This is a genomic window from Streptomyces sp. NPDC058751, from assembly GCF_042746485.1.
In the GTDB taxonomy this organism is placed as follows: domain Bacteria; phylum Actinomycetota; class Actinomycetes; order Streptomycetales; family Streptomycetaceae; genus Streptomyces.
In genome coordinates, this window is the sequence record NZ_JBHYPZ010000002.1 from 310,122 (window position 1) to 367,193 (window position 57,072).

General features: G+C 71.4%; 51 protein-coding genes. 27 read left to right on the forward strand and 24 right to left on the reverse strand.

What is annotated here, in order from left to right:
- The first annotated feature begins 143 nt into the window (after positions 1-143).
- The 5 genes from ACFW6B_RS03475 (at position 144) to ACFW6B_RS03495 (ending at position 9,112) form a co-directional block, all read left to right on the forward strand.
- Complete coding sequence (locus ACFW6B_RS03475) at positions 144-3,173, forward strand: type I polyketide synthase (RefSeq protein WP_386591720.1); 3,030 nt, start codon at positions 144-146, stop codon at positions 3,171-3,173.
- A gap of 727 nt (positions 3,174-3,900) precedes the next feature.
- Entirely contained in the window at positions 3,901-5,742 is a 1,842-nt protein-coding gene (locus tag ACFW6B_RS03480) for a non-ribosomal peptide synthetase (protein ID WP_386591649.1), read from the forward strand.
- Positions 5,739-6,584 carry a thioesterase II family protein gene (locus ACFW6B_RS03485; protein ID WP_386591650.1) on the forward strand — a complete coding sequence of 282 codons (846 nt, stop codon included), beginning with the start codon at positions 5,739-5,741 and terminating at the stop codon, positions 6,582-6,584. Before ACFW6B_RS03480 ends, ACFW6B_RS03485 begins: the two co-directional genes overlap by 4 nt.
- 157 nt (positions 6,585-6,741) lie before the next feature.
- Positions 6,742-8,040, forward strand: a complete 1,299-nt coding sequence (locus tag ACFW6B_RS03490) for a hypothetical protein (RefSeq protein ID WP_386591651.1) — start codon at positions 6,742-6,744, stop codon at positions 8,038-8,040.
- 22 nt (positions 8,041-8,062) lie between these two features.
- Positions 8,063-9,112 carry a hypothetical protein gene (locus ACFW6B_RS03495; protein WP_386591652.1) on the forward strand — a complete coding sequence of 350 codons (1,050 nt, stop codon included), beginning with the start codon at positions 8,063-8,065 and terminating at the stop codon, positions 9,110-9,112.
- A 98-nt stretch (positions 9,113-9,210) separates the two neighbouring features.
- Here the strand turns inward: ACFW6B_RS03495 and ACFW6B_RS03500 are convergent, their stop codons facing one another.
- Together ACFW6B_RS03500 and ACFW6B_RS03505 are read right to left on the reverse strand one after the other, a co-directional pair.
- Positions 9,211-10,122, reverse strand: a complete 912-nt coding sequence (locus tag ACFW6B_RS03500) for an alpha/beta hydrolase family protein (RefSeq protein WP_386591653.1) — start codon at positions 10,120-10,122, stop codon at positions 9,211-9,213.
- Between the two features lie 721 nt (positions 10,123-10,843).
- Positions 10,844-11,299 (reverse strand): carboxypeptidase regulatory-like domain-containing protein, encoded by a 456-nt coding sequence (locus ACFW6B_RS03505; protein WP_386591654.1) that lies wholly within the window; start codon positions 11,297-11,299, stop codon positions 10,844-10,846.
- A gap of 692 nt (positions 11,300-11,991) precedes the next feature.
- Between ACFW6B_RS03505 and ACFW6B_RS03510 the strand changes: the two genes are divergently transcribed.
- The 4 genes from ACFW6B_RS03510 (at position 11,992) to ACFW6B_RS03525 (ending at position 14,764) form a co-directional block, all read left to right on the forward strand.
- Positions 11,992-12,603 (forward strand): peptidoglycan-binding protein, encoded by a 612-nt coding sequence (locus ACFW6B_RS03510; protein WP_386591655.1) that lies wholly within the window; start codon positions 11,992-11,994, stop codon positions 12,601-12,603.
- A gap of 298 nt (positions 12,604-12,901) precedes the next feature.
- A complete protein-coding gene (locus tag ACFW6B_RS03515; protein ID WP_386591656.1) occupies positions 12,902-13,063 on the forward strand; it encodes a hypothetical protein in 162 nt (53 codons plus the stop codon).
- Complete coding sequence (locus ACFW6B_RS03520; protein WP_386591657.1) at positions 13,060-13,848, forward strand: peptidoglycan-binding protein; 789 nt, start codon at positions 13,060-13,062, stop codon at positions 13,846-13,848. Before ACFW6B_RS03515 ends, ACFW6B_RS03520 begins: the two co-directional genes overlap by 4 nt.
- A gap of 217 nt (positions 13,849-14,065) precedes the next feature.
- Positions 14,066-14,764: a YncE family protein gene (locus ACFW6B_RS03525; protein ID WP_386591659.1), complete on the forward strand. Its 699-nt coding sequence runs from the start codon at positions 14,066-14,068 to the stop codon at positions 14,762-14,764.
- Here ACFW6B_RS03525 and ACFW6B_RS03530 read toward each other — a convergent pair.
- On the reverse strand, positions 14,716-15,150 hold the full coding sequence (locus ACFW6B_RS03530) for a hypothetical protein (RefSeq protein ID WP_386591660.1): 435 nt from the start codon (positions 15,148-15,150) through the stop codon (positions 14,716-14,718). The genes ACFW6B_RS03525 and ACFW6B_RS03530 overlap by 49 nt on opposite strands.
- A gap of 434 nt (positions 15,151-15,584) precedes the next feature.
- Here ACFW6B_RS03530 and ACFW6B_RS03535 point away from each other — a divergent pair, with 434 nt between their 5' ends.
- A complete protein-coding gene (locus ACFW6B_RS03535) occupies positions 15,585-17,555 on the forward strand; it encodes a M28 family metallopeptidase (RefSeq protein WP_386591661.1) in 1,971 nt (656 codons plus the stop codon).
- Positions 17,556-17,606: 51 nt separating this feature from the next.
- A complete protein-coding gene (locus ACFW6B_RS03540; protein ID WP_386591662.1) occupies positions 17,607-19,622 on the forward strand; it encodes a M36 family metallopeptidase in 2,016 nt (671 codons plus the stop codon).
- Between the two features lie 85 nt (positions 19,623-19,707).
- On the opposite strand, the gene ACFW6B_RS03545 is transcribed toward ACFW6B_RS03540, so the two are convergent.
- On the reverse strand, positions 19,708-20,673 hold the full coding sequence (locus ACFW6B_RS03545; protein ID WP_386591663.1) for an SGNH/GDSL hydrolase family protein: 966 nt from the start codon (positions 20,671-20,673) through the stop codon (positions 19,708-19,710).
- A gap of 168 nt (positions 20,674-20,841) precedes the next feature.
- Here ACFW6B_RS03545 and ACFW6B_RS03550 point away from each other — a divergent pair, with 168 nt between their 5' ends.
- The 4 genes from ACFW6B_RS03550 to ACFW6B_RS03565 all read left to right on the forward strand — a co-directional run bounded on the left by ACFW6B_RS03550 (position 20,842) and on the right by ACFW6B_RS03565 (position 23,310).
- Positions 20,842-21,246, forward strand: a complete 405-nt coding sequence (locus ACFW6B_RS03550; RefSeq protein ID WP_386591665.1) for a hypothetical protein — start codon at positions 20,842-20,844, stop codon at positions 21,244-21,246.
- Between the two features lie 24 nt (positions 21,247-21,270).
- Positions 21,271-21,672 carry a hypothetical protein gene (locus ACFW6B_RS03555; protein WP_386591666.1) on the forward strand — a complete coding sequence of 134 codons (402 nt, stop codon included), beginning with the start codon at positions 21,271-21,273 and terminating at the stop codon, positions 21,670-21,672.
- A 597-nt stretch (positions 21,673-22,269) separates the two neighbouring features.
- A complete protein-coding gene (locus ACFW6B_RS03560) occupies positions 22,270-22,590 on the forward strand; it encodes a YcxB family protein (protein WP_386591667.1) in 321 nt (106 codons plus the stop codon).
- 279 nt (positions 22,591-22,869) lie between these two features.
- Positions 22,870-23,310 (forward strand): DUF4259 domain-containing protein, encoded by a 441-nt coding sequence (locus ACFW6B_RS03565; RefSeq protein WP_386591668.1) that lies wholly within the window; start codon positions 22,870-22,872, stop codon positions 23,308-23,310.
- Between the two features lie 183 nt (positions 23,311-23,493).
- Here the strand turns inward: ACFW6B_RS03565 and ACFW6B_RS03570 are convergent, their stop codons facing one another.
- From ACFW6B_RS03570 to ACFW6B_RS03605, 8 genes are all read right to left on the reverse strand, one after another.
- Positions 23,494-23,901, reverse strand: coding sequence for a hypothetical protein (locus ACFW6B_RS03570; RefSeq protein ID WP_386591669.1), 408 nt, complete (start codon positions 23,899-23,901; stop codon positions 23,494-23,496).
- An 86-nt stretch (positions 23,902-23,987) separates the two neighbouring features.
- Entirely contained in the window at positions 23,988-24,317 is a 330-nt protein-coding gene (locus ACFW6B_RS03575) for a CU044_2847 family protein (protein ID WP_386591670.1), read from the reverse strand.
- 17 nt (positions 24,318-24,334) lie between these two features.
- Entirely contained in the window at positions 24,335-25,564 is a 1,230-nt protein-coding gene (locus tag ACFW6B_RS03580; RefSeq protein WP_386591671.1) for an ABC transporter substrate-binding protein, read from the reverse strand.
- Positions 25,561-26,436, reverse strand: coding sequence for a hypothetical protein (locus tag ACFW6B_RS03585; RefSeq protein ID WP_386591672.1), 876 nt, complete (start codon positions 26,434-26,436; stop codon positions 25,561-25,563). Before ACFW6B_RS03585 ends, ACFW6B_RS03580 begins: the two co-directional genes overlap by 4 nt.
- A complete protein-coding gene (locus ACFW6B_RS03590) occupies positions 26,433-27,887 on the reverse strand; it encodes a VWA domain-containing protein (protein WP_386591673.1) in 1,455 nt (484 codons plus the stop codon). Before ACFW6B_RS03590 ends, ACFW6B_RS03585 begins: the two co-directional genes overlap by 4 nt.
- 67 nt (positions 27,888-27,954) lie before the next feature.
- A complete protein-coding gene (locus ACFW6B_RS03595; protein WP_386591674.1) occupies positions 27,955-30,117 on the reverse strand; it encodes a tetratricopeptide repeat protein in 2,163 nt (720 codons plus the stop codon).
- A 3-nt stretch (positions 30,118-30,120) separates the two neighbouring features.
- Positions 30,121-31,821, reverse strand: coding sequence for a trypsin-like peptidase domain-containing protein (locus tag ACFW6B_RS03600; RefSeq protein ID WP_386591675.1), 1,701 nt, complete (start codon positions 31,819-31,821; stop codon positions 30,121-30,123).
- Between the two features lie 300 nt (positions 31,822-32,121).
- Complete coding sequence (locus tag ACFW6B_RS03605) at positions 32,122-32,586, reverse strand: GNAT family N-acetyltransferase (RefSeq protein ID WP_386591676.1); 465 nt, start codon at positions 32,584-32,586, stop codon at positions 32,122-32,124.
- A gap of 281 nt (positions 32,587-32,867) precedes the next feature.
- Here ACFW6B_RS03605 and ACFW6B_RS03610 point away from each other — a divergent pair, with 281 nt between their 5' ends.
- Entirely contained in the window at positions 32,868-33,272 is a 405-nt protein-coding gene (locus ACFW6B_RS03610; protein ID WP_386591677.1) for a type II toxin-antitoxin system PemK/MazF family toxin, read from the forward strand.
- Positions 33,273-33,426: 154 nt separating this feature from the next.
- Here the strand turns inward: ACFW6B_RS03610 and ACFW6B_RS03615 are convergent, their stop codons facing one another.
- A complete protein-coding gene (locus ACFW6B_RS03615) occupies positions 33,427-33,930 on the reverse strand; it encodes an NUDIX domain-containing protein (protein ID WP_386591678.1) in 504 nt (167 codons plus the stop codon).
- Positions 33,931-34,111: 181 nt separating this feature from the next.
- On the opposite strand from ACFW6B_RS03615, the gene ACFW6B_RS03620 reads away from it, so the two are divergent.
- From ACFW6B_RS03620 to ACFW6B_RS03635, 4 genes are all read left to right on the forward strand, one after another.
- Positions 34,112-35,047: a class I SAM-dependent methyltransferase gene (locus tag ACFW6B_RS03620; protein WP_386591679.1), complete on the forward strand. Its 936-nt coding sequence runs from the start codon at positions 34,112-34,114 to the stop codon at positions 35,045-35,047.
- On the forward strand, positions 35,044-35,556 hold the full coding sequence (locus tag ACFW6B_RS03625; protein ID WP_386591680.1) for a hypothetical protein: 513 nt from the start codon (positions 35,044-35,046) through the stop codon (positions 35,554-35,556). Before ACFW6B_RS03620 ends, ACFW6B_RS03625 begins: the two co-directional genes overlap by 4 nt.
- 117 nt (positions 35,557-35,673) lie before the next feature.
- The gene (locus ACFW6B_RS03630; RefSeq protein WP_386591681.1) at positions 35,674-36,219 is read left to right on the forward strand and encodes a thioredoxin family protein; all 546 of its coding nucleotides are present in this window, start codon (positions 35,674-35,676) and stop codon (positions 36,217-36,219) included.
- A 47-nt stretch (positions 36,220-36,266) separates the two neighbouring features.
- Positions 36,267-36,761: a hypothetical protein gene (locus tag ACFW6B_RS03635; protein WP_386591682.1), complete on the forward strand. Its 495-nt coding sequence runs from the start codon at positions 36,267-36,269 to the stop codon at positions 36,759-36,761.
- 123 nt (positions 36,762-36,884) lie between these two features.
- Here ACFW6B_RS03635 and ACFW6B_RS03640 read toward each other — a convergent pair whose 3' ends face one another.
- Together ACFW6B_RS03640 and ACFW6B_RS03645 are read right to left on the reverse strand one after the other, a co-directional pair.
- Positions 36,885-40,001 (reverse strand): hypothetical protein, encoded by a 3,117-nt coding sequence (locus ACFW6B_RS03640; RefSeq protein ID WP_386591683.1) that lies wholly within the window; start codon positions 39,999-40,001, stop codon positions 36,885-36,887.
- Positions 39,998-40,354, reverse strand: a complete 357-nt coding sequence (locus tag ACFW6B_RS03645) for a hypothetical protein (protein WP_386591684.1) — start codon at positions 40,352-40,354, stop codon at positions 39,998-40,000. The genes ACFW6B_RS03640 and ACFW6B_RS03645 overlap by 4 nt, the downstream gene beginning before the upstream one ends.
- Positions 40,355-40,729: 375 nt before the next feature.
- Here ACFW6B_RS03645 and ACFW6B_RS03650 point away from each other — a divergent pair, with 375 nt between their 5' ends.
- Complete coding sequence (locus tag ACFW6B_RS03650) at positions 40,730-41,239, forward strand: hypothetical protein (RefSeq protein WP_386591685.1); 510 nt, start codon at positions 40,730-40,732, stop codon at positions 41,237-41,239.
- A gap of 71 nt (positions 41,240-41,310) precedes the next feature.
- Here ACFW6B_RS03650 and ACFW6B_RS03655 read toward each other — a convergent pair whose 3' ends face one another.
- Positions 41,311-42,102, reverse strand: a complete 792-nt coding sequence (locus ACFW6B_RS03655) for a hypothetical protein (RefSeq protein ID WP_386591686.1) — start codon at positions 42,100-42,102, stop codon at positions 41,311-41,313.
- A 164-nt stretch (positions 42,103-42,266) separates the two neighbouring features.
- Positions 42,267-43,616: a hypothetical protein gene (locus ACFW6B_RS03660; protein WP_386591721.1), complete on the reverse strand. Its 1,350-nt coding sequence runs from the start codon at positions 43,614-43,616 to the stop codon at positions 42,267-42,269.
- Positions 43,617-43,762: 146 nt separating this feature from the next.
- Between ACFW6B_RS03660 and ACFW6B_RS03665 the strand changes: the two genes are divergently transcribed.
- Complete coding sequence (locus ACFW6B_RS03665; RefSeq protein WP_386591687.1) at positions 43,763-44,992, forward strand: molybdopterin-dependent oxidoreductase; 1,230 nt, start codon at positions 43,763-43,765, stop codon at positions 44,990-44,992.
- Between the two features lie 298 nt (positions 44,993-45,290).
- Here ACFW6B_RS03665 and ACFW6B_RS03670 read toward each other — a convergent pair whose 3' ends face one another.
- From ACFW6B_RS03670 to ACFW6B_RS03680, 3 genes are read right to left on the reverse strand one after another with little or no spacing between them, the layout of a single operon-like run.
- A complete protein-coding gene (locus ACFW6B_RS03670) occupies positions 45,291-46,031 on the reverse strand; it encodes a class I SAM-dependent methyltransferase (protein ID WP_386591689.1) in 741 nt (246 codons plus the stop codon).
- Positions 46,028-46,642: a DUF2064 domain-containing protein gene (locus tag ACFW6B_RS03675; protein ID WP_386591690.1), complete on the reverse strand. Its 615-nt coding sequence runs from the start codon at positions 46,640-46,642 to the stop codon at positions 46,028-46,030. Before ACFW6B_RS03675 ends, ACFW6B_RS03670 begins: the two co-directional genes overlap by 4 nt.
- Positions 46,639-47,343 (reverse strand): glycosyltransferase family 2 protein, encoded by a 705-nt coding sequence (locus ACFW6B_RS03680; RefSeq protein ID WP_386591691.1) that lies wholly within the window; start codon positions 47,341-47,343, stop codon positions 46,639-46,641. Before ACFW6B_RS03680 ends, ACFW6B_RS03675 begins: the two co-directional genes overlap by 4 nt.
- A 114-nt stretch (positions 47,344-47,457) precedes the next feature.
- Here ACFW6B_RS03680 and ACFW6B_RS03685 point away from each other — a divergent pair, with 114 nt between their 5' ends.
- Both ACFW6B_RS03685 and ACFW6B_RS03690 read left to right on the forward strand, forming a co-directional pair.
- On the forward strand, positions 47,458-48,183 hold the full coding sequence (locus tag ACFW6B_RS03685; RefSeq protein ID WP_386591692.1) for a response regulator transcription factor: 726 nt from the start codon (positions 47,458-47,460) through the stop codon (positions 48,181-48,183).
- 2 nt (positions 48,184-48,185) lie between these two features.
- Positions 48,186-49,295, forward strand: a complete 1,110-nt coding sequence (locus tag ACFW6B_RS03690) for a sensor histidine kinase (protein WP_386591693.1) — start codon at positions 48,186-48,188, stop codon at positions 49,293-49,295.
- Positions 49,296-49,375: 80 nt separating this feature from the next.
- Here the strand turns inward: ACFW6B_RS03690 and ACFW6B_RS03695 are convergent, their stop codons facing one another.
- Positions 49,376-50,377, reverse strand: a complete 1,002-nt coding sequence (locus ACFW6B_RS03695) for an NAD-dependent epimerase/dehydratase family protein (RefSeq protein WP_386591694.1) — start codon at positions 50,375-50,377, stop codon at positions 49,376-49,378.
- A 124-nt stretch (positions 50,378-50,501) separates the two neighbouring features.
- Here ACFW6B_RS03695 and ACFW6B_RS03700 point away from each other — a divergent pair, with 124 nt between their 5' ends.
- Entirely contained in the window at positions 50,502-51,221 is a 720-nt protein-coding gene (locus ACFW6B_RS03700; RefSeq protein WP_386591695.1) for a flavodoxin family protein, read from the forward strand.
- A 349-nt stretch (positions 51,222-51,570) separates the two neighbouring features.
- Positions 51,571-52,407, forward strand: a complete 837-nt coding sequence (locus tag ACFW6B_RS03705) for a formate/nitrite transporter family protein (protein ID WP_386591696.1) — start codon at positions 51,571-51,573, stop codon at positions 52,405-52,407.
- Between the two features lie 139 nt (positions 52,408-52,546).
- Here ACFW6B_RS03705 and ACFW6B_RS03710 read toward each other — a convergent pair whose 3' ends face one another.
- Both ACFW6B_RS03710 and ACFW6B_RS03715 read right to left on the reverse strand, forming a co-directional pair.
- Positions 52,547-53,416, reverse strand: a complete 870-nt coding sequence (locus tag ACFW6B_RS03710; RefSeq protein ID WP_386591697.1) for an MBL fold metallo-hydrolase — start codon at positions 53,414-53,416, stop codon at positions 52,547-52,549.
- Between the two features lie 155 nt (positions 53,417-53,571).
- A complete protein-coding gene (locus ACFW6B_RS03715) occupies positions 53,572-54,090 on the reverse strand; it encodes a helix-turn-helix domain-containing protein (protein ID WP_386591698.1) in 519 nt (172 codons plus the stop codon).
- A 96-nt stretch (positions 54,091-54,186) separates the two neighbouring features.
- On the opposite strand from ACFW6B_RS03715, the gene ACFW6B_RS03720 reads away from it, so the two are divergent.
- Positions 54,187-55,347, forward strand: a complete 1,161-nt coding sequence (locus tag ACFW6B_RS03720) for a pyridoxal phosphate-dependent aminotransferase (RefSeq protein WP_386591700.1) — start codon at positions 54,187-54,189, stop codon at positions 55,345-55,347.
- A gap of 279 nt (positions 55,348-55,626) precedes the next feature.
- Here ACFW6B_RS03720 and ACFW6B_RS03725 read toward each other — a convergent pair whose 3' ends face one another.
- Positions 55,627-57,072: an FAD-dependent monooxygenase gene (locus tag ACFW6B_RS03725; RefSeq protein ID WP_386591701.1), complete on the reverse strand. Its 1,446-nt coding sequence runs from the start codon at positions 57,070-57,072 to the stop codon at positions 55,627-55,629.

Genomic DNA, 57,072 nt, shown 5'->3' on the forward strand with positions numbered 1-57,072 from the left:
GTTCACCGGTGGCGAACTGTGCCATGATCGCAGCGCGGTCCGAGGAAACCGGTCCCGTCCACCGCCGAAGGCCGCCCATTTCACGCGAGAACAACGCGACAGCAGCACAACATCAGACCGAATATCCGATTTCTGGCGGCATGATGGGGGACGTTGTGACGAGTCGGGATCGCTCCTTGGACATCGCGGTCACTGGCATGGCGGCACGGTTACCGGGCCCCCGTGGAATCGACGACTGGTGGGATTCCCAGCTCCACGGGAGGGTGCACAGCAGGAGATACACCCGGGAGGAGTCGGTCGCGGCCGGAGTGCCCGCCGCGCTCGCCGCCGACCCGGACTACGTGCCCGTACGCGGTCATCTCGACGACTGGGACCGCTTCGACCACGAATTCTTCCAGATCCGCAAGCGCGAGGCGGAACTGATGGACCCCCAGCACCGCTGGATGCTGGAGGTGGCCTGGAACGCCCTCGAGGACGCGGGGTCCCTGCCCCGCGCGGGCACGCCGGTGACCAGCGTCTACGCGTCCATGACGGGCAGTGGTTATCTGCGCGCGATGATCCGCGGCGGGAACGTCGATCCGGGCCTGCTGGACGACATGGTCCACGGCACCGAGCCGGACTTCATGGCGAGCCGCGTGGCCTACAGACTCGGCCTGACCGGACCGGCCTTCGCCGTGCAGACGGCCTGTTCCTCCTCACTGGTCGCCGTGCACCTGGCGGTGCAGGCGCTGCTGGGCGGCGACTGCGACCAGGCCCTCGTGGTGGGGGCAGGGTTCGGCTATCCCCAGGCGGGCCATCTGCACCAGCCGGGCGGCGTGCTGTCCGCCACGGGTGCGTGCAGGCCGTTCGACCGGCACGCGGACGGGGTGATCGCCGGGTCCGGCGCGGGCGCCGTGGTGCTGCGCCGTCTGTCGGACGTCACCGAGGACGACCCCGCTCCGTACGGCGTCATCCTGGGCACCGCGATCAACAACGACGGGAACACCAAGGCCGGTTACTACGCGCCGTCCTCCGCGGGGCAGGAGCGGGTCATCGGCGCGGCGCTGAGCGCGGCCGAGGTCGACGGCGGGTCCATCGGCTATCTGGAGACCCACGGCACCGGCACCCGGATCGGCGACCCGATCGAGTGGGCGGCGGCCGACGCCGCGCTGCGCGGGGCGGGAGCACGGCCGGGCAGTGTGGCGGTGGGCGCCCTGAAGGCGAGCGTCGGCCATCTGGACGCCGCCGCGGGAGTCGCCGCGCTGATCAGGGCCCTGCTCGTGGTGCGCAGCGGTGTGATCCCGCCCGTCGCGGGGTTCACCGAGCGCAATCCCCTGCTGGAGGAGAGCGAGGGGTGCCCCCTCTACATACCCACCGAGGCCGTCCCCTGGCCCGGGGGCCGTCCGCGGCGCGCAGGGGTGAGCGCGTTCGGGATCGGCGGGACCAACGCCCACGTGGTGATCGAGCAGGCGCCACCGCGCGAGCCGGCCGCGTCCGTCGCGGTCCCCGTCCCCGCCTCCGCCTCCGCCTCCGCTTCCGTCGAGGTGCCGGTGCCGCGTGAGCGTCTGGTGCTGCTCTCGGCGGCGGATCCCGAGGCACTCGACCGAGTGGCCGACGGCCTGGCCGCCCACCTGGAAGCCCGCGACCCGGATCTCGGCGAGGTCTGCAACACCCTGGCCGAGGGTCGGCCGGCCCTCGGCGAGCGCCTCGCGGTCACGGGCCGTACGAGTGCCGAGGTGGCCGAGCGCCTGTCCGGCCGGTCCGGGGTGTCCCGGGGCAGCGCGCCGGTGACGGGTCCCGCCCCGGTGGTCCTCCTCTTCCCCGGCGGGGGCACCCAACGCCCGGCCATGGCCGAGCCCTTCACCGTCCTTCCCGCCTTCGGCCGGGCGCTCGACCGATGCCTGGCGGCCTTCGGCTCCCCGCTGGCGGAGCGGATCCGGCAGGCGCTGTTCGACCCGGACTTCCCCGCCGACGAGCTGAACCGGCCCGGACTGGCACAGCCGGCTCTCTTCGCCGTCGGCCACGCGGCGGCGACCGCGCTCCAAGAGCTGGGGGTCCGGCCGGCCGCGGTGTGCGGGCACAGTTCCGGCGAGATCGCCGCGGCCGCCGTCGCCGGGGTCTTCGGCCTGGAGGACGCGGCCGCGTTCATCACCGCGCGCGGCCAGGCCATGCAGGACTGCCCGGAGGGCGCGATGCTGGCCATCGGGGCGGATGTGAAGCGGGCCCTCGCGCTCGCCGAGGAGTGGGGTCTCGGCCTCGACGTGGCCGCAGTCAACGGCCCCGACTCCTGTGTGCTGGGCGGGCCGGTCGAGGAGGTGGACGAGTACCTCCGGCGCATCGGCGACACCTTCTTCGTACGGCGCCTGCGCTACACCCACGCGGGCCACTCCCGTCTGATCGAGCCCGCGCTGCCCACGCTCACCCGGGTGATGGCGGGGATCGAGCTCCGTCCGTCCGCCCTCCCGATCGCGCTCAACGTGTCCGGCCGGGTCGTCGCTGCCGGCACCGTCCTCCCGCGCGACATGTTCGTCACCCAGGTCCGGCAGTCCGTGCTGTTCGGCACCGCCCTCGACTCCCTGGCCGCGCACCTTCCGGGTGCCCTGGCCGTGGAGATCGGTCCGGGGCGCCCCCTCTCCCCGATGGCGGAGGCGGCCGGCCTCTCCGCGGTCGCCCTGGACCAGGCCAGGGACATGCCGGGATCGGCCGTGCTCGCCGGCGTCGGCGCCCTGTGGACCCGGGGACAGCCGGTCGCGCCGGCCGGCGGCGGCCACCGGACCAGGCTGCCCGGCTACCCCTTCGCGGGACCGCATTCGGTGGCCCCGGAAGCACTCGCCTCACCCGAACCCGAACCCGAACCCCAACCCCAACCCGAGCCGAGCCGGTCCCCGGTCCCCGTGCCGCTGCCGGAGCAGCTCGGCGAGCGGCCGGAACCCGAGAGCCCGGCACCCCCGGCCGACCCCGCGGAGGCAGTGGCACGGATCTGGGCGGAACTGCTCGGCCGTGACGAGTTCCCGGCGGACGCCGACTTCTTCGAGCAGGGCGGCGACTCCCTGCTGATCATCAGGCTCATCCGCAGGGTGAACGACGAGTTCGGCATCCGTGTCCCCGTGCGCGAGATGCTGGCCCGGCGGACGCTGAACGGTCATGTCGCGCTGGCCCGCCGGGTCCTGGAGGCGGACGGACAGGGCGCGTAGAGCGGGCAGGGCACCCCGGGCGGGTACGGAGAGGGGCGGGAAGGACGCGGCCCGCCGACCGGCCCGGCGCGCCCCGCTCGACGGACCCCTCGGTTTCCGCACCCGGGACCGCGGGCGACGTCGCCGCGCTTCGACAGTCGTCCCATTTCACGCATCGACGACTCACGACTTCGAAGGAGTCGAAACGCCCGTACCCTCCGGCCGTCGAGCACGAGTTAATTTATGCACCGGCGTGCATAACTCACCCGCGCGACACGGATCACGCAATTCCGCTTTCGGGTGGTCCGCGTGCGACGAACCGCACAACCCGATTCCAATCGGGACAACCAATGCCCCGCCCGCACAGGTCCATTGCACAGATCAAGTCGCCCTCCTATGATCGCATCACGACGTCGCGGTCATCCGTGACGGGAAAGACCGCGCTCGCGCTTCTCATCTCGAATCCGGACCGAGCAATGGCGAAATCACGCCGTCGGCCGTCATCGAGTTCTTCGGCGAAGTGCTGGTGAGGCCGGTCGGAGCGCATGCATCGCGCGCAAGCCCCCAGTAATCCCAGTAATCCCGGTAATCCCGCTGAATAGTTTTGGGGAGTTTTCTCATGTCGGACTTACCACCCGTGAAATCCTCTCCGTCCGGTCCGAAGGACGGTGACGAAACGACACAGGAGTGGACGGTCCCGGAACCCGGCGCGCCCCTGCCCCGAAACGCGTTCGTCCCCGCACACGAAATGGTGGCCCGCCTGGCCGCCGACCGTCCCGCGGCGGTCGCCGTACGCTGCGAGGACACCGCCGTCACCTACGGCGAGCTGGTCTCCTGGTCCCGGCAGCTGTCCCACCGCCTGGCCGCGGCCGGAGTGGCCGCCGGTGACCGGGTCGCCCTGCTCGCCGAGCCCTCCGCCGCGATGATCGCCGCCGTGCTCGGCGTGCTCGGCGCCGGTGCCGCCTACGTACCCGTCGATCTGGCCCAGCCGGACGCCCAGGTCGCCACGATCCTCCAGGACGCCCAGGTGAAGGCCGTCGTCACGACGGCGCACACCCGGGACCGGGCGACCGGTGCCCAGGTGCCCGTCGTCACGGTCCCGGGCGCCCCCGGCGAGGACCCGGACACCGCGGCCGCCGGTTCCTTCGCGACGACGGTCGGTCCGGCCGATCCGGCCTACCTCATCTACACCTCGGGCAGTACGGGGGAGCCCAAGGGCGTCGTCGTCGAGCACCGCAGTCTCACCGCCTCGACCCGGGCCCGCCTCGCGGTCTACCCGGGAAACGCGACCTTCCTCCTGGTGTCACCGCTGGCCTTCGACTCGTCGGTCGCCGGGATATGGGGGACGCTCCTGTCGGGAGGCTGCCTGGTCGTGGCGTCCGCGGACGAACTGCGCGACACCGACCGGCTGGTCGCGCTCGTCAGCCGCCACAGCGTGAGCCGCACCCTGTGCGTGCCCACCCTGTACGGGCTGCTGCTCGACGCCGCCGAACGCGCCGGGACGGATCCGCTGGCCTGTCTGCGGCAGGTGACCGTGGCGGGCGAGGCCCTGCCCCCGTCACTGGTCGAACGGCACTTCGCCGTCCACTCCTCCGCGGTGGAGCTGATCAACGAGTACGGACCGACCGAGGCGACAGTCTGGGCCACCTACCACCGCTTCACCGGTGTCGAACCGGTCAGCATCGGCGGCCCGGTCCCCGGTGCCCGGCTCTACGTCCTCGACGGCGGGCTCCGGCCCGTACCGCCGGGCACGGAGGGCGAGTTGTTCATCGGCGGGACCGGGGTGGCACGGGGCTACTTCGGCCGTCCCGAGGCCACCGCGGCGGTCTTCCTCGACGACCCCTTCGCCGTCGAGCCCGGCGCGCGGATGTACCGGACCGGTGACATCGTGCGCCAGAACGCGGCCCAGGGCCTGGACTTCGTCGGCCGCGGGGACGACCAGATCAAGGTCCGCGGCCACCGTGTGGAGCTCGGTGCGGTCGAGTCCGCACTGCGCGCGCTGGAAGGAGTCCGGGAGGCGGTCGTGCTGCCCGACGCGCGGCGATCGGGCCTGATCGGCTTCGTCGCGTCCCCGCGGGGCGCGGACCCGGTCGTGCTGCGCCGCGCCCTCACCGAGGAACTGCCCTCCGTGATGGTGCCCGGTGAGTTGCGGGTCCTGCCGGAACTGCCCCGCAACCTCAACGGCAAGCTGGACCGCGCGCTGCTGCGGACACTCGCCGCGGAGCCGCCGGCCGCCGCCCGCCCGGCGACCGCTCCGCTCACCGGCGATCCGCTCGCCGACCGGGTGACCGCCGCCTGGTCGGAGGTGCTCGGCGTGGCCACGGTGCCGCCGGACGTCAACTTCTTCGATCTCGGCGGCCATTCGCTGGCCATGTTCAAGCTCCAGGACGCCCTGGAGCGGCACTGCGGGATGCGGCCGTCGATCGTCGCCCTGTTCCAGGAGACCACCGTGGCAGCCCAGATCACGCTCATCCGCACCAGCCGCGAACAGGGGGAGGACACGGCGCCGTCCTCCTCGGCCGACGCCGCCCGCAGGGCCCGTACGGCCAGGCTTCGCCAGCAGCGCGCCCGGAAGGAGGCCCGCCGGTGACCGCCGCGGACGCATCAAGTGCCCCGGAGACCTCGGGGAACTCGGGGAACTCGGGGAACTCGGGGAACTCGGGGAACGTCGAGAGCTCGGAGAACTCAGGGATCCCGGAGGCCTCGGACGTCTCGCGCCGGCTCGTGTGCGAGACCCCCCGGCCCGAAGCACGCAGACGTCTGGTGTGCTTCGGGCACGCCGGAGCCTCGGCGTCCTTCTACCGTTCCTGGGGCCGGTCGCTGACCGGGATCGAGGTGCACGCCGTCCAGTACCCGGGGCGTGCCAACCGGTTCGACGAGGAGCCCCCGGACGATCTCCTCCGGCTCGCCGCCGACATCGCCGACGCGCTCGAACCGCTGGCGGATCTCCCGCTCTCCCTCTTCGGGCACAGCCTGGGCGCCCCGGCGGCCCTGGAGACGGCACGCGAGCTTCAGCGCCGGGGCATCGACATCGAGCACCTGTTCGCTTCAGGTTCCCGCGACGCCCCGCTGCCCGCTCCCTTCGCCGGTGACGAGGACCCCGACGAAATCCTCGAGGACCTGGTCAGGATGGGCGGCACCGAGGCGGAGGTGGTCGCCGACCCGATCTTCCAGGAGGTGGTCCTGCCGTATCTGATCGCCGACAACCGCATGTTCCACACCTATGAGATGGCCCCCGAGCCGCTGCTCGGGTGTCCGGTCACCACCATCGTCGGCGACCTGGACGAGGACGCGGACCGCCGCCCCTGGAGCGCGCTGACCACGGCGCCCGTCCATGAGATCGGCGTCTCCGGGAACCACTTCTACCTCGTCGCCGACCCGCCGTACTCGATCCTGCGGAAGGCCCTGTCCGTCCCGCGGCCCGGCTCCTGAGGAACCTCGGGTGAGGGACCACTGACCCTGAAAGCGTGGTGCCGTTGCGGCCGACGGGTCGTGGTCCCTGCGGAAGGTCGCCGCCGGGCCAGGATTCCGCCTACCGTCGAGGGCGTCCGTTCCGCAAACGGCCCGATGCGCAGCTGGGAAGGAAGTCGTGGAGATCTACGCCTACTGGCTCGATGGCGAGCACCTGCGGTTGTCAGGGTGGGGCCCGGAGGATCCTTCGTTGGCCGTCATGCTGAAGATCCAGGCCCTGCTGGGGCACACGGTCGTGCTGAGCGACGTTCAGCTCATCGACAGTCCCGTGGTGCAGACGCTTTTCGAGTCCGACGACTTCAGGTCCTTCGCGCGCAGCTGCCCGGAGTTCCTGCGCTGCACCACCGCCGCTCCGGCCGGAAGCGACTCGTTCGCCCTGGTCACCACCGGGCTGCAGCGCACTCTGGAACCCGGTTGGCTGTCCTCGTCGTTCGACACCGCGGAGCCTCTGGTGCGGTTGTCGGAAGCGGTCCTGGAGCGTGGGGACGCCAATCCGGGGCCGCTGTTCGCACGGGGAACCGCGCTGGGAGCGCTGTACGAGGAAGGCGGCGCCGTGCGGCAGAGGCTCCAGGCCGTGGCATGGACGCTGCACCACTTCTCCCGCGAAGCCGGGGTACCGCTCGGCACCACGTCGGTGACCCGCCCCAGCTCGTACTGCGACGTGCTCGAAGAAGTGGCGGAGTTACCGGGCCTCCCCGGCCACGACTACGCCCCGGTGGAACGCACGCTCACCTACCTGCACACCCACCTGGGACAGTCGGACCGTCACCGCAGAGCTCTGCTCGTCGCCCAGCTCGACGCGACGGACCCGCCGCACAGGACTGCGATAGGCAACACCGCGACCCAGGCGTGGAACGCGGCGGTCCAGCGGACGCTCGGCACCGACGGAGCCTCTCCACGATCCCTTCCCGAAGCCGCCGACGTGGGTCTGTACCTCGGGAGTCCCACAGACGCTCTGTTCGAGCCTTCGAGCCCCGCTTCCCCATCGCCCGCCGGGCACGGGCTGGCCTCGAGACAACTGGCGGCGGTCGGAGCGCTGAGCTGGCAGGACATCGGGAAGATCCAGCGGGACGACACCGTCACCCGGCGACGCGACGAGTACCAGACGGCGCTGCGGGCCGCGGACACCTCGGCGGCCGCGGACGCCCTCGCCGCGTTGCTGCGGGCTGTCAAGAAGAAGCTGCCGGCCGCCGGGCACGGATCCGGGCATCTCGGCTGGGCGGCCGTCGAAGCCGGACTGGCCGGTGCCGGGCTGGCCCTCGGAGCGGCGGACACCTTCGGGTTCGCCGCACCCGCCCTGGCGTTCGGCCTGGCAGCCGAGCGACTCCTCAGAGGCAGCCGCAAGCGGTCGCATATCGTCAACACACTGATGACGACAGGAAGACGAGGTTCCTGGACACGGCGTGGAGACACATGACCGTGCCAGCGGGACGGACAGCATGAACACCCACGACGAGACGGGCTTCCTTCCCCCGGTCCTCCTGAGCACGCCCTTCGCGCACGCCCCAGCAGGAGATCCGGTCGGCAACCGGAGCGCGAAGGCGGTCATCGACGGTGCGGTCGACCTGTGCGACTCCCTGCTCACCTGCGACCAGGGCCGGCCACCGACGGTCACCGTGCGCCAGGGCGGAACGGTCCGCTGGGCTGCGGACACGCTCACGGCGCGCTGGCACGCCGAGTGGCGAAGGCGGCACGCCGGCGAGCGGAGCGGCCCGAAGGTCGCGGTACACCGGCTGCGAACCGGAGGCCCGGGGCGGGCCGAGATCGAGACGGCGCACACCGACTGGGGCCAGGTGCAGGCGGCGCAGGCCGGATTCCTCGCCTCGCACGGCGACGCCCATGGACGGACCTCGTTCCTGTCGGCACTGCTCGACGGCGCTCGTGCTCCAGTCCCCAACATCGCCGCCGTCCATGGAGTCGTCGAGACCGAGGACGGCATGATCCTGCTGAACCGGCGCAGCCACCTCGTGAAGTACCACCCCCTCACCTGGAGTTGCTCGTTCGAGGAGGGGATGGAGCCGGCCGACGTCGCCGGGGCCGACTCCCACACCTTCGAACGGGCCGCGGCCAGGGGGATCGCCGAGGAGTTCGGTCTGGACGTCGGCACCGATGGCCTCACGGTGCTGGGGCTGTTGGGCGATACCGGGGCGATGAGTGTCGCGGCCGTGGTGCACTGCCGGATCCCGGTCCCGGGGAAGAGGCTGTGCACGCAGGCGACGGCCGTGCAAGCCGCCGATGCCTGGGAGCACGTCGGATGCGCTCTGCTACCGCTGTCCCCGGAAGCGCTGGCGGGAGCGCTGCTGGGCTCCGCACGCCCGGAGGGTGATGTCAGCCCGAAGCCGTCCGGCACCGGGCAGGGGCACGGGCCCGTCTCCTGGCACCCGACCTCCCGGTACCGGCTGCTGCTCACCATGCTCTTCCGCTTCGGCAGGGCACGGACGGCCGCGGCCTTGGCAGGGGCAGCCGTACTCCAGCAGGGGGCCTCGTGACGCGGAGCCCCCTGGTAGTGCCTGGTCAGGCCCGCGCTCTTCCTCCACGACCGGCACGATCACCGGCCGCCGCCGGACGGCACGTACGGAATCCGGGCTCAGGGCTTGGCGGAGTACACGACCCCGGCCAGGTTCTGGGCAGTGGAACCCCACACCTGGTCGTACAGGGAGGTGTCGACGCCGAGCGTGTACAGGAGCCACGAGGTGGTCACGGCGCGGGTCAGCTTCTGCTGCGCGGCGCGGCTGATGGTTCCGGAGTCGCAGCCGAAGCCGGAGCTGTCCTCGAAGCCGCAGTGGAAGCCGCCCGTGATGACGCGCAGTTGGGTTCCCGAGGGCTTGGCGTCGTACATCTTCTGCTGGTTGCCGGCGACGCCGGCGATGGAGTCGGCGCTGCCGCCGACGTACTGGACGGGCATGCCGAGAGCGGTGGACGCGGTGATCGCCGAGGGGGTGGTTTCCGCCGCCGCGAGGGTCGTGACGGATTTGACGGCCGGGTTGCGGCTTGCCGCGAGCAGTGCGGCGCCGCCGCCCATCGAGTGTCCCGATAGGGCGTACCGGGAGGTGTCGACCCGGCTTGCGAAAGGAGAGCCGGAGGCGGTGTTCTGCGCGGTGAGCCAGGACAGTCCCGCGTTCAGGTCGTCGGCGAACGCCGAATGGCTGGGGAACAGGCCGCCCTGGGACTTGGGGACCACGGTGATGACACCCCAGGAGGCGTAGTGCTCGAGCAGGCTCTCGTACTGGGTGATGGCTTGGAAGAAGCCGTGGCCGAAGGCGAGTCCAGGGTGGGTGCCGGCGGCGACCGGAGCGTTGGCGCCGGCCGTGGTGCCGGGGTACCAGACCCGTGCGCTGTACGTTCGCCCCGCTGCCGACACCGTGAGATCGGTGTAGGCCACGGAGAACGGTCCTGGAGCGGAGAGGTCCACGGCCTCCGCCGAGGGGGTCGGCGGGGAGGCGTCGGCGGCTGGTGCCAGGGCGAAGGCGGCTGCCACGGTCAGCAGTATCGCGGTCATGGACCGCAGGAGTGTACGGAACACGAGATCACCTTTTCTGTGGGGATGAAACAGTGATTTCTGGTGGTACGTCTCCGTGCTGTCCGGGTGTTCTCCGACTACGGGGTCGGGCGAGTGCGGTGCTCGGGTACACCCGAACCCGAGCGGCGGATCAGAGGGGTTCGGGCACCCGAACAGTGGTGCCGGATGGGCGTGGACATGGGCGCCCCCCCCGTGTGACCGGGCGGTCATGTGACCGCCCGGTCATGATGGTGGCCTCGGTCAGCTGGTGTCAACGGGTCGGACGCGAGGCGCTGTTGGGGCCGAACCCGTTGGCCGAAGGGCGCGAGCCGTGCAGTCCGTGAACGACCGACAGGGCCGCACCGGGGCGGTCTCCGGCCATCGGTGGAACCCGGACCTGGACGGGTTCCGCACGGTGCGCAGCCGCTTCACGCCGAAGGCGTCGCGTCGGTCCCTGACCGACGCCGACGAAGGCCGGCCTGCCCGGTCGGCGGCATGGCTCGACAGGCTCCGCAGAAAAATGCCCGAAGGGGCGACACCCCCCGTGATGCGGTGGGTGGGCTTCGAGACGGTCGCCTGGACCGGCGAGAGCGAGCCGACCAGGCACGAGACCTTCGAGGGCGAGGCGAAGCGCGGCAGGGCGAAGGAGGTCCGGATCGGCCCGGACGGCGAGCCGTTCCGGACCGGCACGATGACCGTCGGCCGGGTCGGGTACGGCCCGTCAGGCGTCGGCCTGCTCCGTGAAGTGCTGGAGGAGGGCTGCCTGTACGTGCTGGAGGAGCAGGGTGTTCTGCTTGATCTGGGACAGCCGGTTCGTGGCGTGGGCGGCGTACTCCGGTCCTTCCACGGCGGAGGCCAGGAGAAAGGCGGCGAGTACGTCGATGCCACGCGCCGTATCCGCGAACTGGCCCACGGGGACCAGGCGGCGGTCGAGCGGAACGGCATCGTCGGCGACCGCGTCGGTGACCAGCGACGGCTGCCAGCTGTCCGCGTTGTTGAGCGAGTGATGAGTGTCGAAGCGGACGGTGACCCTCTCGCCGGCGGGCACCTCGACGCTGTACGAGCCGTCGTTGTCGGTGAAGGCACGGTCGATGAACGTGAGGTCGGGTCGGTAGACGCTGACCTTGATCATGAAGATCGGCTCGTCCCCGGTGATGGTTCGCACATGCCCGTGCATGAGAGTCTCCCCTCGGGCGCGGCCGGGATTCTCGTCAAGGACGTGCGGGAGCGGCCGAAGCCGACGAACGCAAGTCTGATTGAAATGCGGACTTCTGAGAGGCCGTTCAGCGCACCTGATTCCAGGCTCACCCCATGCACGGACCATGTCAATTTCGGCCGGGAGTGCGCCGTGCCACGCTGCGGTGGTTGAAACAAAAACCGGCCCGCGTCACAATGCTCCGTCGCGCGCGGGGAAATGCGGACACCGAGCCTCATCGAGGCCCCGCTGCCCATGGGGCACGATCTCGCCAGAGCCTGCCGGGAATCGACTTGCCGGTTCCGGGACTTGGAACGCGGGTCGGCACGTCGCGCGCCCACAAGTTGCTCTTCCGTGAACCCCCAGTACCCTGTTTGCCCGATCCCCAACATAGTCATATAGTGGCAATAAGTGATCTTTCGCTCCTCGTGAAGCCGCCCGTATCACGGAAGCGCGGCCAAGAGGATCCGTGGTCCCCTGTACGCATACGTGTCAACCAGGGGAAGCTCGCAGCAGGATCCCCAGCCTTGCCCGCAGAAACAGCTATCACATCTCGGCAACATCTCCCCCGGGCCGGGGATGTCGGCCAACTCCCGCTCCTCGATCCGACACCTCGATGCGCCATGCGGACATGGCTTCCGATCGACAAGCCAGAGGGGCATCGAAAAATGAGAATGAGCCTGACCGAGCTGCGTTCCCTCGCCACCCGGGCAGGGTTCACCGGCAAAGACATCAAAATCGCAGCCGCCGTCGCCATGGCGGAATCCAAGGGCGACCCAGGCGTCGTCGGAGACCAGAACCTGGTCGACCACAAGTGGGGACCGTCCATCGGTCTCTTCCAGATACGCTCCCTCAAACACCCGGGGCAGTTCTCCCCGCCGGACACGCTCAGGGTCGCGGAAAAGCTCAAGGACCCGGTCTACAACGCCAGGACGGCAAAGGCCATCAAGCACGCACACGACTGGAACCAATGGTCCACGTTCGTGAACGGAGCCTACAAGCAGTACATGGACGGCGGGCCCACCGCCCCCACCGGCTTCGAGCCGTTCCCCGGTGCGTCGTTCTTCCACGCCGGACGGAAATCGCCGATCGTCGCCGCGATGCACCATCGGCTCGTCGCCGAAGGCTGCAACCGGTACCAGTCGAGCGCCAACGCCGACGTGTGGGGCCCGGGCGATGTGAAGTCCTACGCCGCCTGGCAGCGGAAACTCGGCTTCGAAGGCGACGACGCCAACGGCATCCCCGGTAAAACCAGTTGGGACAAGCTGCACGTCCCCAACGTCTGAAGTCCGAGACCACGGCATCGCGGAATCCCGCGGGAAAGCCAGAAACCCTACCTTCGAACTCGACCGCCACATCAACCAGCAGTTCCACGCCTCGACCCGGTGGCATCGGATCCGAAACCGGATCATCATGCACGACACGGATGTGATCTTGACGTACACGGCTGCGAGACACGCGACCGTATCCACATCCGCCACACGAATCCGATGACGGTCGAGGACGCCTCGACCGGTGAAGCGGGACTTCTCGATCCCGAGTACCACCGGTGACACGAAGTCGTGGAACCGAAAGGACGGCATCGTGCCCGAGAAGAACTTCGACGACGAGGACGTGAAAGCGGCCCTCGAAAAGACGGACACCGGCGATGGACCCGGCACCGACAACCTCGACGACCTTCCGGAGAGCGACTTCGTCGCCTTCGCCCAGGACGGCGTCGAGAACGACGCGGAGGACCCCCAATGACCGCCACCATCGCTTACGACCGCCCCGTCTCCAACCTCATCGACAAGCTGAGCGCGACGGGCCACGTCACCCACAAGTCCTTCAGGAAGACATCGGTCACACTGCATCACAACGCCGGCCGGCTTTCGCACCAGGGCGTGCTCAACCTCTGGAAGACGCGTCCGGCCTCGGCCCACTTCGACGTGGACGCCGCCGGTGCCGTCGCCCAGTACGTCAAGGTGAACGAGTACGCCTGGGCCGTCGGCAACGTGGCCGGCAACCAGAGCTCGATCAGCATCGAAATGGCGAACGCGACACTCGCGCCCAACTGGACGGTCGCCGAGGCCACCTGGAAGAACGCCGCACGTCTCGCCGGCTGGCACTTCGCCAAGGTGATCGGCGCACGCCCCAGCAAGAGCAACCTCTTCTACCACCACCACTGGTCCGCGACCACCTGCGCCGGCCCGCACATGGAAAAGATCTACGACAAGGTCCTCACGGAGGCTCAGGAGGCCTACGACCACTTCAAGGGTTCACGCCCCGTCCCCAAGCCGGGTACAGAGCCGTTCCCCGGTGCGTCGTTCTTCCACGCCGGACGGAAATCGCCGATCGTCGCCGCGATGCACCATCGGCTCGTCGCCGAAGGCTGCAACCGGTACCAGTCGAGCGCCAACGCCGACGTGTGGGGCCCGGGCGATGTGAAGTCCTACGCCGCCTGGCAGCGGAAACTCGGCTTCGAAGGCGACGACGCCAACGGCATCCCCGGCAGAACCAGTTGGGACAAGCTGCAGGTCCCCAACGTCTGACCGCCCTTCGCTCGGGCAGGGAGACCACCACGCCGTCACCACGGTACAAGGAGACCCCATGGTTACCTCGCACAACGTTGACGCGCCACTTGACCAGCTGTTCGCGCGGGCGCGCGAGCAAGGGCTGCAGGTCCGTCGGAAGCCCCCGGAGAGGCCGGCCGTTCCTTCTGCCGACACGAAAGGGATTCCGACCGGCAAGAGCCCGCACAGCGTAGCGGTGAGCCCGGACGACAAGCGCCTCTACACGACCGACTTCGCGTCCGGCACCGTCTCGGTGATCGATGCCGACGGCACGGCAGTCGTGGACACGATCGACGCGATCGAAGGGCCCTACGGTGTGGCGGCCAATCCCGACGGGCACGCTCTGCACGTGGCCAGTCCCAGTTCCAAGGCGCTGGTACACATCGATCTCGACGCCGGTTCCTCGACGCAGAGCCACTTCGCCCGCGCTCCCTACGGTCTGGCTCTGAGTCCTGACGGAGCCCGCGTCTACCTGACCCTGGCGCTGGAGGACTCCGTGCTGGTCACGGACCACTTCGCCAAGGAGAACTTCGCCGAGATCCACGGCATCACGTTCCCCACCGGTGTGGCGGTGGCTCCGGACGAGAGCCTCCTCTACGCGGCCAACTACTTCGCGGGCAAGGTGTCCGTGGTCGACCTCGCCCAGAAGACGGTGACCGCCACGATCCAGGTCGGCCCGGATCCGTACGGAGCCGCGCTGAACCCCTACGGCGACCGCCTCTACGTGGCGCACTTCGGATCCGATTCGGTCTCGGTGATCGACACGACGAACCTCACGGTGATCGATACGATCCCGGTCGCCGACGGCCCGCGCGGGGTGGCGGTGAACCATGACGGCACCCGCCTTTACGTCACCAACTTCTTCGCGGACTCCGTGACGGTGATCGAGCTGTAGGGCCGGCTCGCATCCGGCGCCGGGCCCGGGGCCGATGCCGCCGAGTGCCACGGAGCACCGGCGACCCGGTCCGCCCACGGGTCTGCCGTACGGAGCACGGTGGCCTCGAACGACTCGGAACCGGGCAGGACGAGCGGCGGAAGTCCGACGGTCGAACCAGGCCGGAGGTCGATCCGGATTCCGCTGACGGCCCGCTGCGTGACCACCAGTCGCAGGCCGTTCCAGGAGTAGGGGCAACCGTCGATGCCGGACCCCTTCATGATGTGGGCGGGGTGCGGACGCCCCGGGCCGAGGAGGTCTTCAGCCGCGGTCAGGGGCATTCCGCAGTGAAGCGGGCCGACCCGGCCGGTTCGGGCGAAGCCGACGAGCACGTTCAACAAGGTCACGGCAGTGACCGTGTCACTCTCCCGGGCCTGTGCGCACTCTGATGTCGGCGCGGTGTGAAACCTGTCCCGCCCTGCCTGACATCAACGATCGGCAGCGGCGTGGCGACGGCGGCGCGTTCGCCGTCCGCCAGGGGGTGTCGGCCCGTGCTCCGAGGAAACGCCCCCTCAGCAGGAGCGCGGTCGGCGCTTCCCCCTTCAACTGTCCGAATTCGAACGGCAGTCACCCGCATCTCGGGATGCGAGCGTGCAAGCGCAGGCGGACGATGGAATGGAGTGTGTGGTGGTCGCCAGCCGGCGTCGGACCGCTCGCGGTTCCTCTTCCGCGCCGCGCTACCCGCTCTCGCAGCTCCCCTGGTTCTCGAACGGCCGTCGCCGCCCGAGTCGTTTCCCCGGTCACCCACCGATCCCGGACCGGTTCACTTGGAGGCACCGAGATGCCCGTGCTCTTCCTCGACATAGGAGCAACCCTGGCGGACGTCCGCCAAGAGGCCGACGGCTCACTGACGTTCCTGCCCCGACCACGTGTCCTCGCCGTACTCGACGCCTTCGACGACGTACGCAAGGGCATCATTTCCAACCCCGGTTCGGGCGAAGGCGCCGTGGAACGGGCCGCGTCGGCCCTGCAGGAGGCGTTCCCCGGCCGCTTCACGAACGACGCACTCGTGCGCTGGGGCCCCAAGAACAGCCGGAAGATCTTCGACGAGGCGGTCGCCGCCACGGCCGTGGCCGGCGCACCGGCGTCGGCGGCCGACGAGTGCGTCTTCGTGGGCGAGGACCACCAGGAGCGCGCGTTCGCCAGGGAAGCCGGGCTGCGCACGGCGCCCCACCCCGTCTTCACCCGCGCCGCCGTGGAGAACCGCGCCGTTCTCTGGGCGCGGATCGAACTGCCCGAAGGCCAGGGACTGCCCGCGCTGGAGGCGATCGCGAACCAGACCGAGGTGATCCCCGTGCACATCGCGTCCCCGCACCTCGTACTGGCCATGGTGAGCACGCGCGGCGCCGCGGCACTCGAACAGGCCGGGTTCTCGGTCGACCTGCGAGGGCCGGTGGAGGACACGGCGGCCTTCCTGGTCCGCGACGACCGCCACCACACCCCTGCCCAGGGTCTCGCGGACACTCCGGCCGGGGCGACGACGCGCACCACGTCCACTTTCGGCCTCCTCGCCGACGAACTCGCCGGAGCCACCGCCCCGCCGCTCCTCCCGCTGGGTCCGGCGCCGGGCGGTGTCTACGTCGCCGCACCCGCGGGCGTCCCGGTCGAGGACGTCCACCTGCCGGACGCGAAGCCCGGACACACCGAGCGGCTGCTTCCGGACCCGGCGCTGCTCTCCCGCCCCGGAGAGGCATGGGCGCAAGGACTCGTCGCCGGCCCGGCGGAAGGCTTGGCGGAGCCGGGCCCACAGGCGGCCGGCGACGACAGCCCCTCCCCGGAGACGATCGCCGCGGTGCTCGCGGCCGTGACCCCCGAGGTACTGGGCGGCCATGTCGCGCGCATCTCCGGCGTCGAGCCGCTCAGGGAGGGCGAAACGCTGCTGGTGCGCAGCCGGGACGCGTCCGCCGCGGACAACCCCCGGGTCGTCGAGGCGCTCGCGGACCGCTTCCAGGACCTCGACCTGCGAGTACGGCTCCACCGGTTCCGGTGGCGGGGGCGGCGGTTGTTCAACGTGGAGGCCGAGCACCGGGTCGCCGGGGCCGACTCCACGGTGCTCATCACCGCACACCTGGATTCCACCGCCTCCAGCGGCGAGTTCGTCGACGAGAACGGCGAGCCGCGCCCCTACGATCCCGCCGTGGACCCCGCCCCCGGCGCAGACGACGACGGCAGCGGAACCGCCGCCGTCATGGCCGCGGCCGAGTGCCTGCACACACTGCTCACGGACGGCAGGACACCGGCCCGCAACGTGCGCTTCGTGCTCTTCAACGCCGAGGAACAGGGCCTGGTCGGCAGCAAGTTCTACGCCCGGGCCGCCGCCGCGGCGGGTGAGCGCATCGCCGGTGTCTTCCAGATGGACATGATCGCCGGCCTCCGGCAGGGCAGCCCGCCCACCGTCGAGATCCACGCCGGTTCCTCGGTGCCGGGACCGGTGGTGGGCGCGTCCGACGCACTGGGCGCTCTCGTCGCGGGTACCGTTCCCGCCATCGACCCCGCGGTGACGGTCCAGCAGCTCACGGGCCCCTTCGATCCGGCGATCGGACGCAGCGACCACGCGAGCTTCCACGAGCGGGGGTGGGCCGCCGTCGCCGTGTCCGAGGACATCTTCGCGAGCGACGGAGGCCCCGGCACCGGCACCCGGCAATACCACACCCCGGGAGACACCCTCCAGGACCAGGACCACAACCCGCAGTTCGCGGCCACGGTCGCCCGATCCGTCACGGCGACCGCCCTGACCCTCGCGGGCCTGTGACCCGTAAGACCACCGACACCGGGCCTCACACGCACGACAGGAGCATCCGTCATGACACAGCTCATCGACAAGCGGGACCTGGAGTACGACCGGCTCGCCCGGGTCCCGGGCGCCGAGGCGTTCCTCTCCGACACCGACCGTGTGGCGGAGTCGCTGCAACACGTCCTCATCGCCGAGAGCAACAAGGTGAACCGCTTCACCGGGCACCTGACCGAGCTACGGGTGGAGGGCGCGCCCGCCGGTCTCGCCGAACGGACGGGCGGCGGGGCCACCGACGGCGACTACATCGCCCGGGCCAAGGAATACCTCTCCTCGGTCTCGGGGGCCATCGGCTTCGCCGCCGGAGAGCCCGCCGAGTTCGAGGCCGACCCGAAGGTGACGGAAACAAGCGGCGGCATGCGAGTGGTCAGCCTCCAGCAGACGCTCAACGGCATCGACGTGTGGGGCATGGCTCCCAAGGTGTGGCTGCGCGCGGACGGCACCGTGGACAGGGTCGTCGGAGACACGGCGAGCGTGCTGAGCAACGTCCCCACGATGCCGACGGTGCCGGTCGAGACCGCCCTGGCCGCCGGCGCCGCGAAGGCCGCCGAACCGGCCACGTTCGAAGGCCCGTACGGCACCGACGAACTGCCGGGCCTGGACATCTCGGCCGGCTTCCGCCGACTCGGCTCCCAGGCACGCAACGACCAGCCGATGACGTTCGAGGCAGGCGCCTTCGACGAGGCGATCCCCGCCCGGCTGGTGTACTTCTACATGGGTGATGACGTCCGGCTCGCCTGGTCGTTCAGGTTCTCCCGGGAGAAGGGGGCCGTGCAGTACCAAGCGCTCGTGGAGGCCGACGCCAGAACGGCAGACGCGGAGGCACCCCAGGTCCTGTACCTCCAGGACCTCACCAGTCACGTCATCGGCGGAGTGGTGATCCGGCAGGACCCGGTCGAGACCGAGCCCGCCCTGGCCTCCTTCCCCCTGCCGCTGACCGACTATCCGGTCAAACCCCCTGCGGCGGCGTTGCCCGGCTTCCCCGGGCCCTGGGTCACGCGGCAGAACGGGCACGTGGCGACCGTCGGCAACAATGTGCGGGCCGTCGACGCGGACACCGGCAAGACCTTCCAGGTCGACGTCGACGCGGCGGGCAACGGGGTGTTCGCGCCGAAACCCGACACTCAGGAACAACTCGTCACCAACGTCTTCTTCCTGTGCAACTACATGCACGACTTCTTCATGATGCTCGGCTTCACGGAAGAGCACGGCAACTTCCAGACCGTCAATTTCTCGGGCCTGGGCCGGGGAGCCGACCCCGTCGTGGCCCGCGCCCATCCCCGGCCCGTCGTCGGCACGGCCAACATGTTCACGCGCGCCGACGGTGTGGCGGCGGAGATGAACATGGGTCTGGTCGGCAGCTCCCAAAGGCACACGGCCAAGGAGGCGAGCATCGTCCGCCACGAGTTCACGCACGGTGTGACCAACCGGCTGGTCGGCGGCCTGCACGATGCCAACGGTCTGCAGGAGGACCAGTCCCTGGCCATGGGCGAAGGCTGGTCGGACTTCTTCGCGCTCACGATCCTCAACTTCTTCCACGAGCAGGAACACACCGTCATCGGCGACTGGGTGCTCGACAGGGCGGGTGGCATCCGCCAACGGCCCTACGACGACCAGTACCCCGGTGACTTCGGCGACATCGGCAAGACCCCGAACGGGCTCGACTACACGAGGATCCACAACGTCGGCGAGATCTGGTGCGCCGCGCTCATGGAGATGACCCGCCGGATCAGCGCCGAGCTCGGCAGCAAGGAACGCGGCTACCGCACCACCTGGCAGGCAGTGGTCGACGGGCTGAAACTCACTCCCAAGAACCCGTCCCTCCTCACCGCCCGCGACGCGATCCTGCGGGCTCTGAGGGACCTCCGGGGGAAGTCGATCACCCAGACCGAGTACCCCGAGGTCCGGATGGCGGCGTGGGGTTCCTTCGCCCGCTACGGCATGGGCTTCGACGCCTTCTGCCCCAACGCGTCCTTCGTCGGCTGCCGGGCAGGCACCGCACTGCCTCCGGCCGGACACGAGGACTGAGACGGCTCGGCCGCCCCGCTCCACCCGGGGCCGGTGGAGGCCGGTTCGAGGTGGGATCGCCGACAGGGGCCGCGTGCGGGTCGGCTCAGCCGATGGTGTTCAGCATCGCAGCTTGGACGTGGTCGGCGGCGTTGTGGTGGCCAAGGGTGTTGGGGTGCACGAGGGCCAGTTGGTCAGGCGGGGTGACGAAGCCCTCCACCCACTTGTCGGTGTCGCAGACGCTGTGGTTCCGGGAGGAGCCGTAGAGGTCGACGAAGTCGGCGGCTTCCTGCGTGCGGGTGGACTTCTCGATGATGTCGTCGAGAGGTCCGAGGACGTCCTGGCGCAGCCAGTCCAGGTCGCCTTTGGTGATCGAGCCGAACTGCGTCACGTCGTTGTAGCGGCACTTGGAGGTGTCTTCGGGAACGATGGTGGGGTAGCCGACAGTCAGGATCTTCGCGTGCGGGGCGCGCTCGTGAAGCACGGCGAGCATCCGGTCGTACTCCCGGCTCACCTTGTTCAGCCGGTCGGGGATGCTGACGGCCAGGGCGTCCTTGCACGGGGTGCCCACGCCGCCGTTCTCCTCGCCCAGTTTCAGGCACTGGCCGAGGAGAGCACCGAATCCGGGAGTGTTTCCGCCGATGCCGACGGTGATCACGTCGGTGTCGGGGCCCACCGCCGCGGACTGGGGCGGTACCGCGGGGAAGGGGTAGTCCGGATCCTCGGAGAGGGGCGGCAGGTGACGGCCGACCGGCTCCTGGGCCTTCTCGGTGACGTCCTCGATGGTGGCGGCGGCACAGCTGACGTTGGTGAGGTCGAAGAGCGCGCCGAGCCTGGACTCGATGAGCTGGGGATAGGACCGGTCGGTGCGCTCGCAGCCGTTGCGTGGGACTTCGAAGGTCTCGCCCGCGGCCGGGATGCCCCCGGCGGTGTAGGAGTCGCCCAGGGCGACCCACTGGCGGCCCGCGGCGGCGGCGGGCTGAGCCCCGGCGAACTGCGCGGGGACGGCGGCGCCGGCGGTGAGGGCTGCGGCCGAGCCGAGCAGGGCCAGACGAATGCGGAAGCGTGCCACGAATTCTCCCTGTACATGCCTTTGGCATGGTTTTGGCCGCACATAGGCCGTGACTGTACGTGCGGATCCAATACGTAAAGTTACCATTGGGTTGTGTGGCGCGACTCCGTGGGCGACTGGGGTTCAGCACGAGGAGCAGGTCCTTTCCGAGCCGCCTGAGGGCAGTCGATGGCGGCCCGTGCTGACACCCGTCGCCGGCGGCACCAGCATTCCGGTGGCTCACCGCTCACGGCCCCCGCGGTCGAGAGCGACGCCGGAACCGTCCAGCTCCCCGTATGGACCAAAACCCTCGGCTGGTGCGGTGTCGCCGGGCTGATCTACCTGCTGGTCTGTGCCGTAAGCGTCATCGGTCGCGGCTTCGCGGGGCTGGGCAGCGACGCGGCGCACACCATGTTCGCCTTCGCCGCGAACCCGTGGGTCGGGCTGAGCGTCGGCATTCTCGGTACGGTCCTGATCCAGAGGCAGCAGGTCACCCAGATTCCCGGCAAGGCCCAGGGCAAGAAGAAGCAAGTTTTGCGATCATGCCTTCCCCCTGCGCATACGGCGCGGGCGGGAGGCACGATCGTTCCCTGAAACCTCCAGGGAACCTTAGGAGCTGTGCTTGAGCCCTTCTTGTTCAGGGTGGGCGACTGCTCGGCATCAGGTTCTGTGGGACCGGGCGGCCAACGACGCATGTCGGTATGGGGCCGAGGGGCCGGCGCACTCGTCGGCCTGCTGGCGGTTTCGATCCGACCGTACTGGCTGGGCGGCGAGAAGCGCGATTTCGAGAACACAGTTCCCCTGACCGACCCCGAGGCGACACTCCCCACCCCGCGTGAATCCATGCGCCGCAGTTTCGCCGTACCCGCCGCTGTCCTCGTCGCACTGTCCTCCCTGCTTTTCGGCCTGTTCTGGGATTTTTGGGGCATCGGTTGGGGGTTCAGCCTCGTACCGGAGCGGATCATCCGGGGTGTGTACGCGTTCTTCTGGGAGCGGCGCCACGGCGTGCTCCTGTGGTAAGGCAACGTCGAAGAACAACCCCTGGCCAAGGGTCAGTTCCTCTACTCCTCGCCACGGATCGCGACGCCTGGATGAGTGCGCCCTGCCCTGCCGGACCGCCGCCGATCGGCGGGGCCGACGGTTCTGGTGGAACTGGACGGATCGGCCGGACGATCCCTTGACGAAACCGTCAACCGTGACCTGCTGGGCTGCGTGAGTCATCAAGACTCCACCAGCCGCATGGCCAAGGTCACGACGCATGCCATCATCGGGCGATGCTGACCGAGGAAGACGCGCGCCGACTGGTGCTTGCCGAGATCGGCTACGACGTGAGGCTCACGTCCGGAATCTGGCAGCGAAGCAAGCCGTACAGCAGCGCGGTACCGCAACCCCGGCGACTGCCCCCGCCCATCGGCGTCCCTCAGGGACCTTGGAGCGGCCGGAATGACCGTCGTCGACCGAACCGGCTGGAGCTACGGATCGGAAGGCTGCAGGTTCGAATGCTGCCGAGTGCACATCAGACCAGAGGCCCTGTGGAGTCACTCCACAGGGCCTCTGGCTTTTGCGGGGACGGCAGTGTTTGACGGCAACAGGGTTCGGGTGTGGATCATCACGTTGGTGCTCTCCGTGGCAGCCGCGTCCTGGGGCACCGTACGAGGGCTGCGCGTCATGGCCCACCGGATGTTCAGCGTCGTGGAGCCGTACGGACAGTGCCGGATGGTGGCCGACGACCGCGGCGCGGTCAGCACCGGTGAGCGGGCCTCCTTCACCGTGGACTGGACGGTGTTCCGGGAGTACCTGGAGACGCCCGGGCTCTTTGTGCTGCTGGGCGGTGACCGCGCGGCCGGAGTCGCGGTGCTGCCCAAGCGGGGAGCCCAGGACCCCGCCGACGTGGACCGGCTTCGGGAGATCCTGGACCGGAATCTGAAACGGCTTTAGCCGAAGCTGAAGCGGTGCAGGGCGGTCGGCCGCAGATCAGGTGTCCAACAGGCCCTGGAACACCTCGGTTTCCCAAGCTGAGGGTTCCGGCGCTGTCGTCACGGGCCGGCCGTCACGGCTTGCTCCGGTCGACGGCGCCGACGGCGTGGCTGGGGCCCGTGGGGGTGGAGCGAGGCGTACGCGTGCGTGATCGGGTGGCGCGCCCGCCGTCGCCCCGGACGGTCTTCGGATGGATTCCCGGCCGCCCGGAAACCCTCGACGGGACCGAAAAGCTCCAACTTGAGACCATCCGCGCCCAGTGCCCTGAGCTCGACGCTCTCACCCGCCACGTCCGGTCCTGCCGACTCTCTCGACGACGCCCACCCCGAAGAACGCGAGGCACTGATCCGCGGCGTCCTCACGCGCACCGTCGACGCCACCGGCTGGCTCACCGAAGGAGAAGAAGCGGTGGCCGCGGCCGCACTGGTCGCGGCCCAATGCCCGGACGGCGACTCGATCGACCCGTCCGACGGCCCTGAGGAACCCATGCCCGCCCTCCCCGGTGATCTCCGGACACTCGCGGCCGAAGCCCTCGACCGCGTCATCGGTGACGAGGCCGGGCCGGCCTCGAACTGGGTCGACCCGGAAGACGGGAAGCAGTGGCGAGCCAATATCAACCGCCTCCGCGCGGTCCTTGCCCCGCCTCCACCGTCCATCCCTTTGTTCGACGTCGCGCAGTAGCAGACAGTCGCCCCACCACCTGGGGAGCGGCGGGGTGTTGACGTGATCGAAGGCCGCCGAAGCGGTGTGCGCCGGGACGAAGACGGACACCGGTGAACACGTCAGGGCCCGTTGAAGGCCGGGGGTGAGCACGTGTACGGCAAGCGGTACGGCCATCGTCCAGTCCCGAAGCGCGCAGGGCCGTCAGCCGAATCCGATTCCGAGGAGCAGCGTGCCGATCGACGCCAGCGTGAGACCCAGCGGGATCAGGCTCACCCCGATCCCCACGCCGAGACTCCTCCTCCTCGCCAAGTACCACGGCACGCCCAGGGAGAGCAGCGCCAGCAGGAGCAGCACCAGCGCCGCGCCCATGGCGGCCTCCGTGCGCCCGCAGGGGTTGGCGGCGGAACACGAGTCCAACGCCATGGGGGACATCAGCAGCAGGAAGGCGGCGACGAGTTGGACCGGCAGCGCCACCAGCGCACCGGCCAGCGGGGCGATCCACCACTTCCGCGGTGCCCGCGTCCGGTCGGCGGGGAGGGGGCCGGTCAGGGACGGCTGAGGTGAGGAAGAGGGCTGGGAGGAGACCTGTGGTCCGGCGGTTGTGCTCATGGGCACAGTATGGCGTCCTGGTGAACGTCCGGTGAAGGTGAGGGTCCTTCGCGTCCGACGCGCTGACCAGTGGGTGCCGGGCCGGGTCAGTTCGGTGGTGTCGGTTCCGTGCCGCTCCAGCGGAGCGTGACGTCGAGGTGGGCGCTCGTACCGGCGCTCGTCAGGACCGCGCCGAGTTTGGCGTCCAGGGCGACGCCGAAGGTGACCTCCACCTCGTCGGGCCGTTGGGCGACGTCGCGGAACTGGCCGATCACCTCGGAGGCGGCGGCGGTGACCGGCGCCAATGCATCGCGCAGGCTTCTTCCCGCGCTCTCCAGACGGGTCCCCAGGCCCACGGCGCCGGTGCCCGTGCGGGCGGGTGGGGCCACGAGGACGACGGTGCCGTCGTCGAGGGTGAACTGGACGGCGTCGGGCATGAGGGCTCCTGGAGGGATCAGGGACGGTCCGGGGGGCTGCAGAGCGGTCCGGGCGGTGGTGGAGACGAGGGGCGTGCGTATCCGAATTGCTTCTGGACCCTGTCCAGCGCCTTCAGGAGGGGGAGCAGGCGCTTGCCGTTCGTGAAGTTCAGGACCGCTCGGTAGAAGGCGGCGGAAACGTCGGGATCCATCGCGTCGGCGGCGCTGAAGCAGAGCGTGTGACGGGGGGAGCGGAGCAGCGCGGCTATCCGGCCCTGAGTGGCGTTGTCGTACTCGGTCACCTCGTCGTCGGCGGAGAGCGCGAAGCCGGGCTCGTTCACCCAGGTCTGCTGGGCCCGCGCGCTCGCCAGGTACTCGATGAACTCGTCGGCGCTCTCGTTCCCGGTGAACTTTCCGACGAAGTCCGCCGAGACCTGCAGGACCTCACGGGAGGACGGCACGTACGTGTACCCCTCGTCCTTCACCTGGGCCGGTTCGAAAGCCATCGCGGACAGGGTGCCGTGGCCGAGGGAACACTCCCTCCTGGTCATCTTCTCGGCGGCGGCGCGGAAGTTGAACGTGGCGGCGTCCTCGCGAGCGCCCGCCACGAGGTCCCCCCACGCGGTCCACGCGTCCTCGACGGGTTCCTCGTCCCACTGCGTGTCGCCCGAGGCCCAGGCGGTGTACGGGCCGGCGCCCTCGTCGGCGAGCAGGATGTCCGCTATCCAGTCGGCGCCGGGCCAGCCCGACGTCGGACCGGACTCCAGCCCCAGGCACCAGGTGTCGGAACGGGACCGCAGGGCCGTCCAGTTCCCGGGAGGCCGTGGGGTGACCCTGGCGTCGTACCAGATGAGGCTCTTGACGTCGGCCTTGACGGGGACGGCGTAGACGTCGCCGCCGTTCGTGCCGAGCCCGCGGAAGGGCTGCGCGTAGGCGCCCGTGTCGACGTCCAGTTTCCGGAGCGCGCCTTCCTCACGGTATTCGGCGATCGCTCCCACACTGGGCAGCACCGCCAGGTCGGGCTCCGCGTCCGCGGCCACCGCGGCGTCGAGCTGCTGGGTCAGGGCGCGGGTCACCTGTGGTTCGATGTCGATGTCGTGGTCGCGCTCGAAGTCCTTGACGACCGCGTGGAACGCCTTGAACTCGGTGCCGGACCAGGGAACCATGATCGTCACCTTGTCCCTCTCCGGCTCCGCGCACGCGACCGGTGCCGTGAGCAGGCCGAGGACCAGGGCACAGCGCACGAGGGGTGTCGTGAGTCCTCTCATGAGCGGGGGAACCTGTACTCGGCGAGACGGGGACGGTAGGCCAGGTACGCGAGCGCGCCCGCGGCGGCGAGCACGGGCAGCGCGATCGCCGGGGCGAGCGGGTCGGTCGTGCACATGGCGACGCCGATCGACGCGGTGGCCAGCAGGGCCACGACGAGCGCCGGGCCGGGGCGGCGCCGGAAGTGGTGGACCACGATGTAGCCGGTCGCGCAGACCAGCAGCAGCATGACCGCCACCGGCCCGAGGAACAGGGGACGGAGGAGGGCGGGGTCGCGCCAGCCCGACCTGAGCCGGTCGTGACGGGCTTGGACCTCCAACTCCTGGAGGTCCCTGAGCGATTGCCTGAGACCGCCGGTGAAGGGGACCGGCGCCCTGCCGTCGTACTCCGGCGCGTCGTCCAGCGCGTCGCGTGCCCTCGCCACACCCGGTGCCCCGTCGAGGACCGCCGTGTTGGCCATCTGCACACATGTGGTCAACTGCCCCTGGACGAACGCGAGGTGGCTCAGTCCCTGTTCTCCGGCCGCGTTGCCCTCGGCCGCCGAGGTGAGGTGGGAGGCCACGCGGGCGGTGGCGTCGGCGAAGTCGTTGCCGGTGCCGGTCAGGTCGATCGCTCCGCTCCGGGAGACGGCGCGGAGCGCTTCGTTCGCCTTCCCCGCCTCGTCGTACGCCGCGCCGATGTGCTGGATGGCCGTCGTCGTACGACGGGCGGCGGCGATCTCCTCCCCGCCCTGGTTCGCCACCACCAGGTACAACAGCGCCGTCACCGCCACCGTGCCCAGCACGGACGTCCTGAGCCACCGCAGCACCACGACCGGGTGGGGCGTGCGGGGCCGCGCGAGAGGACGCGGCGCGTGGAGCCGCGTGCCGGTCACGGCGTGTCCACCGGCCCGCCGGCCGCGCTCGAGGCGTCCAGCCGGTCCCCGCACTCCTGACAGAACCTGGCCGTGGGCAGCGTCGACGTCGTACCGCACCGTGGGCACGCGCGCGGCGACCCGGATCCGGGGGAGGGGGGGTCGTGCGGGCCTGCCGGCTCTTGGGTGATCCTGGTCGAGGCGACGCCGATCCTCTGCACCAGGCCCCGGGAGACGTTCCGCCGCACCCGCGGCAGGCCGTCGGGGCCGTCGGCCGCGATCTCGCGCAGCAGCCGCAGGCGCGTGGCGTCCGGGAGGGACGCCGCGAGGCCGATGGCGAGGCGCAGTTCGCGGTCCGCGCGGTCGAGGTCACCGCGCTCGTGGGCGTCGGCGCAGGCGCGCATGGCCATGCCGAGCTCGCGTTCGTTCTCGACGCGGGTGAGGTCGGCGGAGGGGACGACGGCGGATCCCGGTGTCGAACGGCGGCACACGACCATGGCCGCGCTGTCCGAGCAGGGCCGCCGGGTTCCGTCGGGGAACTCGGCGTGCAGGGTGACGCGGACGGCCCGCAGGATCTCGTCGACGGTCAGGCTGTCGGGGGTGAAGCGGAGGGAGATCTGGTACTGGCGGCGCTCCGGGGGCCACGAGCCCAGCGGGACGAGCGTCTCACCGTCATGCTGTTGACGTGCCGTCAGTTCTGCCTCGACGGGGCGGGTCTGCCGTACGAACGCTAACCGGAAACGCCTGTTGAGACGCAGCCCCAGATACACCCGGGGAACGACGATCCGCTGCGCCTCGCGCATCAGGAGGGTGAAGTCCTCCGTGAGGTCGGAGACGGTGACGACGGCCTCGGCGGTACCGTGCAGGGCCTCGGTGACACGGAGGAGTTCGGCGTAGTGCCAGTCCTCGCCCAGGCCCCTCGCGTCACAGACGAACCGGTCGGTGCACGTCGTGAGGACCTCGTCGAGCTGCCCGGGTGTCTCGTGCTCGTTCTTGCCGTCCGTGTAGAGGACGGCGTGGCGTACCGTGCCGGGGGAGTCCACCGTGGCGAAGAGACGGCGGGCGAGGGCCAGCCACTGGCCGATCGCCGTACCGCCCTCGGCGAGCTGGCCGGCCACCCGGAGCTTGGCGTCCTCCCGGACCCGGGCGTCGACCCGGGCCAGGCCGCCCGTCGTCGGGAAGATCACGTCGGCCTGGTGGTTGCCCGCGACGATCCCGAGGAGGGTGCCGTCCCGCAGGGTGTCGACGGCGGCGCACATCGCGCGCTTCGCCTCGTCCAGCCTGTAGCCGGACATCGACAACGAGCGGTCCATGATGAGGATTTCGGCACTCGGGGTCTGCCCGGCCGAGGCCGCGGCGGAGTGCGCGGTGACGGTGATCAGGGCGTCCGCCCGTCGCTCGTCGTAGGACAGATCCGAGGATGCGTCCACTTCCAGGGTGAAGCCGAGCCCCAACGGCGACTTGCCCTCCACCCGCACCACCCGTCCGTGTCGCTGCGTGTTCTCCTGCGGAGCATGCTCGCTTCCTCGACGGAACGGGTCAGGAGCCTAGTGCGCCGGGTCCCGCTCCGGAACGGGAACGACTCGTTCCGCCGCGCTTTCCCGGCCGTCTCCATCCCGGCGCCGGACGCAGCCGGTTCGCCAGGTCCACCAGTGCGACGTACTCCCGCTCGGTCGGCGCGTGCGGGCCGAGGGCGCGGACCGCGCCGGACAGTTCGAGCCGGTCGTGGGTGTGCAGGAACCGCGCGTACTGGATCTCGGCCCGCAGCGCGGCGGTCGCCGCCTCGTCCACGTCGAGGCCGGGCAGGCACCCCTCGGCCCGGGCCACGTCGTCCTCGGTCGGCGCCGGGTGGCCCGGCTCGGAGAGGACCATGACGCGCAGGCGTACGGCTGCCACGCGCGCCTCGCGCTCGTAGCGGAACTCCTTGGCCAGCTGCTCGGCGACGTCCACCGCCCTCGCGCGCTCGCCGTCCAACAGCAGCACGCGGGCCAGGCCGAAACCGGCCGCCCCGAGCGCGGGGGTGGTGTCGAAGACCGTGCCGTAGTGGGACCGCGCGACCGCCCGGTCGCCGCGGAGTTCGGCGCACAGACCGAGGGCGAGATGGGGCACCAGTTCGCCGGGAAGCGCCCTGCGCACCCGGGTGAACTCGACGGCGGCCCGCTCCGGGGACCCCTCGGCCAGGGCGATCAGACCGCGGTACCAGTCGGGCAGCCAGTGCCGGTCGGGCAGGCCCGCCGCCGCGAGCCGTCGTGCCGCCGACGCGGCGTCCTTCCTGCGCAGGGCGAGCCGGCTCTCCGCCAGCGCGCCGTCGGCCGAGCCCGTGACGCGAGGGTCGTCGGGATCGGACAAGGGGGCCGGGAGGACGGCCGCGGTCTCACCGGGGGCGGGGGAGAGGAACGGCCCGGGCATCTTCAGCAGAGCGTTCTCCTCCGCTCGCGCCCCGACCCAGTGGGCGAGCGGCCGGGCCGCGCCCAGACCGCCGTGCAGCGGTTCGGGCACCGAGCCGAACAGGGCCGAGGGACGGGCCACTTGACGACGCGTCGGCGGAGCCGCCACGACCTGCCGGATGACTCCGCTGAGCTGCTCCGCGAACTGCCGGGCCGACACGAACCGGCGCCACGGCCGTTCGGGGTCCGTGGCACGCTCCAGCAGCAGACGGAGCGAGTCGACACCCGGTGCGGAGCCGTCCGTCCAGCGGGAGCGGCAGACCTCGCGCAGGGTCATGCCCAGTCCGTAGAGATCGAAGCCGGGAGTGGGGTGCCGGTGTTCCGGATCGGTCTCCGGTGGCGCGTACGCCCTCGTGTACGCCACGACCGGCCCGGTGTCCTTCGTGTGGTTGCGCACCGCGCCGAAATCGATGAGCCGCACCCGGTCGAGCGCGCCCGTCGGGCTCTCCTCCCGGAAGCGGATGATGTTCAGGGGCTTGACGTCGCAGTGCAGCAGACCCCGGGCGTGCAGGTAGTCGAGTGCCTGGAGGACGCGCACGCCGTGCGCCAGGAGGGTTTCGAGGCGGTCGTCCTCGCGCGCCGAGAGCGGTTCGCCCGGCACGTACTCGAGAACGAGGTGCGGCCCTTCCTGCTCGTAGCCGAGGATGCGGACGATGCTGTCGTGCCGGAGACCGACGAGGACGTCCCGCTCGTGCCGGGCGGTCCTGGCGACCGTCCTGTGCAGGGCCTTGAGGACGACGTCGGTCGCGAGATTGCGGTCGTGGGCGAGGTAGGCGGCACCGTAGGCTCCCGAGCCGATGACGCGTGTGACGTCGTAGCGGCCGGCGATGGTGAGGCCGTCGGGCTGGGCGAAGTCGAAGCGGGTGCCGCAGTACGGGCAGAAGCCGGAGATCCGGCCCGGCTCGCCGTCGTGGCCGCGGCCGACCGGCCGCCCGCAGGAGGGACCGGGGCAGAAGCGGTGCGCCTCGGCGACCGGGCCCGGTACGACCTGCGGTACGGCCGCGGCCCGCGGGACCTGGTGGGGATCGACCAGGCCGAGGCCGTACCAGGGGTCCGGGCGTACCTGCGTCACGCCGAGGCCCGTGCCCGGCCGTGCGGGCGGGTTCGGGTTCGGGTCCGGTTCGGGGGCGCGGGGTGCCGGTGCGGTCGCGTCCCGTTCCGGCGGCCGCCGGTCGCACACGTCGCAGAAGCCCTGTTCGTCGATCGTGCCGCGCCCGCAGTCGGGGCGGTCGCACATCCGGGGGCCGGTCCCCATGTGTCACCTCTCCTCGAGCCGTCGGTCGACCTCGTCGATGTAGCGCCTGACCCGGGCGCGGGCGGCGTCGAGGTCGATCGGCTCGGTCCGCAGCGCGCGGGCGGCGGGAGCGTGCCGCTCGGCGAGTTGCCGGTCCTCGGCGCCGAAGTACCGCGCGGCGCGGACCCGGTGCAGTTCCAGGGAGGCGGTCAGGTCCTCGTGAGCCGCGATCAGCCGGCGCAGGTCGTGATCGAAGCGGACCAGGGCGGTGCGGGCGTCGTGGGCCCGGTCGTGGATCGCGGTGAGCTCGTGACCGGGTTCCGTCGCCCGCGCGACGGCCAGCCGGACCCGTAACCGCGGCGCGGCGCGGGGCGGGAGCCGGGGCGCGGCGAAGAACCGTACGCCCCATTCCCGTTGCAGCGCGGACGCGGCGTCCTCCTGCGCCGCGAGTCGTTCCACGGCCGTGTGGGCCTCGGAGGCGGTCACGCCCCGGACGGCGTCCCCGCGCAGCGGTTCGGGGTCGAGGGACACGTCGTGGGCGAGGTCGGCCGGCGGCACCCCCTCGAAGCCGAGGACGAGGCGGAGGCCGCGCGACCGGGCGCGGGCGGCCAACTGCCCCAGCAGCTCCCGCAACAGGGCCTCCGGGTCCTGGGCCCGGTCGACGCCGCCCACCACCAGACAGGCGGGCGGCCTGCGGCGCAGCAACTGCTGCCGCACCTCCTGGGGGTTTCCGCCGGGGAGTCCGAACCGGCCGGTGAGGTAGCCGCTGACGTCGGCGACCGACCTGGCACGTGCGTCGTAGGCCGCGTCGAAGGTGCCGAGCCCGAGGACGGTGTCACCGGGGGCACCGGTGAGCTCGGCGTCGGTGGCGGTGGCCCGGGCCGCCGGATCGGCCGTCCGCACCAGACGGACGAGCCAGGAGTCACCGACGGCGCTCGTGCCGCCGGTGCCGACGACGACGGTGCCGCACCAGTCGCCGTCGAGCAGTCGGGTGAGCTCCCGCGTCAGCGCGAGCCGCAGCGGGTCGCCCAGCACGTCTTCGGTCAACTCGCCTCGTGAGGAACCCAGTTCGTCGTTGCGGTCCCCGCCGGTGAACTCCTCGATCCGGGGCAGGTACGTCAGTATCGTCTCGGTCGGCAGCATCCAGGCCGCCTTCGCGTCGCCGTTGACGTAGTCGGCCACCACGATGCCGATGACGCGGCCGTCGAACTCGCCGCCCACCGCCATCGCCCCGGCGCCCGAGTATCCGCGCTCGATCCACGGGTCGCCCTCGCGTATCCGCTTCAGCAGGCCCCATTCGCCCTGCCGGTGGCCGGATCCCGCCAACCGCGCGTCCGCCCCCATGCCGAACGGTTCGCCGCGGGGAAAGCCGTAGACCTGGACCGTGCCCCCTGAGATGGGTGCCTTCCACAACGTGGTCCGGGTGCCGCAGCCGGCCGGCTCGTCGAGTTCGAGCAGTGCCACGTCGCCGCGCTGCGTGCCGTGGTCGTGCACCCACGTGCTGAGGACCACGTGCGCGGTGCGGGTCCATTCCGGGCGGCACGCCACACTGCTGATCCGCACGTGGGGGGCGGTGCCCCCGGGCGCCGCCCCGGCGTAGCGGACGACATGCGCGCAGGTGAGGACATGCCGGTCGTCGAGGAGTACTCCGGCGCCACAGGGGGTGCCTTCCTCGTCGTCCACCCTCACGCGCCACGGACGGTCACTGTGATGATGCAGCGCCATACGCCCAAGGTATGGCAACGAGCGCCACATTGAACCGGGTCGGCGGGACCAACCGGGTCCCGGCCGTCACTTCGTCACCGTCACGGCAGCCACCGGGGACCGCCCCGGCCACGTCGCGGGCGCGGTCGAATGCCGGTGTGGCACGAAAGGCGGCGGAGTCGAAGACGAGCCCGATGGCGGTGATCCGGCCGTCGTGGAGGCGGAAGTGCTCGGGACCGTGTCCGGGCCGGCCCTCGCCCTGGTCCACGGCCGCCCCGCTCCCGCCCCGGACGAGGCCGTCGTCCCGTCACTCACGCTGGTTCAGTCCAGTTCCAGCATGCCCACCGTCTGGTCTCCGCTGGTCTCTCCGGTCGGTTGGAAGCCGAGCGCCAGATAGAAGCCTGCTGGGCCATCCGCTCCGGCGTGCCAGGTGGTCGTCAGCCCTGTGCCTCCTCGGCGCCGGATCTCGTCGGCCACGGACTGTACTGCGAAGCGTCCGTAGCCTCGGCCCTGCTTTCCGTCTGCGATGTTGAGACGCCAGAGTCCGGAGCGGAAGTCGGTGCCTTCGCCACTCCAGTCGATGTCGAAGAAGGCCATGAGGAACCCGACGACCTCGTCGTCGTCGCAGATGAGCCGGGGCCATGCGATGCCGGGGTGGACGTATGCCTCGGCGAGCGACTTCACCACGGGTGCCACCAGGTGTTCCTGGTCGGGGCGGACTCTCAGGCCGACAGCGGTCTCGAAGTTGTCGGGGGTGATCTCTTGCAGGTGCGGCGAAGTCGGCATGGTCGCAGTCTGCCCGGACTCCCCGGACCATCCGCACATCGAACTGCTCCAGTGAGCCCCTGCGGAAGTCCTCCGCGCCGACGCGTACACCGCTATCGGTACCGCGATCGAGTTTTCGGTCAGCAGCCTTGGCCAACTACCAGATGATCCAATGGGCAGGCCCTGGTACTCCAGCCGTAGATTGTGATCTCCACGGCTTGGCGGCTGCCTGTCGTCGGCAGTGGCAGACCGGGGCGCGGGCTTGGTGTCGGCGCCGCCGACTGGACCAGCGAGGAGGACATGTGCACCGTGGCGAAGTCTGGTGGGCCGCGTTCGACGAACGCCGCCCGGTCGTACTGCTGTCGGGAGACGAGGTGTCGGGTTTCCAGGCGATGCAGGTCGTCGCTCCGGCGGGCATCGACATCAGCGGTCTGGGCGTCGAAGTGGCAGTAGGAGCCGTCGATGGACTGCCCTTCGACGGCGTGCTGCGGTTCGCCTTCCCCCGTCCGGGCTTCACCCCTTGCACCTGGCTGACCACCGTGTCCCAGGACGACCTGATCGAGCGGGCGGGCGTGCTGCCCTCCGCGACGCTCGACGAAGTCGAGGACGCCCTCCGCACCGGTGGGCAGACCAGGGAGTGGACTCCGGCGACGGCCGCGAAGCTCAGCGAGATCAGGGACGCCCTCCGCCTCGACGGACTTGAGTAGAGGCTCAGTAGAAGCCGGACTCGTCCTCGAAGACGATCCAGGCGTCGAACGCAGGGTCCTCGGTCCGCCCTTGGACCACGGGGTACGACGAGTGTCGTCAGATTCGCATGGTTCTTGGCGTCTACCGCGCTTATCGCGAGCAGAGGCGGGCGGGTCAGGATTTCGCGGTCCGGAACGCCGGATACCGGCTGAAGGCTTCGTGGCTGTCAGGGGTGAAGCGCCACTCCAGCAGGGCCGACCGCAGCTCCGGCTCCGTCAGCCAGCCGTGCCAGGCGACCTCATCGGGATCGGGGACCACGGCATCCGGTACCACGGCTTCGTGCACGCCGAGCCAGTGAGGGCTCAAACCGCTGCGGTTGATGAACGTGAACAGCAGGCGCGGCAGCACACGAACGCCCAGCTCTTCGGCCAACTCCCGCGCAGCGGCCTGCTCATAGGATTCGCCGACACCCACGGCGCCACCGGCCACGACCTCGTAGAGCCCTGGGAAGCGCGACAGTTGCTCCGACCGCCGATGGACGAGGACCCGCCCCCGCCCATCACGACACACCGTCACGGCGACCCGGTGCAGCCAACCCTCCCGGATGGCCTGCCGACGGCTGACCACCACCCCCAGCACACGATCTTGATCGTCGACACGCTCCACCAGTTCGTCCACGACGCACACCCTGGCAGAGCCCGCCCCCTGCACCGCACCCGGCCTCGCCCGGCGCCCACGAGCGAGTCGAAATGTGCACGGGTCTCGACAGCACCGGCGCCGAGCGGGCGGCTGTGGACACTCCCGGCGGGGGACAGCCGGCCCGCCGGGCCCGGCGGGGGAGGCCGTAGGGTTCTGCCTCGTGCACCAGCTTGAGATTTCCGACCTGATCACGGCGGTGGACCCGCACAGTGGTCACCGGCTCCCGGTCCGGCGCGCCGAGGTGATCCGGCAGCTCCGTGAGAGCGGAGACGAGCGCGCGGCCCGGATCGTCGCCGAGCTGCCCGCGGACCGGGACGGCGTACTCGACCCGCACGCCGTGGACCGCCTGCTCATCAACGTGCACACCGAGCTCCAGCGCCTGAGCGAGGAACTGCGGATCGGCGAACGCCTGGTCCACCTGCTCGGCCCGCTCTTCACCGCGATTCGGTCGACTACCGGGCAGCCCGGGCCGTACCGCCTGGTCGACGTCGGCTGCGGCCTGGGTTACCTGGTCCGCCGGCTGGCGGCCACCAACGCCCTCGGCACGGACGTCGAGCTGGTCGGGGCCGACCTCGACGCCGCGCTGGTCGGCGAGGCGGACCGCCTCGCCCGGGCGGAGGGGCTCAACTGCCGTTTCGTCCGCGGGAACGCTTTCGACCTGCCGGAGGCCGCGACCGTCTACGTCTCCACCGGCGTGCTGCACCATTTCCGTGGACCCGCCCTGGCCGAGTTCTTCCAGGCCCAGGCCGCCTCACCGGCGCATGCCTTCTGCCACTTCGACATCGCCGCAACCCCTCTCGCGCCCATCGGTGCCTGGATCTTCCACCGTGCCCGGATGCGCAGCCCGCTCGGCCGCCACGACGGCGTCGTCTCCGCACGGCGCGCGCACAGCGACGAGACCCTGCTGCGCGCCGCCGCGGTACCCGGCATCAGCGCACTGCTGTACGAGCCGCGCGGCACGGCGAACCCGTTCTGCACCACACTGCGCCCGATCATCGGGGTGCGCCCGCGACTGGAGGCGCCGCTTCGCCGGGCCCTCGGGCGGGACGCGCGCCGCATGGTCGGCCCGGAGCACCTCGCCGGGACCACCCGATGACGCCCGCCGTACCGCTCGTCCTCCTCGGCCTGGTCGACGCGGCGTTCAGCGGCTTCCGCGCCCATGCCGGCAGCGACGCCCGCATCCGCAGACGACGGGCCACCACCCGAGCCGCCCTGCGCGGGCTGGCGGTCGGGGCCCTCCTGCTGCTCGTCCCCACGCTGACCGCCGCCCTCCTGCTGCTGACCGCACGCGACCGGGCACGGACCTACGACACTCTGACCGCCGGCGGCATCGGCTACCTGCTCCCGCTCACCGTCTACGCCCTCGCCGTACTGCTTCTGCTCGCCGCCTACTTCACCCTGCCGTTCCGTGCCGGCACCCTCGCGACAGTCGTCGGCCTCGGCCCGCTGACCCTGCTGCGTCCGCTCGCCGTTGCCGCAGCCTGCCTCGGCGCGGTCCTCAACGGCGGCGGCGGGCCCGCCCTGCTGGTCGGCGCGACCGCGGGCGCCGCTGTTCTGTGCGTCGAACCCGCGGTACACCGACGCTGGTACCACCACGTGCGGTAGAGGACCCGGGTGCCCGCCGGGCCCGATCTTCCTGTGTGCGAAACTGCGGTTCCACCTGAGGATCCGTCCGGGGGTCCACCTGCGGACCATCAGCGGACAGAGACGACGAGGAGTCGCGTGAGACGTCCCCTGCTTCCCGCGGTACTGGCGCTGGCCGTGCTCGTCCTGCCCTCGCTCAGCGGTTGCGCCGGCGGGACCACCGGCCCCCGGGGGACCACCGACGACGTCTCGGCCGCGCCGGCCACGACCGCGCCGGCCACCTCCGTCGCGAAGGACGCTCCCGACTACGACCCGAAGGCGGATGCCGCGGCTGACATCGCGGCTGCCCTGAAGGAGGCGAAGAAGGACGGCCGCCCGGTCCTCGTCGACTTCGGCGCTGACTGGTGCCTCGACTGCCGTGTCCTGGGCGCCCGGTTCGAGCAGCCCGGGCCCTCCGCGCTGCTGGCCGAGTACCACGTGGTGAAGGTGGACGTCGGCGAGTTCGACCACAACCTGGACGTGGCCGAACGCTACGTCGACCTGCGATCGAGCGGCATACCGGCACTGACCGTCCTGGACGCCGCGTCCGGCCGGGTCAAGGTGGCCACGAACCGGGGCGAGTTCGCCGACGCCCGTGCCATGTCGGTCGCGCAGGTCGAAGAGTTCCTGAAGCGATGGGCGTAGCGGCCCGGCTCCGAGCCCGCCGCACGAGTGCGGGTGTGGCGCTGGCGGTGACGACCGCCACTGCCGTACTCGCCGGCTGCGCGGCCTCCGCGGCGAACGGCACCACGGCGCATGCCACTTCCTTCACCGCCGGAGGCGTGTCCGTGACGGTGCGGGTGGAGTCCCGCGACGACGGCTCGCGGCTCCTCGCGGAACTACGGCCCGAGCAGGCGGGGTTCCACCTCTACAGCCTCGGCCTCCCCGACGGTGGAATCGACGGGATCGGCATACCGACCCGCATCCGGACCGAAGGCGGCCTGCGGGCCACCGGACTTGCGACCACCGACGCGAAGGCACGGGTGCTGCGCCCGGCTGGACTCGACGTCGCCCTGCCGGTCTACGAAGACGGCCGGGTCACCCTCGAACTTCCCGTGCGGCGGGTCGAAGGCGCCGACAGCACACGGGTGTTCCTCACGTACGGGGCGTGCAGCGAGAGCGCGGGCTGCCTGCCGCCCGTCCGGGACCGCGCGGTGACCCTGCGGCTGGGCTCGGCGGGCCACTGAACTTGAGCGCGTGATGCCGGGCTGACTGGTTGCCCTTCCCACGTCCTGGCCCGTGGCGGAGTCGTCGACCGGTCGGCCTCGTCGGCGAAGACGATCCAGGCGCCACGCTCCACCGCACGGCTTCTACCCGAGGCCGGGTCTTCCTCGCCCGTCCCCCCACCGCGTCGTCTGGAGCAGTGCGTCGCTGTCGATCAGCCATGACGCGAACTGGGGAAGGACGTGGGGTGCCACTGTTCCCACGTCCTTCAAGGCATCTGCCCACGGGCCCGCTCGAAGGTTCTCTCCGACGAGCGAAGGCCTCGGAGGCCTGCCGTGTTGTGGGGTACCGGTGGTGGCAGCGGGGCCGGCGGGCTCGTCGTGAGGCCCGGCCGTATCGCGGATGCGGGCGACTTTGGCCAGTGCGCCGGCCCGCTTCTCGAGGTCGGTGATGGTGTGGGCGACTGCTGTGGCTTGGTCGTGATGTCCCGCGTGGGCGAGGACGAGAGCGATGCTGTCCAGTTCGCTGTCCTGCCACAGAGTGGCCTCGGGTCTGGCGCCGGCGACCGCGGCGGCGTGGAGCGCGAGTGCGGTGGCTTGCGCGTGGTGGCCCGCCTCGGAGAGGACGAGGGCGAGGCGGATCACGGGGCCGGTGTCGGTTCGGGCCTGCCAGGGCTGGGTGATGGTGCGGCCGAGCGCGGTCACCTCGTGGGCGAGTGCGGTGGCGCGGTCGTGGTCGCCGGCCTTTGCGAGGACACGGGCGATGCCGGTCAGCGTCTCCGCCAGTTCCGAGGGGCCGATGACGGGCCGGGCGGCTGGCGCGGCGCGGTCGTGGGTGTCGGCCCGGGCGATGAGGCGGTCGATGGCGGCCGGAAGTCCGGGGCTGGGGGCGGTCCGGGTGTGGGCGGCCACTGTGGTGAGGTCCTCGGCGGTGGCCTGGGAGAACAGGCGGGCGACGGCGGTCAGGATGTCCTCGTGCTGCGGGGTGGCGGCGTGGGCGAGTGCGTCCGCCCGATGTGCGATCTCGGCTGCCTGGTCGTGGCTTCCCGCGTCAGCGAGCGCGTCGGCGATGGTGGTCAGGACGTCGGCCCGCCATCCCTCGTCGGTGATGGTGCCGGCGAGTGCGGTGGCTTCGCGGGTGAGCTCGGCTGCGCGGTCGTGGTACCCGGCCTCGGTGAGCGCGCCGGCGATGCGGCCCAGTACAGGAGCCTGCTGCCCGGGGCCGGTGATGGTGCGGGCGAGGGCGGTGGCCTGATCGGCGAGTGCGGTGGCGCGGTCGTGGTGACCGGCCCTGGCGGTCCAGCGGGCGATGCCGCCCAGTGCCAAGGCCCGCAACTCCGTGTCCGTGATGGTGCCGACGAGCTTGTCCGCCTGCTCGAAGCAGTGGGCTGCCGCGAACGCGGGGGCGACGAGAGCCCGTGCGAAGGACCGCTGATCGGGATCGGCGAGGGTGTCGGCGACGGCGGAGGCTTCGTGGGCGAGTGCTGCTGCCTGGTCGTGGTGACCCGCCTCGGCGAGCGAGCGGGCGATGGTGCCCAGGGCAGTGGCCTTCCACTCCCCACCGGCGATGACGCGCGCGGCCGCCGTGGCCGTCTCGTGGCGTCCGGTCATGGCGAGCGCGGCAGCGGCCGCGAATCGGGCCGGGCCCTGTCCGAGGGGCCCGTTCATGGTGGGGGTGAGGCCATGTGCTTCGTCGGCGAACACCGCCGCGCGATCGTGGTGCCCCGCACGGGCGAGCCTCAGCCCGGCGTGGGCGAGTTTGGACACTCGCACACTGGGTTCGGCGCTGGCGCTGGTGAGGACGCTTCGGGCGCGTTCGTCCTGGCCGAGCAGGGCCCAGCACTCCACGATGTCCCACGGAACGTTCCGGTTGCGGCCGCGCAGCTCCTCCCGCCAGTGGGCTAGCTGGAGCACCGCCAGCAGATCCACCGCGTCGCCCTGGGCGAGGCACGTGTCGACGGCGGCGGCGATCTCGCCGAGGGCCAGGGCGTCCGATCCGGAAGCGGCGTACAGCCGCGCATGCCGTGCCGGGTCGAGCGCGAGGGCGCGCATCCGCTTCAGGTCCCCGGCCGCGCGCAGCAGCTGCGGATAGCCGAGCAGCAGGTACTCGGGGGTGTCCTCCGGCCAGCCGGCGGCCCGGTAGCTCTTCGCCCAGGCGTGCAGCCGCTTCCGGCGCTTGTCCATGACCGCCTGTCTGATCCTTTTCTCCGCTTCCTTCTGCAGTTCGTCATGGGCCAGCACGTACACGGTCGGCGCGTCAGCCCTCCAGCGGGCGGTGCGGGTGGTGAAGGTACGGCCGGTAGTGGTGTTCAGGTGTTCCTCGACCTGCCACGGCCGGGTGCCGGTCAGCTCCGCGAGGTCCGCACCGCTCAGACCGCCGCCGGCCGCGGCCACCAGTCCCAGGAGCTTCCGGCCGTACGTGTCCGGGGCTTGCCCGTCCTGATCGTCGAGCAGACGCCGGAGCTCGTTCGTCGCTTCCTCCCGCACGCGTGCGGCGTGCGGTGACACGGACAGCGCGCGTTCCACCCACGGCCGGCGCAGTGGGTGTCCGTGGGGGACGTCGTCGGGTACCGGTGGGTTCGGCCGTCCCGCCACGACCACCCGCATCCCGTGCCCGGGAGCCCTCGGCAGAAGCGCGGCGATGCTGTGGGCGTCCGGCCCCGCTGTGACTCCCCGGTCCTCGTCCAGTCCGTCGACCACCAGCACGAGCCGTTCGCCGCGCGCCGCGCAGAGCGCCGCCGTTCGGTCCAGGGCGTACAGCACCGCTGCGTCCCGCGTGACGTCGGTGGCCGGTGGGAGCTCTTCGCACAGCAGCGCACACGCCTGCCGGAGCACGTGCTCGCTGAACGCGTCCCGGTCGTCCTGCCCCTTGTGCCGCGCGGTGACGAAGAACGAGATCACCTGTACCCCGGGCGGCGGATGCAGCACGAACGTCGCCAGCAGTGCGGACTTCCCCGACCATGCGGGGGCCCGCCACCACCCGTACGCGGTGTCACCATCGGCGGTGCAAAAGGCCGCCAACTCCGCCAGCTCATCGGCACGGTCGAGCAGCTCCGCCGGTGCGATCTGCCGCACCTGGTGCGCGTAGTCCGGGGGCGGTACCTTCCCCGTGACCGCGCCCGAGGTCCAGTTGATCACGATGCTGCCGTCACCGAACGCGTTGCCGGTCATGTCCCTGCCGGCAGCGTAGGCGCCGCGATCCGCCCGCACCTGCCGCTGGTCCGCGCCGTCCGCGGAGCCGTTCTTCTGTGGCCGGATGCTCACCGGGTCTCGGCTTCCGAGCCCTGACCGAAGGCGTTGCCGCGCATGTCGTCGCCCGCTGCGGTCGCGCCGCGGCCTCGCGCGGACACGTCTGCGGCACTCTGCTCGCCAGGCACGTGAGCCGCCGTCGTGACGGTCGACGTCCGGCTGTCGCCGCCGAAGGCGTTGCCGGTCATGTCACGGCCCGCGGCGGCCGCGCCGGGTCCGTGTGCCCGGACCGACCGACCGCTTCCTCCGGCGGCGGGCGGAAGGGCCCAGACCGCGACGGCCAGGGCCGCGAGTCCCGCGACCGTGCCGACGATGCCCGCGACCGCCCCGCCGGCGCCCAGGCCCTGCCGGACACCGACGGCAACCACCGCACCCGAAGCAAGCCCGCACAGTGCCGAGACTGTCCACCGCGCCCACACCGGCACTCGCCGCACCCCCACATGCCTGACCGAACGGTTCGCTCCGTACGACCCGAATCCGCACCTGACTCCCGCTCGGGTCGAAATGCCTGGATCGGCACCGTAGCGCGGCCGGCCCTGTTCCGTCCCGGATTCGTCGGTGCTCCACCCCCGGATCCTGGTGGTGCTCGACTCCGGGTACGACGCCCCGCGCATCGCACACCTGCCGGCCGGCCACCCGCCACGACGCGGGCCGCGGTCTCGCCACTGCTTGACAGCGAGGCGGCGAGCGGTGGGTGATGTCACCGCAAGCGGCTTCGAGGAGGATTTGTGGATCTTGGCTCTATGATCATCGCGGTGACAGGCGTGGCCGGAACACTGGGGGGATCGTTCCTCACCCAACGCGCCTCCGAACGGGCGAGACGTCGCGAGATGGAGCTGCTTCGGGACCAGGAGCAGGCTCGCGAGAACCTGCTCATCCGACGTACTTGCTACAGGGAACTCAACCGGGACGCACGTCAGTTCACCACAGCGCTCAACCGCCATCTGCACGTCATGCGAGAACGCGGTGTCGAGGAGGCCGACAGTGAGGCGCTCGACGAGGCGAAAGCGGCCCATCGTGACAGGTACTCCGAAGCGCAGATGATCGCCCCCGACGAGGTGCTCGCGCGCGCGAGTGAGGTCAATCAGGCCCTGAGCAAGGTCTATGGCCAGGTCAAACGCCTTGAACGGCAGGAGCCCGAACCCGGGGAGACGGCAGCCGCCGCGGTCCGGGCCCAGGCAGAGATCTGGGACATGCTCCGGGCCATGAGGACCGCGATGCGCCATGACCTAGGGGTGACCGCCCAAGAGTGACGCACGCGCAACGACCACGGCCGCTTCACCGATGCTTCCTCATGGGGGCGCTGCCACATCCACCGCAGGGCCTAGCGGGTGGCGTGCGCTCCCGTGCTCAGTACGTTCAGCTGAGCCGTCACGATGTCGGCGGGCACCTTCGGATGGATGCCGGGGCGAGGAATGCTTTCCATGGCGGTGAAGACGGCGATCGTGGAGCCCGAGCGGATGACGACGCCGCTCTCGGGGGCCGGGACCGGTTCCTCCCCGGGATAGTTGACGAGTTCGGTGAGCTGGAAGGACACCCCTTCGTCCCCCTCGGCCGGATCACCGGTGGACAGCACCTTCTCGTGCCCCGCCTCGCTCGTCGACGAGGTGAAGGCCTTGCAGGTCCGCAGGGCCGTGCGGAGTTCGTCGACGACCTGGGCCGCGTCTTCCTGCCGGTAGGACACCAGGTAGAGCATGGCCAGGCCGCTCTTGCCCTGCGCCATGCGCTGCACGCTGGCGACCGGTGTGAACCGGCTGCTGCCGATGAGGGCGCTGTTGACCGGTCCGCACGACGAGGGGTGTGCGGCACGGTCGTGGACGGGGTGGACGACGCCGTCGCCCACCCCGTCGGTGCCCGCCCCGATCGTGGTGACGACGACCCCGGGAAGGTCGCGTTCATCGAGGACCGCCTCTTCCAGCCGGTCCTGGACCAGCACCGGAACACCGGCGGTCGACTTCTTCGTCTTCGAGGCCCCGGCACCGTCTGCTCGCTCACCGCCTCGGCCGGCCGACGCGTGCACCGCGGCGGAGTCCTTGGCGCCACACCCCGTCGCCCCGAGAACCAGCGCCAGGGCCGCAGCACCGGCTGCGCATCTTCGACGAACGGCGTTGGTCACTGCTCACTCCTTGATCATGTGTGTGGAGAGGCAGAGTACGGCCTTGACCGGGCGATTCGATCAGGAGGTCGGACACTTCGGCGACGGCGCGTTGGTGCGGGGAGGCCTTTTGCCCAGGCCGCAGCGTCACATCCGTGCCCGTACGTTCTCTTCCCGGACAGGTCTCACCATCCGGTGCGCAGCAGGTGGTTGAGGAGGAGCGCGAGTGTCGCCTGGGCCACGAGCCAGGCGCGGGGGCGGGTGAGGAGGGCGCAGGAGGGGAGGAGCCACAGCGCGAAGGGGAGCCAGATGCGTTCCGTCTCCGCCTTGCTCATCCCGGAGAGGTCGGCGACCAGCAGGGAGAGGGCGGCGGCGGTGACAAGGAGTGCGAGGCGCCGGGTACCGCGGTCCGCGGAGTGCCGCCGCAGCAGGACGGTCCCCGTACGCCGCAGTCCCGCCGCCGTCGCCAGACCTGTCATCAGGACCGTGCAGGCGAGATTGGCCCATACCCAGTACGCGTACGGGCGCACTCCGCCCGCGCCCTGCCGGTACCGCGTGACCAGCAGCCGGTACGCCTCCCACCAGTCGAATCCGGCGAGCGTGAAAACCGCCGGGACCGCGGTCGCCCCGGCGGACATCGCCACCAGCAGCATCGGTCGCCTCCGCGCTCCGTGCCGCCCGAGCCACAGCACGGCTGCCGCGATCAGCGCGATGAGGGTGAGGCCGTAGGACAGGTAACAGGTCAGGCCGAACAAGAGCCCGGACGCGCCGGCGGCGGCCGGGGAATTCCGGGTGACAGCCAGGGCGAGCAGTGCCACGGCCCAGGCCGACACGGCGGCGAAGTAGGCGTCCGCCGAGGTGCCCGCCCACACCGCTGCCGGGGCGAGCACCAGGAAGGGGGCGGCCCGGCGCGCGAGGCCTTCCCCGGCCAGCGTCCGCACCGTGACGAGCACCGCCACGCAGGCCGTCGCGCCGACGGTGACGCACCAGGTCCCGGCCCAGCCGCCGCCGCGCAGTCCGATCCGGTCGAGCAGGACGAAGGTGAGGGTGGCGGCCGGGGGGTGGCCGGCGACGTGGGCGGGCCAGTTGTCGGGGGAGTGGAGCAGGATGTGGTGGGTGAAGTCGCGCAGGGTGCCGGGGATGTCGTGGAAGCGGTCGATGACCTGGAGGTACTCGTGGCGCGTGGTGAGGCGTACGGCGACGCCCCGCTGCCAGCCGTCGATCAGCGCGAGGCCGAAGGTCCATGCCAGGGACGTGGCCCAGGCCGCCAGGAGCAGGGCCCGCCAGCGCAGGCGGTCCGCGAGGACGGGGCCGTACGCCACGGTGGCCACCGCCACGAGCACGGCCGCCGGGGTGCCGGGACCCACGTGCGGTCCCCAGGACGCCAGCAGCGGTGGCCAGTCGACGCGGAGCGTGTGATCGGCGTCCTGGATGCGGCGGCCGATCAGCACGGCCGCCGCCACGAGCGCGGCGGCGGCCCCGGCGGCGTACAGGTCGCGGCGCAGAACGCGGGGGGAGCCGCCGTCGTGCGGGATGCGCGCCTCGGCGGAGGGCAGGGTGCGGGTCACACCGGCACGTTAGGCCGACCGACGGGAAGACGGCCGCCGCCCGGGCCGGACGTCAGCGTTTCGTCACAGGTAGGGGAGCCCTTCCGAAGGGTGTCAGGACCTACGGTCGGATCATGCGAGACGATCCACGGCTCCCCTTTTCTCCCCGGTTCTGGCGCAGCCCCTTGCGTGGCCCCTGGTTCACGTCCGTGCTGGGCCTCGTCCTGCTCGTCGGCATCACGGTGCTGTTCGTGACGGGTCTGGTCTCGTACGCCGCCTACAACCCGGACCTGTCACCGGTGAACGACAAGACCCCCGACAAGGGCGTCCTCGGCTTCTACCTCTTCGCCTGGCCGACCGACCCGCCCTGGCTGTACCGGCTCACCCAGGGCGTCCACGTCACACTCGGCGTCACCCTGGTCCCCGTCCTGCTGGCCAAGCTGTGGTCGGTGGTGCCGAGGCTGTTCGCACTGCCCCCGGCCCGCTCGCTCACGCACGCGCTGGAACGGCTCTCGCTGGTGCTGCTGGTGGGCGGCGGACTGTTCGAGTTCGTGACCGGAATCCTGAACGTCCAGCTCGACTACGTCTTCCCGGGCTCGTTCTACACGCTGCACTTCTACGGGGCGTGGGTGTTCTTCGCCGCCTTCGTGGCCCACGTGCTGCTGAAGGCGCCCACGGCACTGCGCAATCTGCGGCAGTCGCGGGAGGAGCGGAACGACCTGGTGTCCCCGGCCCCCGCGGAGCCGACGGTCTCCCGGCGAGGCGCCCTGTGGTTCGTCGGGGGCGGTTCGCTGCTGCTGTTCTCGACGACGGTCGGGCAGAGCTTCGACGGGTTGCGCCGCACGGCCCTCCTCGCACCGCACGGCGGTGCCGACCCCGGCACCGGCCCGAACGGCTTCCAGATCAACAAGACCGCCGCGTACGCCGGCATCGACCCGGCGGAGACGGGCCAGGACGCCTGGCGGCTCGTCGTCACCGGACGTACCGGCACCGTCCGTCTCAGCCGCGCCCAGCTCACCGAACTCCCCTTGCACAGCTCGGCGTTGCCCATCGCCTGCGTCGAGGGCTGGTCGACCTCCGACCAGTGGTGGCGCGGGATCCGGCTGCGTGACCTCGCGGCGCTCGTCGGGTACGACGGCGACCCGCCCGATCTGTTCGTCGAGTCCCTCCAGCGGCACGGTGCCTTCCGCCGCGCGGCCCTGCGCGCCAACCAGGTGGCCGACCCGCGTTCCCTGCTCGCCCTGTACGTCAACGGCGAGGAACTGTCCCCCGACCACGGCCACCCGGCGCGGATCATCGTGCCCGCGGCGCCCGGTGTGCTGAACACCAAATGGGTGGCCCGGCTGACGTTCGGAGACCTGTGATGCGCCCCCGGATCGCGATCGGCAGCCCCCTCTCCCTCCTGCTGCTCCTCTGCTCGTTCGCGCTGGCCGCCTACGCCGGCGTACGTCTCCTCGCCGACGACTGGTTCGGCGTGGCCCTGTGGATCGTCGGGGCCGCGGCGCTGCACGACCTCGTCCTGCTGCCCCTGTACGCGGCGGCGGACCGTACGGTCGTGGGAAGGCTGGGCGCCCGGACGATGTACGTCCGGGTTCCCGCCGCCCTCTCCGGCCTGCTGCTCCTCGTGTGGTTCCCGCTGATCTCCGGCATGGCGGCCGCGCGCTACCGGTCGGCCACCGGACTGTCGCCGGACGGCTTCCTCGCCCGCTGGCTGCTGATCACGGCCGCCCTCTTCGCCGGCTCGGCGCTGCTGCTGGCGGTGCGGGTGCGCAGGGCCAGGAAGCGGCGGCCCCCGGCCGACCACTGACCGGCCGGCTCCCACCCCCGCGCGTACCGCAGCAGGGCGGGGGTGCCGAGCCGGGCCCAGGGAAAGGGAGCTCCGGCGGCGCCGCCGGCGTCGGTGATGCGGACGCGGACGCGTTCGTCGACGTCCTGCGGCGCGGTCTCGGCGAGCAGCAGTCCGCGCGGTCGCAGCAGCCCGGCCACCCGGTTCAGGAGTGCGGACGGGGCGCCCCCGATGCCGATGTTGCCGTCCATCAGCAGGACGGTGCCCCAGCGGCCCTCACGTGGCAGAGGATCGAACACCGAGCGCCGCAACGCCCGGCCCCCGAGGCGCACCGTGTGCTCGACCGCGGCCTCGCTCACGTCGATGCCCAGGGCGGGCCGTCCCCGCCCGGCGAGTTCGGCGACCAGCCGCCCCGGCCCGCATCCGACGTCCAGCACGGTGCCCTCGCACCGGTCCAGGACGTCCTGGTCGACGGCGTCGGCACGCGCGCACCACCGTTCCACCTCCAGCGGCAGCAGCCAGCCGTCGGCGCGGCGCAGGAACAACGGCCCCCGCCCGGCGTGCAGGGCGGCCTCGTAGGAGTCGGCGGTGGCCCAGGGCGGCACGGTGGTGCTCATCGGCCGCTCGCCGGACACCGCGCCAGGCGCGCCGCGAACCGGCCTCGCGGGGCCAGGGCCGCGACCGCGTGCGCGTCGGCCGCGGTGTCCACGTCCCGCAGGCGGGGCAGGTCACGAACCCGCAGCCCGGCGGCGACGAGCCGCTCCCGCTGTACGGCCCCGGTCGCCGACGTCGACATGGGCACCCCTCGCAGCAGGCGGGGGTCGGGAGCGGCCAGCCCGAGGGCCCAGAAGCCGCCGTCGTCGGCCGGACCGAACCACGCGTCGCAGCCGTCGAAGCCGACGGTGAGCAGTTCCGGCGTCACCTGCGGGGTGTCCATCCCGATGAGCAGGGCCGGGCCGGCACAACGGCCGAAAGCGTCCGCCAGCCGCTCGTCCAGGGTGCCCACGCACTGCGGCAGGACGTCGAACCCGGGCGGCATCCAGGGGCCGGGGGCACCGTCGAGGACGAGAACCCGGCGGGAGGCCGGCGCGGCGGCGACGGCCCGCAGGGTGTCGGCGAGGGCCGCCTCCGCGAGCTCGGCCGCCTCCCGCGGGGTGAACGGCGGGGTGAGCCGGGTCTTGACCCGGCCCGGCACCGGTTCCTTGGCGATGACGAGCAGTGTGGTCACCGGGCGCTCTCCGTCCCGACCGGCGTCTCCTGGAGGACCCGGCTCATGTCCCGGACCGCATGCCACGTACCCCGCCAGGTACCCGTCACCTTCGAGGCGCCGGTGCGCGGCAGATACGGCACGTCGTGCTCGGTGATGCGCCAGCCCGCGTCGGCGGCGCGCACCACCATCTGCAGGGGATAACCACTGCGCCGGTCGGTGAGTTCGAGGCCGAGCAGCTGCTCGCGGCGGGCGGCGCGCAGCGGGCCGAGGTCGTGCAGGCGCAGCCCGGTGCGGCGGCGCAGCAGGCGGGCGAGCGCCAGGTTCCCCACACGGGCGTGCACGGGCCATACGGCCCGGCCGCGCGGCCGGCGCCGCCCGAGGACCAGGTCGGCCCCGCTCTCGCGGATCTCCTCGACGAAAGGCACGAGCAGTGCGGGGTCGAGGGAGGCGTCGCAGTCGCAGAAGCAGACGACCTCCGCGGTCGCGGCCGTCAGGCCCGCGTGACAGGCCGCGCCGAAACCCCGGCGCGGCTCGTGCACGACGGTCGCGCCGAGCGCGCGGGCGATCCGCGCCGAGTCGTCGGTGGAACCGTTGTCGACCACGAGGGCCCGCCAGCGGGCCGGGATCCGCGCGAGCACCCAGGGCAGGGCCCCGGCCTCGTTCAGGCACGGCAGGACGACGTCGACGTCTGAGGGTGGTGAGATGGTCACGGCTTTCACTGTACGAACGCGAAGGGTGCATATCGGTCGTGCGCTCCTTACGAAACGCGGACGTCGGGCCCGTACCGGAGACTGCGGGCCGTGCGCGGGCCGCCGGGGTGCCAGGCTGGGACGATGCAACAGCCGTACGAGCCCGTGAAAGCGCCGGGCGTGGACCGAACCGCCCGGGTCCTGGTCGTCGACGACGACCCGACCGTCTCCGAGGTGGTCGCCGGATACCTCGACCGCGCCGGCTACCTCGTCGACCGCGCCGACGACGGGCCGACCGCCCTCGTACGTGCGGAAGAACACCGGCCGGACCTGGTGGTCCTGGACCTGATGCTGCCCGGCATGGACGGTCTGGAGGTGTGCAGGCTGCTGCGGGACGAAGGCCCCGTACCGGTCATCATGCTGACGGCGCGCGGCGACGAGGAGGACCGCGTCCTCGGCCTGGAGGTCGGTGCCGACGACTACGTCACCAAGCCGTTCAGCCCTCGGGAGCTGGTCCTGCGCGTGGAGTCCGTACTGCGCCGCTCCCGGCCCGACCCCGCGGCCCGTTCTCTCCGAGCGGCCGGCGTCGCCGTCGACCCCACCGCCCGCAGAGCCACCCGTGACGGCGTCGAACTCTCCCTCACGCTCCGCGAGTTCGACCTGCTCTCGTTCTTCCTGCGCCACCCCGGCCGGGCGTTCAGCCGACAGGACCTGATGCGTGAGGTGTGGGGGTGGGACTTCGGCGACCTGTCGACCGTCACCGTCCATGTCCGCCGGCTCCGCGGCAAGGTCGAGGACGATCCGGCCCGGCCCCTCCTGATCCAGACCGTGTGGGGCGTGGGCTACCGCTTCGAACCGGGTGGTGAGTGACCGTGTCGGACACCCTGCTCATCGCCCTGTACGCCTTCGCGGGCGCCGCCGTCACCGGCCTCGCCGGAGCGGGAGTGCTGCGGCTGATCCGGCGTCGCTCGCTGACCGTCTCGCTCGCCGTGGTCGCGGCGGTCGGGGTCGTCGCGATGCTCGCGGGCACGCTCGCCGTCGCCTGGGCGATGTTCCTCTCCCCGCACGACCTGAGCGTGGTGACGACGGTCGTCGCCATGGCGGCCGCGGTCTCCCTGGCCACCGCGCTGCTGCTGGGCCGCTGGGTGGTTGCCCGCAGCCGTGAACTCGCCGACGCCGCACGCTCGTTCGCCGAAGGCCGCTTCGCCGCCCCACTCGCCCCGGCCACCGCCGAACTGGAGGCGGTCAGCCGTGAACTGGCGGCCACCAGCGCCAGGCTGGCCGAGTCCAGGGAGCGCGAGCGCACCCTGGAGCGCTCCCGGCGTGAACTCGTCGCCTGGATCTCGCACGACCTGCGCACCCCGCTGGCGGGCCTGCGGGCCATGGCGGAGGCGCTGGAGGACGGGGTGGCCGCCGACCCCCACCGTTACCTGCGGCAGATGCGCACCGAGGTCGAACGCCTCAACGGTATGGTCGGCGACCTCTTCGAGCTCTCCCGCATCCACGCCGGAACGCTTCCGCTGACCCCCTCCCGCATCTCGCTCTACGACCTGGTCGGGGACGCCCTGGCGGGCGCCGACCCGCTGGCCCACGAACACGGCGTGCGGCTGACCGGCACCGGCGTGGAACCGGTACCGGTGGAGGTGGACGCCAAGGAGATGAGCCGGGTCCTGGGCAATCTGCTGGTCAACGCGATCCGCCGGACCCCGGCCGACGGCACCGTCACGGTCGCGGCCGAGCGCTCGCCCGAAGGCGTGGTGCTCTCCGTGACGGACGGCTGCGGCGGCATCCCCGAGACGGACCTCCCCCGGGTCTTCGACACCGGCTGGCGCGGCACCCACGCCCGGACGCCGCCGGCCGGGGCGGGCCTCGGACTGGCCATCGTCCGGGGGATCGTGGAGGCGCACCAGGGCCGGGCCACCGTACGCAACATCCCCGGAGGCTGCCGCTTCGAGGTGGTGCTGCCCGCCGCACCCTCCTGAGCACGAGCGCCACCGGCCCCACGTCCCCGCCTCGAAGCGGTGCTGCGTGCCACGCCTCCGGAACGCGGGCACCAACAGCCCTACGTCCCCCGCATCCCGGCCCGCGCGAACTCCGCCATCCCGTCCTCGAAGCCGACCACGGGCTTCCACCCCAGCTCGCCGCGCAGCCGCGAGGAGTCCGCGGTGATGTGCCGTACGTCCCCGAGCCGGTACGCGCCGGTGACGACCGGCTCGGGCCCGCCGCAGGCGGTGGCCAGCGCCCGGGCCATCTCCCCGACGGTGTGCGGTTCTCCGCTGCCGGTGTTGTACGCGGTCAGCGCCCCGCCCCGCGCCCCGGCCTCCAGCGCGGCGAGGTTGGCCGCGGCCACGTCCCGCACGTGCACGAAGTCCCGCCGCTGCAGACCGTCCTCGAAGACGCGCGGAGCCTCGCCCCGGGCCAGCGAGGAGCGGAAGAAGGAGGCCACCCCGGCGTACGGGGTGTCGCGGGGCATCCCGGGCCCGTACACGTTGTGGTAGCGCAGCGACACCGCCGACCCGCCGGTGCAGCGGGCCCACGCGGCGGCCAGGTGCTCCTGGGCGAGCTTGGTCGTGGCGTACACGTTGCGCGGATCGGCCGGGGCGTCCTCGCCGACCAGGCCGGGAACCAGGTCCTGCCCGCACACCGGGCAGACGGGCTCGAAACGGCCCGCATCGAGGTCACCGGCGGCGCGCGGCCCCGGCCGTACGACCCCATGCCGCGGGCACGCGTACCGCCCCTCCCCGTAGACGACCATCGACCCGGCCAGCACGAGACGCCGTACCCCCGCCTCCGCCATGGCGGTGAGCAGCACGGCGGTGCCCAGGTCGTTGCGGGAGACGTACTCCGCCGCGTCGAGGACGCCGTCACCGAGCCCGACCATCGCCGCCTGATGGCACACCGCGTCGACCCCGGCCAGAGCCCGTGCCACGGCGGCGGGGTCACGCACATCGGCGCCGGGATCCTCACGGACGTCGTACACGACCGGCTCGTGCCCCCGCCCCCGCAGCACGTCGACGAGATGGGACCCGATGAACCCGGCACCGCCGGTGACCAGTACACGCATACGGCCACGCTAGGTCCGACGGCCCGCCGGACACCGTCACCCGCCGGACACGTCACCACTCCGTAAGACGTCACAGGCGCGTCGAACCAGGACACGACGCCCAGCATGCGGGACGCTGCCCGTCATGGACGCACCCCCTTCCCGCCGGTTCGACGACCTCAGCGCGCTCTACGTCAACTGCACCCTCAAACCGTCCCCCCAGCTCAGCCACACCCAGGGACTGATCGACAAGAGCCGCTCGATCATGGACGCGCAGGGCGTGACGACGGCCGAGATCCGGGCGGTCGACCACGACATCGCCACCGGCGTCTACCCCGACATGACCGAGCACGGCTTCGCCACCGACGAGTGGCCGGCCCTCTACGAAAAGGTGATGGCCGCCGACATCCTCGTGCTGGCCGGCCCGATCTGGCTGGGCGACAACAGCTCGGTGACGAAAAAGGTCATCGAGCGCCTCTACGCCTGTTCCTCGCTCCTGAACTCCCAGGGCCAGTACGCCTACTACGGCCGCGTCGGAGGCTGTCTGATCACCGGCAACGAGGACGGCGTGAAGCACTGTGCGATGAACGTCCTCTACAGCCTCCAGCACCTCGGCTACACGATCCCGCCCCAGGCGGACGCCGGCTGGATCGGCGCGGCAGGCCCCGGCCCGTCCTACCTCGACCCGGGCTCGGGCGGACCCGAGAACGACTTCACCAACCGCAACACCAGCTTCATGACCTGGAACCTCCTCCACCTCGCCGCCCTCCTCAAACGCGCCGGGGGAATTCCCGCCTACGGCAACCAGCGCTCGGAATGGGACGCGGGCTGCCGCCCGGGAGCCGACAACCCCGAACACCGCTGAACCCAGGCGGTGACCGCGCTCGCCACACGTCTTCTGCGCTGCTCTTCCAGTCGGGCCCGGCCGGGGGAAACTCGGCCGGGCGTCCCGGACGAAGGGCTACGGCTCCGTGGTCAGAGCCCGTCGCGTCGTGCGAGCGGCTTCAGCGCGTTCTCATGGATGATCTCGTTCTCGGCGTCGCGCAAGCCCTCGAGGGCTTCCCGGGCCTCCGCGCCGGGGAAGCCGCCGACACGACCGGACCGTCCTCCAGCGTGCTGAACGGCCCGGAAAAAACGGGCAAGAGGTCCCGTGGGCTTGGGGCCATTTCGTGTTAAAGAGGGTGGGCGGGGCGCATAGCCTCGACTGTGTGCCCATGACTATCCCCGCCACCATTGCCGCCTCTGCGGATCTGGCCGTGAAGAAATCCCGGCTGGTTCGCTCACCTGCCCGTTACCTGGTCTCCGCGATGCTTGCCGGCATCTACATCGGTGTCGGCGAGGTCCTGATGCTCAGCGTCGCCGGGCCGCTCGAAGCGGGGCACTCGGGTGCCGTCAAGCTGGTCGAGGGCATGGTGTTCCCGGTAGCCCTGACCATGGTGATGTTCGCCGGTGCCGAGCTGTTCACCAGCCAGTGCATGACCATGACGTTCGGTGTGCTCAGTCGCCGGACCACCTGGATGGACACGGCGCGGATCTGGGTGATGTGCCTGCTCGGCAACCTCGCGGGAACTGTGTTCTTCGCGCTGGTCATAGGCGCGGCCGGGACTGTCGAGAGCGGGCCCTCCTCCGCCCTGCTGGGCTCCCTGCTGGCTGCGAAGGAAGCGGAGACAGGAGGGCAGCTGTTCGCCCGGGCCATGCTCTGCAACATGCTGGTCTGCCTGGCCGTGTGGATGTTCACCCGGACGTCCGGCGACGGGGCCAAGGTCTTCATGGTGTGGATTCCGGTGCTCGCCTTCGTCTCCAGCGGCTTCGAGCACAGCATCGCCAACATGGCCCTGTTCTCGCTCGGCATGGTCAGCGGTCAGGCGGATGTCGGCGATCTCGCCCACAACCTCGCCTTCACCGTCCCAGGCAACATCGTGGGTGGAGCAGTGCTGGTGGCCGGGGCGTACTGGTTCTCGAACCGCGGCGCTTCCAAGGCCGTCGACGCCCCCGACGAGCCGTCCCTCCCTGCTGCGGACACCGCCCCCCGGACCCTGAAGGCGGCCTGACCGACGGTCCCTCGACGGCGCCGACGACATCACTGTCGTCGGCGCCGTTCGTTTTTCCCTCGTCCTGCCGACCTGGCACACGAAGGCGTGAGGAGCGTCTGTACGTCCTCGCGGCCCGGCCCGCGCCGAACGGCCGCGATCACGCCGAGATGAACGGCTCCGTCAGATGCGGCGTCGCCAGGTGCAGCGTGGTGGCGGTTCCGCGGCTGAGCATGCGTTTCCTTGAGTGCCTGGCCGTCTCGGGGTCGTTCTCGTGCGAATAGGCGAGCTCGAGGTCGAGCAGCTGGAGCGCGTGCACCAGGAGGTCGCCGGTGATGAGCGCCAGTTCGCGCCCGTCGGCGACCAGCACGCTCTGGTGCCCGGGCGTGTGACCGGGCGTGGCGACCGCGCGCCCTGTGCGCAGCGGTGTGTCCCCGTCGAGGAGCCGGAGCCGACCTGCCGCCGCGAGCGGGTCGGTGAGGGTCTCGCGCAGCCGCGGGTTGAGCGTGTCGAGGGCGTCGAACTCGGCCCGCTGGAGCAGGTATTCGGCGTTCGGGAAATAGGGGTGGCGGCCGCCGGCCGCACTGCCGGTCGAAGCGTCGCCGTCCACGGCGCCGCCCGCTGCCGGGGCGGCCGCCCCGGTGACGACCGCCCACCCGACGTGGTCGGTGTGCAGATGCGTGAGTACCACGGTGTCGACCTCTGCCGGGTCGATGCCCGCGGCGGCGAGCGATTCGGGGAGCGCACCGGGCACGGGCGCCCACGAGCCGGCCGGGCTGTCCGCCGGACCGATGCCGGCGTCCACGACGGTGAGGCCCTTGTCGCTGCGGATCGCGTACGCGCGGAACTGGAGCCACCAGCGGCCCTCCGCGTCGACCGCGCCCGGGTCGTACCGGTCGGCCTCCGCCCACTGGGCGGCCGTGGCCTCGGGGAAGGCCTCGGTACGCGGCGAGAAGAACGGGCCCTCGCCGTCGGTGAGCGCGATGATCTCGGTCGAGCCGATCCGGAGGCGGGGAACGCTGAGGGGCATGGCCGCGATACTGCCACGCCTGTGTCCACCCTCGACCGCCTTCTCGGAAATGGGGGAGTGCGAGGCGAGGTGACTCTGATCAGGGCGGGGTCATGCCCGGCTTCCGAAGGCTCGGCCCGCCGCGCGGTCGCGGTGAGCGGCGCGGGACGCCTGCCTCAGGCCGGGTGGCGCACGGTGAGGACGGCTTCGACGTCACCGGACACTGCCTCGTACACATGCGGGATGTCGGCAGGCCAGTGGGCGTGTTCGCCCGGGCCCGCCTCGACCGGGGCCGAGGCCGCGCCGACGCGGGCGGTGCCGGAAAGGACGATGAGGTGCTCCTCGGTGCCCGAGGGGTGGGCGTCCGATTCTTGGACGGCGCCGGTCCGGATACGGATGCGGTAGATCTCGGTGACGGCGGCCGGGTCCTCGTACCGCTCGACGAGAATCGCGTCCACGGTGTGGCCCGACAGCGATGTGCGCGTCGGGCCGGGCCCGAGTACGGCGGTGAGGGGGGTTCCCAACGCGGTCGTGAGCGCGTACAGGGTCTCCAACGTGGGGTTGCGGCGTCCGGCTTCCAGCTCGGAGAGCGTGCCCTTGCCGACACCGGACCGGCGCGCCAGCGCGGACAGCGAGAGGTTGCGTTCCCCTCGTAGATCACGCAGCCGACCGCCCACCTGCTGAGCCAGCTCCATATCTCCCGCTCTCCACGAAGCCATTGACCGTCCCGGGCCGCATGCCTAGTGTTCCATAAACAGAACGTTCTGTTTATGGAACGCATTGGGAGCCCCATGACCGTGTCGCGCCTGCAGCACATCCCCGGGATCGGGGTCGACGTCGTGGGAGATGCCGCCGATGCGGCCCACGACCCCGACATGCTGCGCCTCGAGAATCTCGACACCGACCTGCGGCCGCCTCGAATCGCCCTCGACGTGACGCGGCGGGCGATCGGTGACGACGCCGCGAACAGCTATCTCCCCTTCCACGGCCGGCGCGGCCTGCGTGAGGCTGCCACGGCCCACGTCGGCCGGATCGCAGGCCGCGGCTACGACCCGGCGGCAGGCTGCGCGATCGTCGCCGGGGGCCTCAACGGCGTCCTCAACGCACTGCTGGCCACCGTCGAGCCGGGCCAGGAGGTGGTGATCGGCGACCCGGTCTACGCCGGCCTCGTCAACAGGATCCGCCTCGTCGGCGGCGTCCCGAGACACGTGCCGTGCCGCCCGACGCCCACCGGCTGGCGCACCGATCCGGCCGAACTCGCCGCCGCGGTAGGGCCACGGACGGCGGCAGTCCTGGTGATGTCCCCCGCGATGCCCACCGGCGATCTGCTCGGACACGCGCACTGGGACGCCTTGGCCCCGGCGGTGGCCGAGCACGGCTGCTGGGTGATCTACGACGCGGCCATGGAACGCATCCGGTTCGACGGACAGACCCCGGAGCACCCCGCCACCCATCCCCGACTGGCCGAGCACACCATCACGGTGGGCTCCGCGTCCAAGGAACTGCGGCTCATCGGCTGGCGGGTCGGCTGGGTCGTCGGCCCGCCGCGCATCATGGCCGACATCGCCCTGGTCGGCATGGCCAACGTGGTGACTCCCGTCGGCATCGCCCAGCAGGCGGTGGCCGCTGCTCTCGACGCCCCGGATGCGGACGCCGACGTGGCCGCGGCCACCCGCACCTGGCGGCGACGCTGCGACCTGGTCCTGTCGGAGCTGGCCGACTATCCGTGCGTACGACCGCACGGCGGCTGGTCGTTGCTCATCGACACCACCGGGCTGGGCCTCACCCCGGCCGAGGCCTCCGAACGGCTCTTCCGGCACGGGAAGGTGGCGGCGACCCCCATGACCGGCTGGGGCCCGCACGGCAGTCACCACCTGCGGCTGGTCTTCGCCAACGAGCCCGTCGAACGCCTCGGCGGGCTACGGGACCGCTTCGTGGCCGCCTTCGGCTAGGGCCGCAACGGTGTCTGCCGTGACTGCCGGCCAAGTACGGCCATCGGTCTGGTGAGGCATGCGTTCGGCCGGGATCCAGCGGCAGTACTCCGGCACCGCCGGACGCGCGCTGATCGACAGCCGCCCGTATCTGCCCGCCTCGTGGACGGACGACCGGGCCCGCGTCGAAGTCCGTCCCCGGCACCGCAGACGCCGGCACCAGGCCCGCATCAGTCACCGCGAACGACGCGGGCACAGTCCCTGGACTGCCCGGCGATCAGAACAGACACCGTTGCGGTACTAGCCCATATACCGGGCCAGCGCCTTCTCGATTCCCGTCGTGTCCGCGTCCTCCGCCGCCCAGGCCACGTATCCGTCGGGCCGTACCAGGACGGTCGTCCGGCGGTCGCCCGCCCAGCGCTCCACGGTCAGCCACCCCTCACGGACACCGGGGCCTCCGTACGTCCCGGGCGTGATCAGCACGAACCGGCCGCCGCGCAGCGCCTCGTAGAGCCGGCCGTCCTCCAGGGCGACGTCGGGGACGCGGGTGCCGGTGAGGCGGTGGGCACCGCGGGGGGCGGGGTAGGCGTAGCCGATCCCGGTGACCTGCCCCAGGACCTTGCGCCGGACGGGAGGGGCCATGCCGGCGAACGCGGAGACCAGGGCGCGGGCGGCACGCAGCAGCGGGTTTCGCGCGCGGGCCAGCCGGACCAGTCCGCCACTGCTGCGCAGCACCGCCCTGCCGACCGGGTGGCGCTCGGCCTCGTAGCTGTCGAGGAGTCCTTCGGGCGCCCGGCCCCGGACGGCCGCGGCGAGCTTCCAGCTCAGGTTGGCGGCGTCCTGGAGCCCGGTGTTCATGCCCTGCCCGCCGGCCGGGGAGTGGATGTGCGCGGCGTCCCCGGCGAGGAAGACCCGCCCGACCCGGTAGTGCGGTGCCTGGCGTTCGTCACTGTGGAAACGGGAGAGCCAGCGGGCGTCGTGCATGCCGTAGTCGGTGCCCAGGGCGCGGCGGGTGATCTCCTTGACCTCGTCGAGGTCGAGCGGGGCGCCGTCGGAGACCTCGTTGCGGCGGTTCCAGCCCATGACCCGGTACCAGCCGTCGCCGAAGGAGGCGATCATCGCGAAGGCGTCGCCGCGGCCGTTGACGGTGAGGACGTCCTCGGGCTTCTCGGCCAGCCGGACATCGGCCAGGATCAGCGACTTGATGACGGAGACACCGGGGAAGTCCAGGCCGATCGCCTCCCGCACGGCGCTCCGGTGACCGTCGGCGCCGACGACATAGGCCGCCCGGCGGGTGACGACCGCCCCGTCCGCGCCGCGCACGTCGAGATCGACCCCCTCGTCGTCCTGCCGCAGCCCCACGACCTCGCTCTCGTACGCGAACTCGACCCCGACCTCCCGGGCCCGCCGCTCCAGGATCCGCTCGACCTCGTACTGCGGGGTGATGAGCAGGAAGGGGAAACGTGAGGGCAGCGTGCTCAGGTCGAGGGAGAGGCGGCGGAAGAGCCGCAGGCCGGTGATGGTGTCGCCGGTGGTGAGGAGTTCGTCGGCGAGGCCGCGGGCGTCGAGCTGCTCCAGGGTGCGGGCGTGCACCCCGAAGGCGCGGGAGAGGTTGCTGATCCTGCGGGGCCGCTTCTCCACGAGGGTCACGGTGACGCCGGCTGCGGCGAGGTCGCCGGCGAGGAGGAGGCCGGTGGGGCCGGAGCCGACGACGATCACGGTGCGGTGGGTGGCGGTGCCGTTCAT

What these genes read in the sequence shown, in the direction of transcription:
- ACFW6B_RS03475 (WP_386591720.1), top strand. Translation starts at nt 144, where the DNA reads ATGGGGGACGTTGTGACGAGTCGGGATCGCTCCTTGGACATCGCGGTC.
- ACFW6B_RS03480 (WP_386591649.1), top strand. Translation starts at nt 3,901, where the DNA reads ATGGTGGCCCGCCTGGCCGCCGACCGTCCCGCGGCGGTCGCCGTACGC.
- ACFW6B_RS03495 (WP_386591652.1), top strand. Translation starts at nt 8,063, where the DNA reads ATGAACACCCACGACGAGACGGGCTTCCTTCCCCCGGTCCTCCTGAGC.
- ACFW6B_RS03500 (WP_386591653.1), bottom strand. Translation starts at nt 10,122, where the DNA reads ATGACCGCGATACTGCTGACCGTGGCAGCCGCCTTCGCCCTGGCACCA.
- ACFW6B_RS03505 (WP_386591654.1), bottom strand. Translation starts at nt 11,299, where the DNA reads ATGCACGGGCATGTGCGAACCATCACCGGGGACGAGCCGATCTTCATG.
- ACFW6B_RS03510 (WP_386591655.1), top strand. Translation starts at nt 11,992, where the DNA reads ATGAGCCTGACCGAGCTGCGTTCCCTCGCCACCCGGGCAGGGTTCACC.
- ACFW6B_RS03520 (WP_386591657.1), top strand. Translation starts at nt 13,060, where the DNA reads ATGACCGCCACCATCGCTTACGACCGCCCCGTCTCCAACCTCATCGAC.
- ACFW6B_RS03535 (WP_386591661.1), top strand. Translation starts at nt 15,585, where the DNA reads ATGCCCGTGCTCTTCCTCGACATAGGAGCAACCCTGGCGGACGTCCGC.
- ACFW6B_RS03540 (WP_386591662.1), top strand. Translation starts at nt 17,607, where the DNA reads ATGACACAGCTCATCGACAAGCGGGACCTGGAGTACGACCGGCTCGCC.
- ACFW6B_RS03550 (WP_386591665.1), top strand. Translation starts at nt 20,842, where the DNA reads ATGGCGGCCCGTGCTGACACCCGTCGCCGGCGGCACCAGCATTCCGGT.
- ACFW6B_RS03570 (WP_386591669.1), bottom strand. Translation starts at nt 23,901, where the DNA reads ATGAGCACAACCGCCGGACCACAGGTCTCCTCCCAGCCCTCTTCCTCA.
- ACFW6B_RS03575 (WP_386591670.1), bottom strand. Translation starts at nt 24,317, where the DNA reads ATGCCCGACGCCGTCCAGTTCACCCTCGACGACGGCACCGTCGTCCTC.
- ACFW6B_RS03580 (WP_386591671.1), bottom strand. Translation starts at nt 25,564, where the DNA reads ATGAGAGGACTCACGACACCCCTCGTGCGCTGTGCCCTGGTCCTCGGC.
- ACFW6B_RS03595 (WP_386591674.1), bottom strand. Translation starts at nt 30,117, where the DNA reads ATGGGGACCGGCCCCCGGATGTGCGACCGCCCCGACTGCGGGCGCGGC.
- ACFW6B_RS03600 (WP_386591675.1), bottom strand. Translation starts at nt 31,821, where the DNA reads ATGGCGCTGCATCATCACAGTGACCGTCCGTGGCGCGTGAGGGTGGAC.
- ACFW6B_RS03605 (WP_386591676.1), bottom strand. Translation starts at nt 32,586, where the DNA reads ATGCCGACTTCGCCGCACCTGCAAGAGATCACCCCCGACAACTTCGAG.
- ACFW6B_RS03625 (WP_386591680.1), top strand. Translation starts at nt 35,044, where the DNA reads ATGACGCCCGCCGTACCGCTCGTCCTCCTCGGCCTGGTCGACGCGGCG.
- ACFW6B_RS03650 (WP_386591685.1), top strand. Translation starts at nt 40,730, where the DNA reads ATGATCATCGCGGTGACAGGCGTGGCCGGAACACTGGGGGGATCGTTC.
- ACFW6B_RS03665 (WP_386591687.1), top strand. Translation starts at nt 43,763, where the DNA reads ATGCGAGACGATCCACGGCTCCCCTTTTCTCCCCGGTTCTGGCGCAGC.
- ACFW6B_RS03670 (WP_386591689.1), bottom strand. Translation starts at nt 46,031, where the DNA reads ATGAGCACCACCGTGCCGCCCTGGGCCACCGCCGACTCCTACGAGGCC.
- ACFW6B_RS03685 (WP_386591692.1), top strand. Translation starts at nt 47,458, where the DNA reads ATGCAACAGCCGTACGAGCCCGTGAAAGCGCCGGGCGTGGACCGAACC.
- ACFW6B_RS03695 (WP_386591694.1), bottom strand. Translation starts at nt 50,377, where the DNA reads ATGCGTGTACTGGTCACCGGCGGTGCCGGGTTCATCGGGTCCCATCTC.
- ACFW6B_RS03700 (WP_386591695.1), top strand. Translation starts at nt 50,502, where the DNA reads ATGGACGCACCCCCTTCCCGCCGGTTCGACGACCTCAGCGCGCTCTAC.
- ACFW6B_RS03705 (WP_386591696.1), top strand. Translation starts at nt 51,571, where the DNA reads ATGACTATCCCCGCCACCATTGCCGCCTCTGCGGATCTGGCCGTGAAG.
- ACFW6B_RS03710 (WP_386591697.1), bottom strand. Translation starts at nt 53,416, where the DNA reads ATGCCCCTCAGCGTTCCCCGCCTCCGGATCGGCTCGACCGAGATCATC.
- ACFW6B_RS03715 (WP_386591698.1), bottom strand. Translation starts at nt 54,090, where the DNA reads ATGGAGCTGGCTCAGCAGGTGGGCGGTCGGCTGCGTGATCTACGAGGG.
- ACFW6B_RS03720 (WP_386591700.1), top strand. Translation starts at nt 54,187, where the DNA reads ATGACCGTGTCGCGCCTGCAGCACATCCCCGGGATCGGGGTCGACGTC.
- ACFW6B_RS03725 (WP_386591701.1), bottom strand. Translation starts at nt 57,072, where the DNA reads ATGAACGGCACCGCCACCCACCGCACCGTGATCGTCGTCGGCTCCGGC.